This is a genomic window from Burkholderia diffusa (assembly GCF_902499115.1).
Taxonomy (GTDB): domain Bacteria; phylum Pseudomonadota; class Gammaproteobacteria; order Burkholderiales; family Burkholderiaceae; genus Burkholderia; species Burkholderia diffusa.
Genome location: NZ_CABVPN010000012.1, coordinates 1 through 54,258 on the forward strand (window position 1 = coordinate 1; position 54,258 = coordinate 54,258).

General features: G+C 65.3%; 60 protein-coding genes and 1 pseudogene (1 of these 61 only partly in view). 22 read left to right on the plus strand and 39 right to left on the minus strand.

The annotated features are described in order from the left end of the window. The 3 genes and pseudogenes from BTE28158_RS13535 to BTE28158_RS13545 form a co-directional block, all read right to left on the minus strand. Positions 1-179: pseudogene (locus BTE28158_RS13535) on the minus strand (succinate dehydrogenase, cytochrome b556 subunit); the annotation flags it as partial. Between the two features lie 13 nt (positions 180-192). Next, a complete protein-coding gene (locus BTE28158_RS13540; RefSeq protein ID WP_239007285.1) occupies positions 193-717 on the minus strand; it encodes a DUF3429 domain-containing protein in 525 nt (174 codons plus the stop codon). Then, positions 648-1,400 carry an SDR family NAD(P)-dependent oxidoreductase gene (locus BTE28158_RS13545; RefSeq protein WP_151050353.1) on the minus strand — a complete coding sequence of 251 codons (753 nt, stop codon included), beginning with the start codon at positions 1,398-1,400 and terminating at the stop codon, positions 648-650. The genes BTE28158_RS13540 and BTE28158_RS13545 overlap by 70 nt, the downstream gene beginning before the upstream one ends. Positions 1,401-1,685: 285 nt before the next feature. On the opposite strand from BTE28158_RS13545, the gene BTE28158_RS13550 reads away from it, so the two are divergent. Next, positions 1,686-2,708 (plus strand): NAD(P)/FAD-dependent oxidoreductase, encoded by a 1,023-nt coding sequence (locus BTE28158_RS13550; RefSeq protein ID WP_275404644.1) that lies wholly within the window; start codon positions 1,686-1,688, stop codon positions 2,706-2,708. A 279-nt stretch (positions 2,709-2,987) separates the two neighbouring features. Here the strand turns inward: BTE28158_RS13550 and BTE28158_RS13555 are convergent, their stop codons facing one another. Next, positions 2,988-4,517: a cryptochrome/photolyase family protein gene (locus BTE28158_RS13555; RefSeq protein ID WP_151050355.1), complete on the minus strand. Its 1,530-nt coding sequence runs from the start codon at positions 4,515-4,517 to the stop codon at positions 2,988-2,990. 378 nt (positions 4,518-4,895) lie between these two features. Between BTE28158_RS13555 and BTE28158_RS13560 the strand changes: the two genes are divergently transcribed. Next, on the plus strand, positions 4,896-5,867 hold the full coding sequence (locus BTE28158_RS13560) for a MerR family transcriptional regulator (RefSeq protein WP_151050357.1): 972 nt from the start codon (positions 4,896-4,898) through the stop codon (positions 5,865-5,867). 226 nt (positions 5,868-6,093) lie between these two features. On the opposite strand, the gene BTE28158_RS13565 is transcribed toward BTE28158_RS13560, so the two are convergent. Then, on the minus strand, positions 6,094-7,053 hold the full coding sequence (locus BTE28158_RS13565) for an alpha/beta hydrolase (RefSeq protein ID WP_151050359.1): 960 nt from the start codon (positions 7,051-7,053) through the stop codon (positions 6,094-6,096). A gap of 759 nt (positions 7,054-7,812) precedes the next feature. Between BTE28158_RS13565 and BTE28158_RS13570 the strand changes: the two genes are divergently transcribed. Together BTE28158_RS13570 and BTE28158_RS13575 are read left to right on the plus strand one after the other, a co-directional pair. After that, complete coding sequence (locus tag BTE28158_RS13570) at positions 7,813-8,325, plus strand: DUF2878 domain-containing protein (RefSeq protein ID WP_239007286.1); 513 nt, start codon at positions 7,813-7,815, stop codon at positions 8,323-8,325. 98 nt (positions 8,326-8,423) lie between these two features. Next, positions 8,424-9,944, plus strand: coding sequence for a cryptochrome/photolyase family protein (locus BTE28158_RS13575; RefSeq protein WP_151050363.1), 1,521 nt, complete (start codon positions 8,424-8,426; stop codon positions 9,942-9,944). A gap of 290 nt (positions 9,945-10,234) precedes the next feature. On the opposite strand, the gene BTE28158_RS13580 is transcribed toward BTE28158_RS13575, so the two are convergent. Then, entirely contained in the window at positions 10,235-10,819 is a 585-nt protein-coding gene (locus BTE28158_RS13580; RefSeq protein ID WP_151050364.1) for a fasciclin domain-containing protein, read from the minus strand. Positions 10,820-11,083: 264 nt separating this feature from the next. Between BTE28158_RS13580 and BTE28158_RS13585 the strand changes: the two genes are divergently transcribed. Both BTE28158_RS13585 and BTE28158_RS13590 read left to right on the plus strand, forming a co-directional pair. Further along, positions 11,084-11,773 (plus strand): hypothetical protein, encoded by a 690-nt coding sequence (locus BTE28158_RS13585; protein ID WP_059602865.1) that lies wholly within the window; start codon positions 11,084-11,086, stop codon positions 11,771-11,773. 20 nt (positions 11,774-11,793) lie between these two features. Continuing rightward, complete coding sequence (locus BTE28158_RS13590) at positions 11,794-12,462, plus strand: hypothetical protein (protein WP_151050366.1); 669 nt, start codon at positions 11,794-11,796, stop codon at positions 12,460-12,462. A 333-nt stretch (positions 12,463-12,795) separates the two neighbouring features. Here the strand turns inward: BTE28158_RS13590 and BTE28158_RS13595 are convergent, their stop codons facing one another. The 9 genes from BTE28158_RS13595 to argH form a co-directional block, all read right to left on the minus strand. Further along, positions 12,796-13,809 carry a hypothetical protein gene (locus tag BTE28158_RS13595; RefSeq protein WP_151050368.1) on the minus strand — a complete coding sequence of 338 codons (1,014 nt, stop codon included), beginning with the start codon at positions 13,807-13,809 and terminating at the stop codon, positions 12,796-12,798. Positions 13,810-14,113: 304 nt separating this feature from the next. Next, positions 14,114-15,679 (minus strand): methyl-accepting chemotaxis protein, encoded by a 1,566-nt coding sequence (locus BTE28158_RS13600; RefSeq protein ID WP_151050382.1) that lies wholly within the window; start codon positions 15,677-15,679, stop codon positions 14,114-14,116. A gap of 154 nt (positions 15,680-15,833) precedes the next feature. Further along, positions 15,834-17,240: an MmgE/PrpD family protein gene (locus tag BTE28158_RS13605; RefSeq protein ID WP_151050370.1), complete on the minus strand. Its 1,407-nt coding sequence runs from the start codon at positions 17,238-17,240 to the stop codon at positions 15,834-15,836. Then, positions 17,237-18,145, minus strand: coding sequence for a polysaccharide deacetylase family protein (locus BTE28158_RS13610; RefSeq protein ID WP_059602850.1), 909 nt, complete (start codon positions 18,143-18,145; stop codon positions 17,237-17,239). The genes BTE28158_RS13605 and BTE28158_RS13610 overlap by 4 nt, the downstream gene beginning before the upstream one ends. Next, positions 18,142-19,014, minus strand: a complete 873-nt coding sequence (locus BTE28158_RS13615; RefSeq protein WP_151050372.1) for a polysaccharide deacetylase family protein — start codon at positions 19,012-19,014, stop codon at positions 18,142-18,144. Before BTE28158_RS13615 ends, BTE28158_RS13610 begins: the two co-directional genes overlap by 4 nt. A gap of 7 nt (positions 19,015-19,021) precedes the next feature. Next, positions 19,022-19,855: an ABC transporter substrate-binding protein gene (locus BTE28158_RS13620; protein ID WP_151050374.1), complete on the minus strand. Its 834-nt coding sequence runs from the start codon at positions 19,853-19,855 to the stop codon at positions 19,022-19,024. 77 nt (positions 19,856-19,932) lie between these two features. Then, positions 19,933-20,736 (minus strand): amino acid ABC transporter ATP-binding protein, encoded by an 804-nt coding sequence (locus tag BTE28158_RS13625; protein WP_151050376.1) that lies wholly within the window; start codon positions 20,734-20,736, stop codon positions 19,933-19,935. After that, complete coding sequence (locus BTE28158_RS13630) at positions 20,733-21,626, minus strand: amino acid ABC transporter permease (RefSeq protein WP_151050378.1); 894 nt, start codon at positions 21,624-21,626, stop codon at positions 20,733-20,735. Before BTE28158_RS13630 ends, BTE28158_RS13625 begins: the two co-directional genes overlap by 4 nt. Next, positions 21,620-23,053, minus strand: a complete 1,434-nt coding sequence (argH, locus tag BTE28158_RS13635; protein WP_174919922.1) for an argininosuccinate lyase — start codon at positions 23,051-23,053, stop codon at positions 21,620-21,622. Before argH ends, BTE28158_RS13630 begins: the two co-directional genes overlap by 7 nt. 126 nt (positions 23,054-23,179) lie before the next feature. Here argH and BTE28158_RS13640 point away from each other — a divergent pair, with 126 nt between their 5' ends. Then, positions 23,180-24,058 (plus strand): LysR substrate-binding domain-containing protein, encoded by an 879-nt coding sequence (locus BTE28158_RS13640; protein ID WP_124625148.1) that lies wholly within the window; start codon positions 23,180-23,182, stop codon positions 24,056-24,058. A 31-nt stretch (positions 24,059-24,089) separates the two neighbouring features. Here BTE28158_RS13640 and BTE28158_RS13645 read toward each other — a convergent pair whose 3' ends face one another. From BTE28158_RS13645 to BTE28158_RS13670, 6 genes are all read right to left on the minus strand, one after another. After that, the gene (locus BTE28158_RS13645; protein WP_151048662.1) at positions 24,090-24,620 is read right to left on the minus strand and encodes a GNAT family N-acetyltransferase; all 531 of its coding nucleotides are present in this window, start codon (positions 24,618-24,620) and stop codon (positions 24,090-24,092) included. A 100-nt stretch (positions 24,621-24,720) separates the two neighbouring features. Next, on the minus strand, positions 24,721-25,470 hold the full coding sequence (locus BTE28158_RS13650) for an amino acid ABC transporter ATP-binding protein (RefSeq protein WP_059681034.1): 750 nt from the start codon (positions 25,468-25,470) through the stop codon (positions 24,721-24,723). Then, positions 25,457-26,107 (minus strand): amino acid ABC transporter permease, encoded by a 651-nt coding sequence (locus tag BTE28158_RS13655; protein ID WP_151048663.1) that lies wholly within the window; start codon positions 26,105-26,107, stop codon positions 25,457-25,459. Before BTE28158_RS13655 ends, BTE28158_RS13650 begins: the two co-directional genes overlap by 14 nt. Beyond that, positions 26,104-26,790, minus strand: a complete 687-nt coding sequence (locus BTE28158_RS13660) for an amino acid ABC transporter permease (protein ID WP_151048664.1) — start codon at positions 26,788-26,790, stop codon at positions 26,104-26,106. Before BTE28158_RS13660 ends, BTE28158_RS13655 begins: the two co-directional genes overlap by 4 nt. Before the next feature lie 89 nt (positions 26,791-26,879). Then, positions 26,880-27,686: a transporter substrate-binding domain-containing protein gene (locus BTE28158_RS13665; RefSeq protein WP_059602822.1), complete on the minus strand. Its 807-nt coding sequence runs from the start codon at positions 27,684-27,686 to the stop codon at positions 26,880-26,882. Further along, a complete protein-coding gene (locus BTE28158_RS13670; protein ID WP_170296414.1) occupies positions 27,683-27,823 on the minus strand; it encodes a hypothetical protein in 141 nt (46 codons plus the stop codon). The genes BTE28158_RS13665 and BTE28158_RS13670 overlap by 4 nt, the downstream gene beginning before the upstream one ends. Positions 27,824-28,050: 227 nt before the next feature. On the opposite strand from BTE28158_RS13670, the gene BTE28158_RS13675 reads away from it, so the two are divergent. After that, positions 28,051-28,239 carry a hypothetical protein gene (locus BTE28158_RS13675; RefSeq protein WP_239007288.1) on the plus strand — a complete coding sequence of 63 codons (189 nt, stop codon included), beginning with the start codon at positions 28,051-28,053 and terminating at the stop codon, positions 28,237-28,239. Between the two features lie 32 nt (positions 28,240-28,271). Here the strand turns inward: BTE28158_RS13675 and BTE28158_RS13680 are convergent, their stop codons facing one another. The 3 genes from BTE28158_RS13680 to BTE28158_RS13690 all read right to left on the minus strand — a co-directional run bounded on the left by BTE28158_RS13680 (position 28,272) and on the right by BTE28158_RS13690 (position 30,757). Then, the gene (locus BTE28158_RS13680; RefSeq protein ID WP_151048665.1) at positions 28,272-28,592 is read right to left on the minus strand and encodes a DUF4148 domain-containing protein; all 321 of its coding nucleotides are present in this window, start codon (positions 28,590-28,592) and stop codon (positions 28,272-28,274) included. 153 nt (positions 28,593-28,745) lie between these two features. Beyond that, complete coding sequence (locus tag BTE28158_RS13685) at positions 28,746-30,095, minus strand: ATP-binding protein (protein ID WP_170296415.1); 1,350 nt, start codon at positions 30,093-30,095, stop codon at positions 28,746-28,748. Next, entirely contained in the window at positions 30,095-30,757 is a 663-nt protein-coding gene (locus BTE28158_RS13690; RefSeq protein ID WP_151048667.1) for a response regulator, read from the minus strand. The genes BTE28158_RS13685 and BTE28158_RS13690 overlap by 1 nt, the downstream gene beginning before the upstream one ends. Before the next feature lie 163 nt (positions 30,758-30,920). Here BTE28158_RS13690 and BTE28158_RS13695 point away from each other — a divergent pair, with 163 nt between their 5' ends. The 3 genes from BTE28158_RS13695 (at position 30,921) to BTE28158_RS13705 (ending at position 33,122) form a co-directional block, all read left to right on the plus strand. After that, the gene (locus BTE28158_RS13695) at positions 30,921-31,295 is read left to right on the plus strand and encodes a cytochrome b562 (protein ID WP_059602810.1); all 375 of its coding nucleotides are present in this window, start codon (positions 30,921-30,923) and stop codon (positions 31,293-31,295) included. A gap of 43 nt (positions 31,296-31,338) precedes the next feature. Further along, positions 31,339-31,905, plus strand: a complete 567-nt coding sequence (locus BTE28158_RS13700; RefSeq protein ID WP_124906112.1) for a cytochrome b — start codon at positions 31,339-31,341, stop codon at positions 31,903-31,905. Positions 31,906-32,171: 266 nt separating this feature from the next. After that, positions 32,172-33,122, plus strand: a complete 951-nt coding sequence (locus BTE28158_RS13705; protein ID WP_151048668.1) for a universal stress protein — start codon at positions 32,172-32,174, stop codon at positions 33,120-33,122. A gap of 12 nt (positions 33,123-33,134) precedes the next feature. On the opposite strand, the gene BTE28158_RS13710 is transcribed toward BTE28158_RS13705, so the two are convergent. Next, the gene (locus BTE28158_RS13710) at positions 33,135-35,426 is read right to left on the minus strand and encodes a heavy metal translocating P-type ATPase (protein WP_151048669.1); all 2,292 of its coding nucleotides are present in this window, start codon (positions 35,424-35,426) and stop codon (positions 33,135-33,137) included. On the opposite strand from BTE28158_RS13710, the gene BTE28158_RS13715 reads away from it, so the two are divergent. Beyond that, positions 35,425-35,661, plus strand: coding sequence for a hypothetical protein (locus tag BTE28158_RS13715; RefSeq protein WP_151048670.1), 237 nt, complete (start codon positions 35,425-35,427; stop codon positions 35,659-35,661). The two genes, BTE28158_RS13710 and BTE28158_RS13715, sit on opposite strands and share 2 nt — an antisense overlap. Next, positions 35,655-36,272 (plus strand): hypothetical protein, encoded by a 618-nt coding sequence (locus tag BTE28158_RS13720; RefSeq protein WP_124901656.1) that lies wholly within the window; start codon positions 35,655-35,657, stop codon positions 36,270-36,272. The genes BTE28158_RS13715 and BTE28158_RS13720 overlap by 7 nt, the downstream gene beginning before the upstream one ends. A 59-nt stretch (positions 36,273-36,331) precedes the next feature. Here BTE28158_RS13720 and BTE28158_RS13725 read toward each other — a convergent pair whose 3' ends face one another. Beyond that, entirely contained in the window at positions 36,332-37,285 is a 954-nt protein-coding gene (locus BTE28158_RS13725) for a cation diffusion facilitator family transporter (RefSeq protein WP_151048671.1), read from the minus strand. Positions 37,286-37,326: 41 nt separating this feature from the next. Next, positions 37,327-37,674 (minus strand): carboxymuconolactone decarboxylase family protein, encoded by a 348-nt coding sequence (locus BTE28158_RS13730; RefSeq protein ID WP_151048695.1) that lies wholly within the window; start codon positions 37,672-37,674, stop codon positions 37,327-37,329. Between the two features lie 188 nt (positions 37,675-37,862). Here BTE28158_RS13730 and BTE28158_RS13735 point away from each other — a divergent pair, with 188 nt between their 5' ends. Continuing rightward, entirely contained in the window at positions 37,863-38,255 is a 393-nt protein-coding gene (locus tag BTE28158_RS13735) for a hypothetical protein (RefSeq protein ID WP_151048672.1), read from the plus strand. A 117-nt stretch (positions 38,256-38,372) separates the two neighbouring features. On the opposite strand, the gene BTE28158_RS13740 is transcribed toward BTE28158_RS13735, so the two are convergent. The 5 genes from BTE28158_RS13740 to BTE28158_RS13760 are packed head-to-tail and all read right to left on the minus strand — an operon-like array spanning position 38,373 to position 42,077. Next, the gene (locus BTE28158_RS13740) at positions 38,373-39,761 is read right to left on the minus strand and encodes an ATP-binding protein (RefSeq protein ID WP_151048673.1); all 1,389 of its coding nucleotides are present in this window, start codon (positions 39,759-39,761) and stop codon (positions 38,373-38,375) included. Next, complete coding sequence (locus BTE28158_RS13745; protein WP_151048674.1) at positions 39,758-40,423, minus strand: response regulator; 666 nt, start codon at positions 40,421-40,423, stop codon at positions 39,758-39,760. The genes BTE28158_RS13740 and BTE28158_RS13745 overlap by 4 nt, the downstream gene beginning before the upstream one ends. 24 nt (positions 40,424-40,447) lie before the next feature. Next, positions 40,448-41,185, minus strand: coding sequence for a cytochrome b/b6 domain-containing protein (locus BTE28158_RS13750; RefSeq protein ID WP_151048675.1), 738 nt, complete (start codon positions 41,183-41,185; stop codon positions 40,448-40,450). Next, positions 41,151-41,672, minus strand: a complete 522-nt coding sequence (locus tag BTE28158_RS13755; protein ID WP_151048676.1) for a diheme cytochrome c — start codon at positions 41,670-41,672, stop codon at positions 41,151-41,153. The genes BTE28158_RS13750 and BTE28158_RS13755 overlap by 35 nt, the downstream gene beginning before the upstream one ends. Before the next feature lie 12 nt (positions 41,673-41,684). Next, positions 41,685-42,077 (minus strand): DUF1924 domain-containing protein, encoded by a 393-nt coding sequence (locus BTE28158_RS13760; protein WP_239007304.1) that lies wholly within the window; start codon positions 42,075-42,077, stop codon positions 41,685-41,687. A 298-nt stretch (positions 42,078-42,375) separates the two neighbouring features. Here BTE28158_RS13760 and BTE28158_RS13765 point away from each other — a divergent pair, with 298 nt between their 5' ends. Next, positions 42,376-42,870, plus strand: a complete 495-nt coding sequence (locus BTE28158_RS13765; protein ID WP_124625192.1) for a CreA family protein — start codon at positions 42,376-42,378, stop codon at positions 42,868-42,870. A 136-nt stretch (positions 42,871-43,006) separates the two neighbouring features. Then, positions 43,007-43,480 (plus strand): hypothetical protein, encoded by a 474-nt coding sequence (locus BTE28158_RS13770; RefSeq protein ID WP_059602782.1) that lies wholly within the window; start codon positions 43,007-43,009, stop codon positions 43,478-43,480. A gap of 128 nt (positions 43,481-43,608) precedes the next feature. Here BTE28158_RS13770 and BTE28158_RS13775 read toward each other — a convergent pair whose 3' ends face one another. After that, positions 43,609-44,301 carry a CBS domain-containing protein gene (locus BTE28158_RS13775; RefSeq protein ID WP_151048677.1) on the minus strand — a complete coding sequence of 231 codons (693 nt, stop codon included), beginning with the start codon at positions 44,299-44,301 and terminating at the stop codon, positions 43,609-43,611. 264 nt (positions 44,302-44,565) lie between these two features. On the opposite strand from BTE28158_RS13775, the gene BTE28158_RS13780 reads away from it, so the two are divergent. Together BTE28158_RS13780 and BTE28158_RS13785 are read left to right on the plus strand one after the other, a co-directional pair. Further along, positions 44,566-44,850 carry an E3 binding domain-containing protein gene (locus BTE28158_RS13780; protein WP_244108017.1) on the plus strand — a complete coding sequence of 95 codons (285 nt, stop codon included), beginning with the start codon at positions 44,566-44,568 and terminating at the stop codon, positions 44,848-44,850. Next, a complete protein-coding gene (locus tag BTE28158_RS13785; RefSeq protein WP_151048679.1) occupies positions 44,847-45,107 on the plus strand; it encodes an acyl carrier protein in 261 nt (86 codons plus the stop codon). Before BTE28158_RS13780 ends, BTE28158_RS13785 begins: the two co-directional genes overlap by 4 nt. A gap of 96 nt (positions 45,108-45,203) precedes the next feature. Here the strand turns inward: BTE28158_RS13785 and BTE28158_RS13790 are convergent, their stop codons facing one another. Together BTE28158_RS13790 and BTE28158_RS32950 are read right to left on the minus strand one after the other, a co-directional pair. Then, positions 45,204-45,734 (minus strand): flavodoxin family protein, encoded by a 531-nt coding sequence (locus BTE28158_RS13790; protein WP_239007290.1) that lies wholly within the window; start codon positions 45,732-45,734, stop codon positions 45,204-45,206. A 296-nt stretch (positions 45,735-46,030) separates the two neighbouring features. Continuing rightward, positions 46,031-46,360: an Hsp20 family protein gene (locus tag BTE28158_RS32950; RefSeq protein ID WP_338084150.1), complete on the minus strand. Its 330-nt coding sequence runs from the start codon at positions 46,358-46,360 to the stop codon at positions 46,031-46,033. On the opposite strand from BTE28158_RS32950, the gene groL reads away from it, so the two are divergent. Next, complete coding sequence (groL, locus tag BTE28158_RS13800; RefSeq protein ID WP_151048680.1) at positions 46,351-47,985, plus strand: chaperonin GroEL; 1,635 nt, start codon at positions 46,351-46,353, stop codon at positions 47,983-47,985. The genes BTE28158_RS32950 and groL overlap by 10 nt on opposite strands. 196 nt (positions 47,986-48,181) lie before the next feature. On the opposite strand, the gene BTE28158_RS13805 is transcribed toward groL, so the two are convergent. Beyond that, positions 48,182-48,829 (minus strand): BON domain-containing protein, encoded by a 648-nt coding sequence (locus BTE28158_RS13805; protein WP_151048681.1) that lies wholly within the window; start codon positions 48,827-48,829, stop codon positions 48,182-48,184. Positions 48,830-49,201: 372 nt separating this feature from the next. Between BTE28158_RS13805 and BTE28158_RS13810 the strand changes: the two genes are divergently transcribed. After that, positions 49,202-49,552 (plus strand): hypothetical protein, encoded by a 351-nt coding sequence (locus BTE28158_RS13810; RefSeq protein ID WP_059681016.1) that lies wholly within the window; start codon positions 49,202-49,204, stop codon positions 49,550-49,552. Positions 49,553-49,621: 69 nt separating this feature from the next. After that, positions 49,622-49,993 carry an HPF/RaiA family ribosome-associated protein gene (locus BTE28158_RS13815; RefSeq protein WP_151048682.1) on the plus strand — a complete coding sequence of 124 codons (372 nt, stop codon included), beginning with the start codon at positions 49,622-49,624 and terminating at the stop codon, positions 49,991-49,993. A 204-nt stretch (positions 49,994-50,197) separates the two neighbouring features. Here the strand turns inward: BTE28158_RS13815 and BTE28158_RS13820 are convergent, their stop codons facing one another. Both BTE28158_RS13820 and BTE28158_RS13825 read right to left on the minus strand, forming a co-directional pair. Further along, positions 50,198-52,576, minus strand: coding sequence for an exo-beta-N-acetylmuramidase NamZ domain-containing protein (locus BTE28158_RS13820; RefSeq protein WP_239007291.1), 2,379 nt, complete (start codon positions 52,574-52,576; stop codon positions 50,198-50,200). Between the two features lie 109 nt (positions 52,577-52,685). Further along, the gene (locus BTE28158_RS13825) at positions 52,686-53,159 is read right to left on the minus strand and encodes a carboxypeptidase regulatory-like domain-containing protein (RefSeq protein ID WP_151048684.1); all 474 of its coding nucleotides are present in this window, start codon (positions 53,157-53,159) and stop codon (positions 52,686-52,688) included. 442 nt (positions 53,160-53,601) lie between these two features. Between BTE28158_RS13825 and BTE28158_RS13830 the strand changes: the two genes are divergently transcribed. After that, on the plus strand, positions 53,602-54,099 hold the full coding sequence (locus tag BTE28158_RS13830) for a lecithin retinol acyltransferase family protein (protein ID WP_151048686.1): 498 nt from the start codon (positions 53,602-53,604) through the stop codon (positions 54,097-54,099). Positions 54,100-54,142: 43 nt separating this feature from the next. Here BTE28158_RS13830 and BTE28158_RS13835 read toward each other — a convergent pair whose 3' ends face one another. Further along, positions 54,143-54,258: the 3' portion of a DUF2188 domain-containing protein gene (locus tag BTE28158_RS13835; protein WP_151048687.1), read on the minus strand. It continues 73 nt past the right edge of the window; 116 of the gene's 189 nt are visible here — the last part of the coding sequence; its start codon lies off the right edge, out of view — the gene reads right to left on this strand; its stop codon occupies positions 54,143-54,145.

Here is a 54,258-nt window from a genome sequence, read left to right on the forward strand (position 1 = left end):
GAGGTGAGACTCTGGTCGAAGAGGAACAGCAGGAACGGCAGGAACAGGAACAGCAGCGCGCCGCTGACTCGATGGAGGATCGACAATATCGCCGCCAAGGGCATGCGATATTTCATCGTGATATCGCCGAATCCGATGTTCCGGTATTCGGGTTGGCGTCGCGTTCGGGACGTAGTCATGGAAGGATACGGATCAACCGTTCATCGAAGGTGTGGCGGCCAGTAGCGACAGGCCTGCCACACTCGTCAACAGGCACCGCAACGCGAAATACCAGGCCGGAATGAAATCCTTTCTCCACAGGACGCCGTCGACGGCCGCGCAGGCGACGAGCACGATCGCTATTCCCGTGAGCCGCGCGCCGATGCCAGGCATCATGAGCACGGCCCACGCCATCAATGCGGGAATCACGCTCCACCCGTAGAGAACACGCTGGCGGGGCGGCGATTCGGCTGCACGCAGCGCAACACCCCAATGCACGGCGCCGACGAACGACGCGATACACGCGGCGTAGTTCAGCAGCGCGTGCACGTAATCGTCATTGGCAGCCGACGCGTGGACACTCAGCCACGACAGCGCGATGAATGGCACGAGGCCGGCCAGCGCCAACGCTGCGGGCACGCGGTAACGACGCAGGACCGCACGCATGGTCATGGCCTCGGCGGAACGATCAGCGCGCCCTGACCGCCATCGACGCCGAATTGCTGGCCGGTCACCCATGATGCATCGTCGCTCAACAGGAACGCCGCAAGCGCGGCGGGATCGTCGCCGGCGCCGAGCCGTCCGAGCGGATTGGCGTCCGCGAGGCGCTTCGCGACCTGCGGCGCACTGGTCAGACGCGCGGACATCGCCGAGGCGATCAGGCCGGGATGAATGCAGTTGACGCGAATCCCGCGCGCCGCGTAGGTGGCGGCCGCCGACTGCGCGAGCGCGGCCACCGCGGCTTTCGCGCTGGCGATGGCTTCATGGTTCGGGAAGCCGGCTCTCGAAGCGACGCTGCCGAACAGCACCGCACTGCCCCCTGCCCGAGCGGCGAGCAACACGCGGACGAACGCGCGCAATGCGTTCCATGCCGAGAAGTAATTCGCCGCGAACGCGTCGTGCAGTTCCGCATCCGAAGTCGAATGCATCGGCTTGACGACGATCGAGCCGACGCAATGCGTGAGCCCGTCGGGCACGCCGAAGCGCTCGATGCCCGTCTCGAGCGCGCGATCGAGCGCAGTCGCGTCAGTCGCGTCGGCAGGCGCAACGACCACACGTTCGCGCGACATCGTCTCGGCAAGGGCGCCGAGACGATCCGCGTTTCGTGCGGTGAGCACCATTGAAACGCCCTTGGCGTTCAAACGACGCGCGAGTGCGCTGCCAACGGCCCCCGTTGCACCGCAGATCCAGACAAAAGCCATGGTGACTCCTGTTGCGAGCATCCGTCCCGTACGGCGCCCCCGGCGCCTGCATGCGCGGCGCTCAACGACCGCCGCGCGATGCGCGACCGGGTCGCGTCATGCCATTGATTACGGACTTCATTCTATGCCATTTTTGCGCCGAATGAAGCGACATTGCGACTCACTATATGCACATGACGCAGTATATTCGGGTCAACAGTCACAGAATCCAGCCGATGACGCTCGCATGACGTAGAATTCAGGTGTGAGCGCGCAAAATTTGCGCACTATTCTGCATTTTTTAAGATGAATCAGATGACTGCATTTTCCGACTCATCCTCCACCATCGCGATCGTCGGCGCGGGAATTGCCGGCTTGGCCTGCGCGCGCGTCCTCGCCGAAGCGGGTCATCGAGTGACGGTGTTCGAGAAAAGCCGTGGAGTGGGCGGGCGAACGAGTACGCGTCGCGCGGACGGCTGGCAGGCCGATCACGGCGCGCAGTATTTCACTGCGCAACATCCGGCATTCGCCGCCGAAGTCGCGCGATGGGTCGCCAGCGGCGCAGCCGCCCCGTGGGCCGCACGCGTCGCATCGATTGGCTCGCTCGGGCCGCGGGAATTGCTCGCGCCAGCTCAGCGATATGTGGGCGTGCCGGGCATGACTGCACCGGCGCGGCATCTGTCTGTGGGAATCGAGACGGTGCTCGAGACCACGATCACCGAGTTGATGCACGACGAACAGGGCTGGCGACTGATCTCGGCCGAGCGGGGTGCGCTGGCCGTGCATCACGATGTCGTCATCGTTGCAGTCCCGGCGCCGCAGGCCGTACCGCTCCTGCGGCGCGCCGAACCGGGTCTCGCGGTGATCGCCCAGCGTACCGAGATGCGCCCGGCCTGGGCAGTGATGGCGCAGTGCGGCCATTTGCCCGATCCGGGCTTCGACGCCGCATTCGTCAATTTCGGTCCGCTCGGCTGGATCGCCCATGACACATCCAAGCCGGGGCGCACCGGCGTGAGCACCTGGGTGCTGCACGCGACGCCCGAGTGGAGCCAGGCTCATCTGGAGGCACCGCCCGAGCGGATCACGCGCACGCTGCTGGACGCCTTTCGAGACATCGTGGGCGCCACCGCCGACACGGCAACCGCCCATCGCTGGCGCTATGCCGAGCTGGCGCCGTCGTCTGTCGCGGCTCCCGGCCGATTTGCGTGGCGGGCGGGGCCGCGCATCGGACTGTGCGGCGACTGGCTGGGCGGCGGCAAGATCGAAGGCGCATGGCTCAGCGGCACCGGCCTCGGCAGCGCGGTGGCCGACACCCTGATCACGCACTGAGCGGCACCGCTCGGCTCGCTGCCGCATTGTGGCTGCGACCCGAGCGCGCCTTCGCTTGCCGGCCCGGGTTGCTGCGCTCGCGTGATGCCTCGCCGTTCAAACCACGTCGAACACTCGAACCCGCTTCGCTTCGCGAACGCGCCGCTCGGCGGTCGGCAGGATTGCGCCGGCGCGAGGCAATGGAGATCATTGGCGATCCAAAGCGAATGACGCACTCACGCCGTACGCGCACGCTTCGCACACGTCGTTTTCGACGAGGGCGGCCGATGACCGAACGGCCTATAGCGATTCGATATTCCGTACGACGCCGTCCGCCTGCATGCGAATCGCTTCGAGCGCCTCGTTATCGAAACGCGCGAGCTGCCGATAGACCATCGCAAGCCGATGGTTGTGTTGCAGCGCGTCCCTGTGCCGATCGAAAAAGTCCCAGTACAACGCGTTGAACGGGCATGCGCGCGCACCGGTTCGGGCGTTGCGGTCGTACGCGCAGCCCTTGCAGTAATTGCTCATCCGATGGATGTACGCGGCGCTGGAAACGTAGGGCTTGGTTGCCATTGCGCCGCCGTCGGCGAATTGACTCATGCCGAGCGTGTTCGGCATCTCGACCCATTCGAACGCATCGATATAGACACCGAGATACCACTCATGCACCGCGTGCGGATCCAGCCCGGCCAGCAGCGCAAAGTTGCCGATCACCATCAGCCGCTGGATATGGTGCGCATGCGCGTCTTCGAGCGACTGCCGCAACGCATGCGACATGCAGGCCATTCGCGTGCGGCCATTCCAGAACCAATGCGGCAACGGGCCGCGATGACCGAACGCATTGCTTTTTTCATAGCCCGGCATGCGTGCCCAGTACACACCTCGCACGAACTCGCGCCAGCCCAGTATCTGCCGAATGAACCCTTCGACCGCGGCAAGCGGTGCCGCGCCACTGCGATACGCGTGCTCGGCCCGCGCGACGACTTCGCGCGGATTCAACATTTTCACATTGAGCGCGAACGACAGCATCGAGTGGAACAGTCGCCGAGCACTCCCATGCATCGCGTCCTGGAACTGCCCGAAAAACGGCTGTGCGTGCCGGATGAAGGCGTCGAGGCAGGCGAGCGCTTCGGCTCGATCGACGGGCCAGCGGAAGTCGTCGGCCGACGGCTCCCCGAAACTGCGCACTTCAGCCGCCACGATCTGCCGCCACAGCGCGCGATGATCGTGATGCGGACGCCAGTCGGCCGGTTCCGCAGGCGAGCCGGACCAAGCCTGGCGGTTTTCGGCATCGTAGTTCCATTGGCCGCCTGCCGGCCGCCCTTCCCCGTCGAGCAATACGCGATGGCGCACGCGCATGTTCCGGTAGAAGCGATCCATGATCCATGATCGGCCCGTTCCGAGCACCCGCCCGACCTCGTCGCGCGTCGTGTAGAAATGACCGGTATCGACCGCGCGAACCGGCACGCTCGCCGCTGCCGCATAGGCGCTCAGTTGCTGGTCGACACGCCATTCGTCGGGCAGCAGATACTCGATGCACGCTGCGCCGTGAAGCTCGGCGATACTGTCCAGGTTGGCGGGAATGGCCTGGCGATTGAGCGGGTCGTCGATCTCGATGTAGTGCACGCGATGGCCCGCATCGCGCAACAGCTTCGCGAAGCGACGCATCGCCGCAAAGATGGCAATCAGCTTCTGAGCGTGATGGAGCGTGTAGTCGGTCTCCTGCCGAACTTCCATCAGCACGTAGATCGTGTCGGCCCGGACATCGGAAAACCAATGATGATTCGGGTCCAGCTGGTCGCCGAGGACAAGCCTTAATGTCTTCATGGAACGCTTCGCCATTGATGATCGCTGCCTGGGTTGTCGAGACACCTGCATCGCCGCCTCGCGGCACGCCCCACGCCAGATCCTGTCGCCGCGTCACGACCACGCTCGCCCGTCCGTCGGCGGCGCTGTCTGGAAACGCCCGCGTCATTGCGCATCGAACGAAACACCTTGCCCCTCCTAGCTAGCGCCCCGCACCGCGCGACCTGACTGACCTCGCGACACCGAGCGGTGCCGCTCCGAAGCATTCTAGTCGGCTCGCACTTCGCGAACCAGCTTTCCAGGTAAAAATCCGCTGTTTGAATCACTTTCCTGCTTCAAATTTCAGGCAAACTGCGTACAATCCTGAGACAACTGTACGTCGACTTTAGGAGAGCAACGATGCCCCCTCGCAAGGATCGCGATACTCCTCACCGCTATCGCAGCGGTGAGGCCGCGCGTCTGGCGCGCATGCCGGCAGCAACGCTGAGGATCTGGGAAAGGCGCTATGACGTGATTGCTCCGCCCAAAACGCCGTCCGGACAAAGGATGTACTCGGACGACGACGTACAGCGAATTCGTTTGCTGAAAGCGCTCGTCAATCAGGGCCACGCGATCGGCTCGATCGCCAGCCTGAGCCGCGAGGAACTCGAGGCGTTGTCGGTGACGAATACGCGTGGCCCGGCGTTTCCCGAGGCGGCGGTGAGCCTCGCGGTCATCGGTGCGCTTTCGATTTCGGAAGCCGCGGTAGAGCGAATGGGAATCCGGATCGCCGCACGAATCGACTCGCTTGAGGACGCGAGCGAGCATGCGAGTACGCCAGTAGACGCCCTCATCGCGACGACCACGTCGCTCCATGAGGATGTCGTCTCGCAGCTCGCTGCGTTGGCGCAAAAGCTCAACGCGCATGCCGTGGCCGTCGTGTACGCGTTCGGCACCGCAGAGGCGGTCGAGCTGGCGCGTCTGTCGGGGTTCGAGCTTTTCCGGTCGACGGAAGGCCAGACCAACCCCGCATCCATCATTTCGAGACTGGCGCAAGCCGTCGTCAAGGCGCGCCAGTCGAACGAGGCGGATCGCGGGCTTTGGCTGCGCACGCGGCGACGCTTCGACGAAGCGACGCTGGCGTCGCTCAGCGGCCTGTCCACCACCGTCAAATGCGAGTGTCCGCGTCATCTCTCCGAATTGATCATGCAGCTCGGTGCGTTCGAGCGATACAGTGATGAATGCGTGTCACGATCGCCGGCCGATGCGTTGCTGCACCGCCACCTCGGAGACGCAGCAAACCGCGCGGCCGAATTGCTCGAGACGGCGCTTGCCATCATTCTTCGCGAAGAGGGATTGGGCGGAACGACGCCGGAGCTGAAGGCGCTGTAGCGCGGCAAGCGCCGCCGACTGTTCCGACCTGCCCGCGACGATAGGTGGCGATGCTGCGCAGCACACTTGTCAAGCGCATCGTCGCGCGCAATGTGCTGGCAACGAGTGCCACCCTCTTGCGACGCGTTCGTCGTTGAGCGGCGACGCCGCGGGTTTGTCCGACCGCACGACAAGCCGTCGATCCAGGACCGGCACACCTGCGGGTACAACGCAGGGCTTTCCTCGATCATCGAGCCGGAACCGAAGAGCGAGCCACCGCGGCAGGGGTTGTCGGCTGCCCGCTCGCGGTTCCAGCATTCGACGCCTTCGCGACGCGATCCGTGAACGCGGAGAGATCGTCGAGCACTGACGCCACCCCTCTCAACGGCGCGCCCAGAACACCGACGATCGACGCATGGCTCACGTTCCCGTAACGCATGACCACGACGGAGTCGCCCATGTCTTGCAATGCGCGCGCGAAGCGGTACGTGTTGCCGGGCTCGACCACCGTGTCGTTCTCCGCGACTGCCAGCCACATCGGCGGCTCTGTACCCTGAACGAATCGAATCGGCTGGCTCGCCGCACGCGCTTCCTGCGGGAATATCTTTTCAAGCGTTGCATCACGCAGCGGCAGGAAGTCATAAGCGCCGGCCAGACCAATCACGCCGGCGATATCGCTCTTCTGCATCTCCTGTGCCGCCAGATAGCGGCCGTCGGTCGCAAGCAATGCGGCAATCTGGGCGCCCGCGGAGTGCCCCATCAGAAACAGGCGACGCGGATCGCCGCCGAACGCAACTGCGTGCTCGCGTGCCCACGCCACCGCCTGCGCCGCATCGTCGACGAAACCGGGAAAGGTGGTCGCCGGATACGTCCTATAGTCGGGCAACACGGCAACAAAACCCCTCGACGCCAAGGCCTCTCCCACGAACAGATAGTCCTTGCGCTCACCGGACTGCCAGCTTCCGCCGTAAAGGAACACGACCACAGGCGCGCCCGCATTCGCATCGGCCGGCCAGTGATGCAAGACGCGCGCGGGCAAGTAGACGTCGAGCACTTGACGCTCGCCGGGTCCGTACGGGATATCTGCGAAAAGACTGAACGTGTACCTCGGCGTTAGCGCGTTCAGAAGCCGCACCGGACTACACGCGCAGAGGAAACCGACCGCGAGCAGCACCGACAGGACGGTCAGTCCGGCTTTCATGTTCATGCAAATCTCCTTACCTGACGATTCCGGTCGCATCCGCCGCCGTGTATGGGGATTTACGGAACTTGCGCGGACGCGGATGCATGCATCGCACGACAGCCGACACCCGCCGTCCAGGAGCTACAAGCGGATGTTCATTGTTCGGGCGCCGGCACGCTCAGGCAATCTAGCGTCTCGTTCGAACGCCCTGCCCGGATGCCGCCCCGTTGGCCCGTCGGCCCGGTTCAATCCCCGACGCTGCGCGACATCAGGCGCGCTATCCCAATGCGTCGCAGCGGCAACATCGTAAGCGGCCGTGCAGTCCACAGCGCTACCGGCCGCCGGGTGCCCCCTCAACGGCATCCAGATATTCCCTTCGCAAGTGCATCCGTCCGCAATGCAGCGTCGTATTGGAGATGAGAATCGACGCCGAATGCCGACAATCGCTCCCTGCAAAGCTATCGTCTGGCAATGGTTCCGCTCGTCGACGATATTGAGAGCCGTCTGCCATGAACGTTCTACCTGCCACTTTCCCCGAGATGCAACGTCGCCGTGGCGGCTGGATCGATTTCGCTTGTCGTCGAGGGCGACGTAGCGCTTTGCTCGGCGCGCACATATGTGCACCACTGATGCACGCGGCATGGCGACCATGCCGTTACTGATCCCGCGCGAACGATTATGACAAGTGCTACGAATCAAGGAACGTCGAGCACGCCAGCGCTGGGCGCCGTTCGCGTGTACGTCTACCTTGCGACGACCCAGATAGGATGGCTGGCATGCGTGATGACTGCCGCATCGCAACGCGCCGCGTGGGGAGTCGCGTATGCGCTGATCGCGACGGTCGGCCATCTTCTCTTCGCGCGCCGACCGTCCTCCGAGGCGCGGCTCGTCCTCACGGTCACCGTGTCCGGATGGTTATGGGACAGTGCCGTTGCGCATTCCGGCCTGCTTGTATACCCGAACGGCGTTTTGCTCGAAGGAACGGCGCCGTACTGGCTTGCGGGGCTATGGGCGCTGTTCGCGATTCAACTCAATACTTTGCTGCACTGGCTCCGGGAGCGACCGCTCATCTCGGTGCTCGTCGGCGCATTCGCAGGCCCGGCGTCCTTTCGCGCAGGTGCGGCGCTGGGGGCCGTTCATTTCAAGGATCCGACTGCAGCGCTCGTCGTTATCGCAACCGGCTGGGCGTTTATCTTGCCGGCCGCGCTCGCGATTGCACGCCATTGGGACGGAGTAACGCCCCTTTCTCCGCCAACAATCCGCGCAGACGTCATGAATGACGCCCGGGCCGAATAGAGACATTGGCTCGATAGAGCCGGAAATTCACAAGCTCGCTTCATCTCCGATTCTCCGATCCCGTTCACATTGCCAACGCACCTTCTCAGGCAACGCACATGACCAGCTCCGAATTGCCGTATCAATCCCGCCCCGTTATCGTATGGTTTCGTGACGATCAGCGGCTCAGCGACAATCCCGCACTTTCTCATGCGGTCAGTACCGGCCATCCTGTTGTTTGCGCATATGTATACGACCCTGCCCCGAAGCTCGGGCGTCCCATGGGTGGCGCGCAACGGTGGTGGCTGCACGAGTCCTTGAGAAAACTCGATGACGCGCTTTCCGCTCTCGGTGGCTCGCTGATCGTGCTTCGCGGCAACGAACATGAAGCCATCATGAGTCTCGCCCTCGAGACCCAGGCGGCAATGGTTTTGTGGAATCGCCGCTACTCGAAAGCGCAAACGGAAATAGATGCATCGATCAAGAAAGACTTGATCGGCCGCGGAATCGAAGTTTCAACATTCAATGGCCATCTTTTGCGGGAACCTTGGACAGTCACCACACGTGAAGGCTTGCCGTTCCAGGTGTTCAGCGCGTACTGGAGAGCCGCTCAGCGCGATGATTTTTCCCCGCCATGTCCACTATCGGCGCCCTCTCGGATCACGTTCTTTGCCCTCTCCAAAAACGTCAGCGCACACCTCTGTACGCTTGCCGAGCTTGCACTGCAGCCCTCAACGCCTGACTGGGCCGAGGGGCTGCGTGCGACCTGGCGATGCGGCGAGGATGCTGCTGGACATCAACTTGAGGCCTTCATTGAAAACTCGTTTTCCGATTATGCCGGCGCACGAGATTTTCCAGCCACTCAAGCGACGAGCCGGCTTTCTCCCTATCTTCGCTTTGGCAACATCTCGGCTCGGCAAGTGTGGTACGCGACGTTATCAGCGGTAGACGCAATGCGAAGCAGGCGAGTTGTTCGCATTGAAGATTCCCAAAAAGAGTCGTTTAGCAAGTTCTTCAGTGAGCTCGGATGGAGAGAATTCTCGTATTATCTTCTCTATCACTGCAAACCCCTCCATCAGTTCAATTTTCGGCCTCAGTTTGACTCCATGCCGTGGCGCACCGACGCAAAGGCGCTTCGCATGTGGCAAATGGGAAAAACAGGATACCCGCTGGTAGACGCCGGCATGCGCGAGCTTTGGCACACTGGCTGGATGCACAACCGCGTGCGCATGGTGACAGCGTCATTTCTCACAAAGCACTTGCTCATCGATTGGCGTGAGGGCGAAGCATGGTTCTGGGATACGCTGGTTGACGCCGATGAGGCAAGCAATCCCGCCGGGTGGCAATGGGTTTCAGGAAGCGGCGCCGACGCAGCCCCGTATTTTCGAATCTTCAATCCTGTTTTGCAGGGGAAAAAATTCGATCCGAAAGGCGAATACACGCGGCGGTGGGTGCCCGAACTCTCCGCACTCCCCGCCGAATCCGTCCACAGCCCATGGACCGCTTCTACTGAAGCGCTGCAAGAAGCATCCATCAGTCTCGGCGCAAGTTATCCATTTCCGATCGTGGATCACCAGCTTGCACGCGCGCGAGCCCTCAGCTCGTTAGATCTCCTGGATACCCAAAGCCAAAGGAAGTGATCCTCGGTCGTTATCGAGAAGGTACGGGACGGCACGGGCAACTTCGGCTACAACCCGGCCACCGGCAAGTTCGTCGATCTCGTCGAAGCCGGTATCGTCGATCCCACCACGGTGACGCGCACTGCGCTGCAAGATCGATCGCTGCGATCGAGCACGAATCGTCGGTTGCAACGTTCGGGCTCGACCGTGCGAAAGAAGCGCCCCGACGACACACCGGGGTCGATGTGATGTGCAGGAGCGTGCCGCCCGCTTCCGCACATCACGTTCTCTGTCAGATACAGGCTGAAGTATCAGGGCATCAGCACGGAGTCGACCACGTGAATCACGCCATTGGACTGCATGACATCGCCGATCGTTACGTGCGCGACGTTACCCTTGTCGTCGGTGATGGCCAGCCCGTTCGTGCCACGGCTGACGATCAGGGCATCACCTTCGACTGTCTTCAGCGTCGCCTTGCCGCCACCTTGGTCGACCGCCTTGGCAAGGTCGAGTGCCGTGAGTCGTCCGGGTACGACGTGATACGTGAGCACCTTGACGAGCACACCCTTGTTCTCCGGCTTCAATAACGTCTGCACCGTGCCAGCCGGCAACGCGGCGAATGCCTCGTTGGTCGGTGCAAATACCGTGAACGGCCCTTTGCTCGACAATGTGTCGACCAGCCCCCCGGCCTTGACCGCTTCGACCAACGTCGTGTGATCATGAGAATTCACCGCGTTTTCGACGATGTTCCTGGACGGGTACATTGCAGCGCCGCCCACCTCGACCGTCTGCTCCATCGACATGGATCCTGCCTTGGCGGCCTGCGCGTAAATGCACGTTGCGAATACAAGGGCGAGCGCCGCGCCCCCCAGTTTTGCTTTGCTGCCAGATTTCATTTGGGTTCTCCGGGAAATTTCCGCTGTTGGCTGGAAGCATTCGGATATACGAGTCGAACCGCGCAGCGGATGCGCGGTTGACCACTTCATCGTGACCAGATCTGCGGCCGGGGGACTGCCAAGGGTGTCGAAACCATGTCCATCTGCGGACGTCACTGCATCCGTTCTTGCTTTGCCGCCGTATACGGGTGTGCCATCCAGCCAAGGTGCTTGGCGTCCCACCTCGGGAAATGGCGTCGCGATGGCATCCAGAGGAGACAACTCATGAAGCGTTCCATTGGTATCGCAGTTGCCGCAGCGGCGCTGTTCGCGCTCAGCGCTTGCGGAGGCGGAGATGACATTGCTCCAGCGGTCGCGCAACACCCGGAGAATCAGGCCATCTGGGCCGCGCTCGGTGGAGATTCGGCTGCCCCCGGCGTGGTGGCCGGCGTGGTCAATGCAGCTGTCGCAGGCCTTTTGGCGGACCCGGTCGAGGCGCCCTATTTTGCGGCGGTAACCGGTAATGCCAGCCACAGCAGTGCAGCCCATGACACCCCCGCACGGCTTGAAGCATGCCTCACGCTGCAGTTTGAATCGCTCCTCGGCGGTCCGTACACCTACCCTGGCCCGGTCAAGGTCGCTGGAGACATCGACTCCCAGCCGGAGATGTGCCAAGACATGACGGCTGCCCATAACGACGTCGGCGTTCCCGGCTGCGTGTTCGACCAGTTCATGGTGGATCTCGTCGCGACGCTGCAAAGCAAACTCTCGGCCGCAGACTTTGCAGCGCTGACGTCGACGACAAACGGAACGTACGCGCTCACCGAGAAAAATTCAGCCGGCATCCCGGTTGGCACGAAGTTCCAGTTCAGTGCGGTACCAACCCTGTTCAACCTGCGTAGTACCGTAATCAACGCCACGCCCGGCGGCCCGGTGTATCTTCCCCCGACGGTTGCAACATCATGCACGGGCTGACTGCGGTGCGCAGAACTCACGTGATTGCCTGGCTCACTGCGGCAATCCTCGTGAGTGTTGCCGGGATCGGCTGGTTGCACACGTCACAGGGGCGACGGCTCCTCACCGAGCTTGGCGTGCAGTGTCCAGTTGATTCCGTCGATACCCGAACGGTGCTGTCGATTCGAAACAAAGCCATTGTGCTTGAGAAAGGCGTAGCAGCGGCCCCCCACCGTCCTGCGTTCGGCCTGCAGCTTGATCGCAGTACCGAAGCAGAAGTGTTGGAAAGAATGTCGCAGGACAAAGCGCAGTGTCTCGAATTGTCCCGAGGCTTGCGCTACCTGCGCTGTCGGGGGGTGCCTGCAGAAACGCTCGGCTCGCATGGCCCACCAGTGAGCGAAATATGGTTCAGCTTCGCGCCGGATCGCACGCTGATGGCCATCAATGTGTACCGTCGCGACATGTCCGTAGCTGAAACACGGCAGAGCTGGCAGATCGCCGTCCAGAATCTGCGCAATTTGCTCGGTGCGCCAACATCCGTGTCTGGAGATACAACGCTGGAATCGCTTATAGGCAAACCCGTGGCGGTTGCACGGGTGAGCTACGCCTATTCGGATTACGTTGCGACAGTTACCGCATCCCACTTGCCATACGGGGGATTGGCAGTCCGCGAGCAGTATATGTCGACCGCGGTCAAGCAAGAAGGATGAAGACTCGGACGAGATGCCCGACCACGGTCCGGCATCTCGCGAACCTCACCGCTGGTGAAGATCGCCGGGAGTCAGTAAGCGAATCAGTTCGCATTCCAGCTACGACGACGTTCCAATTCAGCATCCGTTTGTTAGAACTCTTAATAATGTAACCAGTATAAAAATCGCCCCGACGACAAAGCGACTCACTTACTGCGCCGGCTTGTTCCACCGACTAACCCGCGCTCGCGCGTCCACACGATCGCCTCGCCGCGCCTGTCCACGTCGAGCACCGCGAAGCCGTCGGCCGTGACCTCGCCAAAAAAGCATGAGCCTGCACGCAAGAACGAGCCATTAGAAATTGCGCGCCAGGCCGACCATGAACATGTCCTGATCCTTGTCGTTGCCCGTTGCGACACGATTGAAGCGCAAGCTGGCAGCCCAATCGTTCGTGACCTGATAGCTCACCTGCGCGCTGAGCAAGGCATTGAGTCTCGTCTTGCTCGAGACTTCGTCCCGATCGCGCGAGAGATACGGACCTACGCCTGCGGAAAGCGTCCATTTGCTCTTGATCGGCGCGACGTACCAGAGTTGCGCTGCCACGCCTCTTCGACCGGCGACGCCATTATTGCCTTCGTAGACGAAGCTCGCCGAATAGGCCCACGCATTGCCGAGCGGCCGCTTGACCTCGACCATATACCCTTTTTCGATCGGCACTTGAGGACGGTTCGTCTGCGACGTCCCGGCCCAAACGCCAACCTGAGTCTTGCCGTCCGAAAGCGCGGGGCCGGGATCGCCGCCGAAATCCGAGCCGATGCCGAAGAGCACTGCGTCGGAATTGAATCCGCCGATCATCTGGACGTGGTTGTACTGGACCTTGAGGAAGAAGCGGTTGGGAACGACGTAATACCGCACCCCTGCCGACGCACGCAGACCCCAGCGCTTGTCGTTGCGCACCGCGTTGTCGACATGCGTCGTGTCCATGCTGAAATACGGTCCCGCCGAGAATTCGAGCGCCACGCGGTTGCCGACCGGCCAGCGAAACGAACCCAGGGCGGCGAAGCCGTCACGGTGGTGATCCAGGGGATGCCCCTCGTTCACATACGCGAGGTAGACCGAGAGGTAGTCATTCAAGACGTCGCCGAAGCCGACTTCGTAGGCGCGCCAATGCATGTCGCCGCCCTCGGTCGCGCGTCCGTCGCCATACACGGCATAGACGTTGATTTTTCTTTCAGTTGGCTTGACCCCGGTCGCCAAGCTCGACGGACTGTCCTCGGCGTGAACGTGGCCTGGGCCGGCCAGAATTGCCAGACCGGCGATCGAGCTTGTGAGCACGAAGCGCGAATAGATGCGACGGCACTGTCCCATTTGGACACCCCCTCACTCTGGTCACAGCGATTTCCTGGACAAGCTGACAGCGATTATAGGCTGCCTCGGGTAACAGGGGCCAGGCCAGTCGCTACGCCGGTTGTAGCGTTTACGAGCGGCTCTCGCGATCGGTTGATGCCGGCATGGGTGGCAGTTCCTTCAACTTGCATTTCGCTGAACGCGGCCGTGTCATTCATGGCGACACCCTATCCGCAGGTCGCTGAACCTTGTCACGTGAAAGCGCCGCTCGGGCAAGGCTGCTCGCCATGTTACCGGCCATGTGGATTGAGACGGCCGCCCGGGATCACGAATCAGCTTGCGCGGAACCGATCCGAAAGACCGAGACAGTCGCCTCCAGCTGCCCCGCCTGCTCCTTCAGCGACAGCGCGGCCGCCGACGCCTGCTGAACCAGCGCCGCGTTTTGCTGGGTCACCTGATCCATTTGCGTCACGGCCTGATTGACCTGTTCGATGCCTCTGGACTGCTCGTCGGACGCGGCCGCAATCTCGCCCATCAGCACGTGCACGCGTTGCACTGACGTCAGGATATCCGCCATCGTCCCGGTCGCGCGATCGACCTGTCGCGCACCGGTCTCGACGCGTCTCAGCGAATCCGTGATCAGTTCCTTGATCTCGCGGGACGCCGTGGCGCTGCGTTGGGCGAGCGATCGCACTTCGCCTGCGACGACCGCGAATCCGCGGCCCTGCTCGCCTGCCCGCGCCGCTTCGACCGCCGCATTCAGCGACAGGATGTTGGTCTGGAATGCGATGCCTTCGATGACGGAGATGATTTCGGCGATCTTGCCCGACGCTTCCGACAGGCCACGCATCGTGTTGACGACTTCCTGCGTCGCCTGATTGCCCTCTTCGGTCAGCAACGCCGCGTCTTGCACCACCTGATTCGCCTGTTTCGCATTCTCGGCATTCTGGCGAACCGTCGAAGTCAGTTGCTCCATCGAGGCGGCCGTTTCCTCCAGCGACGCGGCCTGCTCTTCGGTCCGTTGCGACAGGTCCATGTTTCCGGCCGTGATCTCGTGCGCGGCCGTCTCGATGGAGTGCGAGCCTTCCCGCACCACGCGAATCGTCTGCAGCAGCTTGCCTTGCATCGTCCGCAGGCCGGTCATCAGTTGCCCCATCTCGTCGGTCGAATCGACATCGATCCGCGTCGTCAGGTCGCCGCCGGCGATCGCGCTGAAATGGTCGAGTGCGTGCGCAAGCGGCGCACCGATCGCGCGCTGAAGCGACCACCACGTGAGTACAGCTGCGCCGAGCGCGACCACGATGCCGGCGATCGCGATCCCGACGAACCAGTGGAAACGCGCCTGCGCGGCATCGAACGTGACCCGGGAGGCCGTGATCTGGATTCGGCCGAGCGCGTCCATCGCGTCGGAGACGTCGATGAACAGCGACGGCGGTATGTGCCGCCAGACGTCGGGGATTTTCACGGGATCGCGCGCGTCAATGGCGCTGAACATCGGTTCGAGGCCGTTCTCGACGAGCGCGTTGAACTTCGTGTTCGCGTCGGCCGCGCGGCGCGCTTCTTCGGGGCCGGAGAGCCGCAGCGCGCGATACGCGTCCCACGCCTTTTTCGACGCGGCCAGCAGTTCCCGGGATGTCGCGGTTTCCTGCGGCACGTCGGGACTGCTCGGATCGAGCGCGATGCGATACAGCCACAGGCGGGTTCTCGACAGCGCGACATTCGCCTGGCCGAGCGCCTCCGACGATGCGAGCCGGTCGGAATAAAGCGTCTTCACATCGTCGTTGCTTATCGCTACGCCAATGACACCGATGATGCCGCCGATGACGAGCAGTACGCCGAGAAAGCCCATCGCCAGCGCCAGCCGGACGCGAATGCTGAAATTCCTGATCATGATGAGGGAAGCGTTGAGCACGAAACCGTTGCATGCGACGCATGCGTGTCCAGCCGATCGAAGGCGGCACGTGCGAGACCGATGCCACGATAACGACCGGAGCGGCGCGTGAATTAGTGCGGAACCGACAAGGAACGTTTCCGGAAACGGGGCGTTATGGGCGGAATTTCGGCGTGGTAGGTGAATCGCCTGCATCGGCCGCGAGCAACGCGTTCAACACCCGCGCGTCCGGCAACCGCTCCAGCGACAGGCACGTGTCGCTCAGCGCATCGACCTGCGCGGGGACGAGCGCGATGCCCGCCAGTGCACGAAACTTCGCCAGCAGTGCCGCATCGGACAGCGGATTGCGTGGATCCCCAAGTGCGATTGGCACGTGATACGATTGCCGCCGCCCGTCCGCGCGATGCAGGATGACGGTCGGCTCGTCGAGATCGCCGAGTGCCGGATCGACCTCGATCGCGATGCGCGCGAGCAGCGCGGTGACGCGCGAATCCGTGCGCCTGTCGTCGCGATAAGCGCCGATTCCGGTGTCGCCGAACGCAAGCGCTGCCGCAACCGCGTACGGCAGGCTCATCTGCGACGACGACAGTGTCGACAGGTCGCGGCCGCCGCACATCCGGGCCACGAATGCGCTCGCCCGCACGACCACCCGCTCGATCTCGCCGGCCTCGAACGTGCGACCTTCGGCCAGTTGCAGCGCCGCGTCGACCGCCGCATGCGCACTGCGGCACGACGCGTGCGGCTTGATCGAGCAGCGCATCAGTTTCCAGTGCACGCCGAGGCCGTCGGTCAATGCGTCGGGCGCATGCGATTGCGCGGCGAACGTGGTGAAGAAGCCGCCCCAGACGTCGTCGAACACACTGGCCGGGCCGCTCACGCCTTCGCGTGCCAGCAGCGCCGCGAGCACGCCGCCCTCCGCCGCCCGCCCGGCGTGCAGCCGCTTCGTCTGCGATCCGTCGTGGATGAAACCCCACAAGCCACCGGAGAAACTCGCCGCATGGCCGAGCGCGTCGCGCGTGCGCGCGGCGTCGAGCCCGAGCACGCGCGCGCTTGCTGCCGCCGCGCCGAACACGCCGCAACTGAGCGTCGAGTGCCAGCCGGCCCCGTTGTGGGCAGCGTAGCCGCCAGCCGCCTCGAGCACGCGCCGGCCGACGTCGTAGCCGAGCACGATCGCCGCCACGCATTCCCCGCCGGTGACGGGGTGGTCCGCGCACGATAGCGCGGCGAGCACGGCCGGCATCACCACCGCGCCCGAATGATCGCAGCCGCCGGAATCGTCGAGCTCGAGCGCGTGCGCGGCGATCCCGTTCACGAACGCTGCATCGCGTGCGCCCGCGGCCCGTCGTGTGCCCCACAGCGTCGCGCCGTCATGCGAGACCGTGCCGGTCAGCGCGCGCGCACTGCGTGTCTCGACCGCGGAGGTACCGGCCAGCGCCGAGCCGAACGTGTCGAGGATATGACGCTTCGCCTTCGCGACGACATCGTCCGGCAATGCATTGGCGTCTGTCCGCGCGACGAACGCCGCGAGCTGCGTGGCACGCGTTTCCGTCACCGTCTTCATCGCGCCGACTCGTCCGCCACGCAATGCGCGAACACGTCGACCGGATGGCCCGGCGGATTGACGGGCACCTGCGCGCGCCACCAGCGCGCGATGTCGCGCCCGGTCGCGAACCAGACGTCGCCCGCGTCGCGCAGATGCGCGAGCAACGCGCGCAGCAAGTCGATGCGCCCCGCGGTGCCGATGATCTCGGGATGCAGGCGCAGCACGCAGCACAGCCCGAAGCGGCGAAACCCGTCGACGTCTCGCCGCCAGTTGTCGAGCACGTCACGGTACGCCGCGATGCGCGGCTGGCCGGTCGGCACGGGCGGCGACAGGTTGAACTCGAAGTACGGCTCGTCCTCGAGCTCGTAGTGCAGCGGCAGCTCGACGAGCCGCGCACCGTCCACGTGGCCGTCGCCGCGCGGATGCACGTACGGCAGATCGTCGCCGCGCCACGACGACGACCACGTGAAGCCTTCCGCGACGAGCCAGTCCGCGAAGCCGTCGGCCCAGTTGCCGGTGAACGAGCGAAACCCTTCGACGTCGCGGCCGATCGTGTCCGCGAGCGCCGCGCGCCCGGTGCGGCACGCGTCGATCTGCGCGGCGAGCGGCAACGCGTCGAAGTCTTCGCAGCGATAGCCGCTCACGCCGAGTTCATGGCCGGCAGCGTCGATCTCGCGCACCGCATCCGCATGCGTCTTGGCGACGATGCCCGGGACGAACCAGCTCGCCGGCACACCGAATGCATCGAACGCATCGAGCAAGCGATCGACGCCGCGCGTCGCGCCGTAGCGCCATACCGACAACGATTTCTCGCGGCCGACGATACGCGGCTCGCGTGTCTGGATACCGTGTATGTCGTTGAAATCGACCGTGATCGCGATCGCGCAACGCGCGCCGTCCGGCCAGGCAGGAAGTGTCGTCACAGGCCGCTCCGTTGTGTCGATTGCGTGTCGGACGAGTGCTGCGTGAGCCACCAGTCGGCCACTTCGCGACAGCGCGCGAACCAGACGCCGTCCCGCGCGCGCATGTGTGCGAACCACGCTTCGAGCAGCGCGAGGCGGCCGGGCTTGCCGCAGACTTTCGGATGCAGCAGCGTCGTCAGGCACAGCCCTTCGCGGTATATACCGTCGAATTCGCGCGTCCAGTTGTCGAGCGTCGCATCGTAGCCGGCGATCCGGTCGAGCCCGGCCGGATAGTCGGGGCTGCGGTGATATGCGAGCGACGCGTAATCGTCGGTTTCCCAGCGGCCGGGAATCTCGACGAGCGGCGGCTCGCCGTCAGCGCCGGGCAGCAGGTATGGACGGTCGTCGCCACGCATCGAACTCGAATAGCGCACGCCGGCTTCGCGCAGCACGCTCACTGTCGCCGCGCTCCAGTCGCCGGACGGCGTGCGGAACCCGACCGGCCGCACGCCGAGCGTACGGTAGAGAATCTCGGCCGACTGCGCCATGATCTCGCGCTGCCGTTCGGGTTCGAGCGTCCAGAACGCTTCGTGGCGGTAGCCGTGATAGCCGATCTCGTGCCCGCGCTCGACGATCGCCGCGCATTGCGCGGGCCAGGTCCGCGCGACCCACGCGGGCACGAAGAACGTCGCGGGCAGGTCGAACGACGCGAGCACGTCGAGCAGCCGGCCGAGCGCGCGCCACGGCCCGTAGCTGCCGAGCGTGAAATACGCGGGGTTGCGCCAGATCGACCCGTTCAGCATCGCGTCGCCGGTCGGGCCGTCGAGATCGAACGCGAGCGCGACGCACGCGCGCTTCGCGTCCGGCCAGCGGGGAGCCAGCTCCGTCATCGCGCGCTCAGTGCGTGCCGTTGATCATCGCCTTCGTCACCGCGTGCTCCTGCAGTCCCCACTTCGCCAGGATCTTCTGGTAGGAACCGTCCGCGATCAGCTGGTTGAGCGCCGTCGTCAGCGCGCCGCTCAGCGCGGTGTTGCTCTTCGCGACGCCGATGCCCGTGTATTGCGACATGAACGGCTTGCCGACCGGCGCGTAGGCGTTCTGCTCGAGGCTGTTCTGGTAAGGCAGCGTCTCGCCGCCCTGCACGGCCGCGTCGATGCGGTTCTGGCGCAGCTGCATGCGCGCATCCGACGAGCCGTCGGTGCCGACCACCACGATTGCCGGCTTGCCGGCCTTCACGCAGTTCTCCGCGCTCCACGCCGTCGTATTGTCCGGGAACGACGTGCGCCGGCTCGACCCGACGCGCTTGCCGCACAGCGCGCCCATCTGCGCGAACTCGCCCGCGCGCGTCTTCAGCACGTAGAACTGCGGCCCCGTCTCGATGTAGTCGACGAACGTCACCGCATCGCGACGCGTCGGCAGGTCGGTCATGCCGGACAGGATCATGTCGACGCGTTGCGTCGCGACCGCGCTCATCATCTGGTCGAAGCTCGTCTCGACCCAGTTCAGCTTCGCGCCCATCTTCGCGGCGAGCGCCTCGCCGAGATCGACGTCGAAGCCCGCGAGCTTGTCGGTCGCCGGGTCCTTGTATTCGAACGGCGGGTAGTTCGGCACGATCGCGACGTTCAGCGTGCGCTTGACGTTCGCGGCCTGGGCGACCGCGAAGGACGCATGAAGCGCGAGGGCGCCGAATGCGACAGCGGCCAGCGTGCGGGTCAGGACGGATGCTTTCATGGGGTGTCGCCTTGTCGTGGTGGTGTAAGGGGGTACCGCGGTGCTGCGTTGCACGTCTCGTCGGCGGCGCGATCCGCTCAGGCAATCACGGCCGAGATGAAGTCGCGGGTGCGCGCATGCGTCGGTGCGGACAGCACCTGGTCGGGCGGCCCGCTCTCGACGATCCGTCCGGCGTCCATGAACACGACGCGATCGGCGACCTCGCGCGCGAAACCGAGCTCGTGCGTGACGACGATCATCGTCATCCCGCTCTTCGCGAGATCGCGCATCACGGCCAGCACTTCGCCGACGAGTTCGGGGTCAAGCGCCGACGTCGGTTCGTCGAACAGGATCAGTTGCGGATGCATCGCGAGCGCCCGCGCGATCGCGACGCGCTGTTGCTGGCCGCCCGACAGCTCGACCGGAAACGCGCCGCACTTGTGCGCAAGGCCGACGCGCGCGAGCAGCGCGCGGGCCTCTTCTTCTGCTTGCACGCGGCGGCGCTTGAGCACCTGCACGGGGCCTTCGATCACGTTTTCGAGCGCGGTCTTGTGCGGGAACAGGTTGAAGCGCTGGAACACCATGCTCGTCGCGAGCCGCTGGCGCGCGACCTGACGCTCCGACAGCTCGTGGAGCCGGTTGCCCGTGCGCCGGTAACCGGCCAGCTCGCCGTTGACCCACAGCGCGCCCGCGCTGATCGTCTCGAGCTGGTTGATGCAGCGCAGGAACGTGCTCTTGCCGGAGCCAGACGGCCCGATGATGCACAGCACTTCGCCCTGCGCGACGTCGAGCGTGATACCGTGCAGCGCCTGGAAATCGCCGTACGACTTGCGCACGTCGACCGCGCGAACGATCGCGTTCGTCATGACGTTCTCCTTACGGTTGTGGGTCGTGCCGCTCATTTTCGGCCCGCCGCGCGGCCTGCGCCGCGTGCGAAGCGCCGTTCGACACGAGCCTGCGCGAACGACAGCACGGTGACGACTGCGAGATACCAGATGCCCGCGACGATCAGCAGCTCGATCACGCGCGCATTCGCGTAGTAGATGTTCTGCGCGTTGTGCAGCATCTCGGCGTACTGCACGACGCTCGCGAGCGACGTCAGCTTGACCATGCCGATCAGCTCGTTGCCGATCGGCGGCACGATCACGCGCATCGCCTGCGGCAGGATGATCCGGCGCAGTGCCTGCAGGCGCGCCATGCCGATCGATTTCGCGGCCTCGTACTGGCCGGTGTCGACCGACAGCAGCCCCGCGCGCACGACTTCCGACGTATACGCGCCCTGGTTGATGCCGAGCCCGAGCACCGCCGCGAGGAACGGCGTCATCACGTCGACGGTCCGAAACTCGGCGATCCCCGGGATGCCGAGCGTCGGAAACACCAGCGCGAGGTTGAACCACAGCAGTAGCTGGAGGATCACCGGCGTACCGCGGAACAGCCAGATGTAGCCCTGCGCGATCGCACCGAGCACCGGGTTCGACGACAGCCGCATCACCGCGGTGATGACCCCAAGCACGATGCCGAGCGTCATCGCGAGGACGGTCATCACGATCGTGTTGCCGAGGCCGGTCAGGATCGAGTGCGCGGTCAGGAACTGGCCGACGACGCGCCATTCGATCTGCCCGCGCGCGAACGCGAGCGCCACGTAGGCGAGCGCGGCGATGATCGCGATCGACGCGACATAGCGGCCCCAGTAGCGCCGGCGCACGCGCACGAGTGCGGCGGTGTCGTCCGCCGCGGCGACGGCCGCGGCCGGTGCGCCGTGGAGACGGTGCGAATCGGATGCGCTCAGCATGACGGCCCCCGGTAGTCGGCCGCCCACGCGGCCTGGCGTTCGATCGCGTTGCTCAGGCGGCCGATCTGCTCGCGCACGCGCGCGGGCGACGTGCCGCCGGCGCCGCCGCGAGCGGCGACGGCCGCGTCGAGCGTCAGATGCGCGCGCACCGCCGGTGCGAGGCGCGGGTCGACGGCCTGCAGCTGCTCCGTGCTGGCATCCGCGAGCTCGATGCCGTCGCGTTCGCACGCGCGCACGAGCGCGCCGGTGATCTCGTGCGCCTCGCTGAACGGCACGCCCGACAGCGCCAGCCAGTCGGCGACCTCGGTCGCGAGCGTGAAGCCGAGCGGCGCCTGGCGGCGCATCTCGTCGACGTTGACGCGCATCGTGCGGATCATCCCCGCCATGGCGGGCAGCACGAGTTCGAGCGTGTCGATCGAATCGAACGCGGCGATCTTGTCTTCCGCGAGATCGCGGTTGTATGCGAGCGGCAGCGACTTGAGCGTCGCGAGCAGGCCGGTCAGGTTGCCGATCAGGCGCCCCGCCTTGCCGCGCGTGAGTTCCGCGATGTCCGGGTTCTTCTTCTGCGGCATGATCGAACTGCCCGTCGCGTAGCCGTCGTCGAGTTCCACCCAGCGGAATTGCCGGGACGTCCACAGGATCACTTCTTCCGACAGGCGAGACAGATCAACCGCCAGCATGCTGGTGACGAACGCGAATTCGGCGACGTGATCGCGCGCGGCCACCGCGTCGATCGAGTTCTCGCACGGCGCGTCGTAACCGAGCTCCTGCGCTGAAAGATCGGGGTGCACGCAGATCGCCGAGCCGGCCAGCGCGGCCGCGCCGAGCGGCGAGCGTGCGGTGCGGCGGTCCCAGTCGACCAGGCGGTCGGCATCGCGATACAGCGACTGCGCATGCGCGAGCAGCTGATGACCGAACACGATCGGCTGCGCGGGCTGCAGGTGGGTGAAGCCGGCGGTGACCGTGTCAATGTGCCGGCTTGCCTGGCCGACCAGCGCATCCTGCAGGTCGAGCACGCCGCGTACGAGCTGGCGCGCCTTGTCGCGCAGGTACAGACGCAGGTCGTTCGCCGCCTGGTCGTTGCGCGAGCGCCCGGCGCGCAGCTTGCCGCCGAGCGCCGGCAGCCGCTGCGTGAGCACGCGTTCGAGGAACGTGTGCACGTCCTCGTCGGCGAGCGAAGGCGCGATCGCGCCGGCCGCATGGTCGCGCGCGATACCGTCCATCGCGGCCAGCAGCTGCGCGAGCTCGTCGTCATTCACGATGCCGGCGCGGTTCAACTCGCGTGCATGCGCGCGGGAGCCTGCCAGATCGTACGGGACGAGTCGGTAGAAACTCGGATCGGAGCGCGACAGGTTCTGCAGCGCCTCGGACGGTTTCGACTGAAAGCGACCGCCCCACAGGCGCTCGATCGGTTCGGTAAGGCTCATTGCGGACGACCTCGTCTCGGTTGGAGTGCCCTCACTGTAGGCATTCAATTTTTTTTGTTGTAGCGAGAAATTGAATCCGCTTAAATGAAATTTTTCTCAGCACCGTCCTCGCCGACACGCTCGCCGATGCGCAACCGCCTCCCCCCGTTGAACCCGCTTCGCGCGTTCGAGGCCGCCGCCCGGCGCGGCAGCGTATCGGCCGCCGCCGACGAACTGCACGTGACCGCGAGCGCGGTGAGCCACCAGATCCGGATTCTCGAGAGCACGCTCGGCGTCGCTCTATTCGTCAGATCAAAGGCGCGCGTGAAGCTTACGCCCGAAGGCGAAGCGCTGCTGGAGCCGGTCGGCACGGCGTTCGACATCATCGCGAACGCCACCGTCAGGCTCGATTCGCCGGCCGCCGTCGGCGATCTCGTCGTGTCGACGCCGCTGTCGCTGACGTCGCGCTGGCTCGCCCGGCACATCGGCGATTTTCTCGAGCGCTATCCGGGCATCCATCTGAAGGTGATTCCGTCGAACGACGAGCGCGAGATCTATTCGCCGGATGTCGACGTCTGCATCCGCTACGGGGAAGGCAACTGGCGCAACCGGCACGTCGAGCTGCTCGAGCATCCGGCGCTGTTCCCGGTCGTGAGCCCCGCGCTGATGAACGGGCGCGATGCGATCCGCAAGGTGCAGGATCTCGCGGGGCGCACGCTGTTCTGCGAGCACGCGGGCTCGTGGATGCGCTGGCTGGCCGAAGCGAAAGCCGACCGGCTGCCGGGCATCCGCATCCTCGAGATCGGCAACGCGCACATCGGCGTCGAAGCCGCGGTGCACGGCCAGGGCGTCGCACTCGGCGACAGCCTGTCGGTGCGCGACGACCTGATCGACGGCACGCTCGTGCGGCCGTTCAGCGAAACGGTGCCGTCACGTCATGCGTACTATCTCGTCACGCGTCACGAGCTGACCGAGACGCCGCTCGTGACCGCGTTCACCACCTGGTTGCGCGCGCGGCTCGCGTAATGCGCGCGCTCGCTTGCGGTCGCGCTGGACGTCAGGAAACGAGGCTCGCGAAGTCGTCCCACACCAAGACGATGTTTTGCGAACGCCAGATCGGCCCCGCATCGACGTACTCGCCCGCGAACCGGCCGTTCAACGCCTCGTAAAACGCGATCGCGGCCGCGTTTCCCTTGACGACACTCAACGCGGCGCCCGGATACCGTAACGCTTGCAGATGCGTTGCGAGTTGCGCAAGCAGCATGCGGCCGATGCCGCGGCGCTTGAAGAGGGGATCGACGTAAAGAAACTTGATTTCGCCACGGCCGCCGAAAATCGGCTCCGACGGCGCGCCGGCTGCTCCGATGCCGACGATCCGGTAACCGGATTGCGCCACGAGCACCAGCTGGTCGCGCTCGTTCGACGCCAGCTTCTCCCGCCATTTCCTGCCGCGATACTGCTCGTCGAGGGCGGCATGCGCATGCGCGGGCGCGAGATCGCGATAGGTATGCCGCCAGACGTCGACGTGAAAATCGGCGATCGCCTGCGCATCGTCGAGGCTGGCGGACCTGATCGATATTCCGGACATGGAGGACTCTCTCGGGCGGCTCGGCGCGCGCGGGCGCGGCGCACACGCCGGATTGTCGGTGTTCCGGGCGACGATGTCAGCACCGCGCAGGCGTGGCCGATCAGCGCGCAACGGCTTCCGTGTTCCGGACGCTGCCCAGAAAGCGCGCCAATTCCACCGTCTGCGGCCGCTCGAAGATCTCTTCGGCCGTCCCGCTCTCCCACACCCTGCCCTGGTGCATGAAGACGATCCGGTCGCTCACCGCACGCGCGAAGTTCATCTCGTGCGTGACCATGATCAGCGTCATGTCCTCGCGCGCGAGTTGCTCGACGACGCCCAGTACCTCGCCCACGAGTTCGGGATCGAGCGCGGACGTGATTTCGTCGCACAGCAGCACGCTCGGCTTCATCGCCAACGCACGCGCGATCGCGACGCGCTGCTGCTGGCCGCCCGACAGCTGCTCCGGGAACGCGTCGAACTTGTCGCCGAGGCCGACGCGTTCGAGCATCAGCTCCGCGATCGCGCGCGCCTGCTGGCGATGCGTGTTCTTCACGACGGACTGCGCCAGCATCACGTTTTGCCCGGCACTCAGATGCGGAAACAGGTTGTATTGCTGGAACACCATCCCGACCTTGAGCCGCAGCGCACGCAGGTCCGCGTGCCGCGCATCGACGCGTTCGCCGTCGATCGAGATCGTACCCGCGTCGATGCTCTCGAGCCCGTTGAGCGTGCGCAGCAGCGTGCTCTTGCCCGAACCGCTGCGGCCGATGATCGATACGACCTGCCCGCGCTCGACGGAGAAATCGATGCCCTTGAGCACATGATGGGTGCCGAAGTTCTTTTCGAGACCACGGGTTTCAACGAGCGGCATGCCATCTCCTTTGCAACGTGCGCGCATAGCGGGTAAGCGGATAACAGAGCGCGAAATAGATCAGCGCGACGAGGCCATACACGACGAACGGCCGGAACGTCGCGTTCGAGATCGCGATGCCGACCTTCGTCAGCTCGGTGAAGCCGATGATCGATACCAGTGCCGTATCCTTCACGGCCTGCACGCCGAAGCCGACCGTCGGTGCGATCGCGATGCGGGCGGCCTGCGGGAGGATCACGTGACGCAACTGCTCGACGTAGCTCATGGCCAGGCTCGCCGACGCCTCCCACTGCCCCTTCGGCACCGCCTCGACGCAGCCGCGCCAGATTTCCGCGAGATACGCGCTGGTGAAGAACGTCAGCCCCGCCGTGGCCGCGACCCACGGCGGAACGTCGAGCCCGACGAGCGGCAGGCCGAAGAACACGATGAACAGTTGCATCAGCAACGGGGTGCCCTGGAATATCTCGATATACAGCTTCGCGCAGCCGCGCAGCACGGTCGAACTTGACACGCGCATCACGAGCAGCCCGAGGCCGACGAGGCCGCCGGACACGAACGACACGATCGACAGCACGATCGTCCAGCGCGCGGCCAGCAACAGGTTTGTGAGAATCTGCGCGAACGTGAAATCGGTCATCGCGCACCTCGTACGCGGCGAGAGAACAGGCGGCGCCCCATCGTGCCGAGCGCGCCACGCACCAGCAGCGCCATCGCCAGATACGCGAGCGTGATGACGAAATACGTCTCGAATGCGCGGAAGTTGCGCGACTGAATGTAGCCCGCCGCATAGGTCAGATCGGCCACCGAGATCTGCGACACGACCGCCGAACCGAGCATCGTGATCACGATCTGGCTCGAGAGCGCGGGAAACACCTTGGCGAGCGCCTGGGGCAGCACGACATGGCGCAGCATCTGCGCGCGCGACATCGCAAGCGCCGATGCCGCCTCCAGATGCCCGTTCGGGACGGCGGCGACACCCGCGCGCACGATCTCGACCGAGTACGCGCCGAGATTGAGCGTCATCGCGAGAATCGCGGCCGTGTATTCGTCGATGTGCACGCCGAGCGCAGGCAATCCGAAGAAGATGAAGAACAGCTGGACGACGAACGGCGTATTGCGGATCGCCTCGACGTACGCGCCGATCAGCGGGCGCAGCCGCACGGCCGCGGGAGCATCGGCGCTGTACGCGGCCGCGCCGAGCACGCCGATCGCCACGCCGAGCACGGTTGCGACCGCAGTCAGCGCAAGCGTGATCGCCGCGCCGCTCGCGAACACGCCGGCGTATTCGGCGAGCTCGCCGAATTGAAGCTGATAGCTCATGACGATTGAGTAAATTCGGGTTCTGACAATGACACCCGCCGCACCGGCGGTGCCGGCCGCGGCGAGGTATCAGGCGGCACGGCGGTTCGTCACAGGCCGGCCGGCAACGGCTGGCCGAGCCACTTCCTCGACATCGCACCCAGTGTGCCGTCCTGCTTCGCATGCGCGATCGCATCGTCGATCTTCGCGAGCAGGCGCGGTTCGTTCTTGTTGACGCCGACGAAGCACGGCGAGTTCTTGATCACGAACTTGACCTCGGGCCGGCGCGGCGGATTCTTCGCGAGAATCGCCGCCGCGACGATGTTGCCGGCGGCGATCAGTTGCACTTGCCCCGACAGGAATGCCTGGATCGTCGCGTTGTTGTCCTCGAAGCGCTTGATCGTCGCATTCGGGGCGAGTTGCGACAGCGCGATCTCCTCGAGCGCGCCGCGCGTGGCGCCGACCGTCTTCCCGGTCAGGTCGGCGGGCGCGCTCACCTTCACGTCCGCCGGCCCGAACACGCCCTGGAAATACGGCGCATACGCCGTCGAGAAGTCGATGACCTTCTCGCGCTCCGGCGTCTTGCCGAGCGACGAGATCACCATGTCGACCTTGTTGGTCGTCAGATACGGAATCCGGTTCGCGCTGTTGACGGGCACCAGCTTCAGCTTCACGCCGAGCGATTTGGCGAGCAGCTCGGCCATGTCGATGTCGTAGCCCTGCGGCTGCATGTCCGTGCCGACCGAGCCGAACGGCGGATAGTCTTCAGGCACCGCGACGCGCAGCGCGCCGCTTTTCGCGATGGTGTCGAGCGCGTCGGCATGGGCCGGCGCAGCAGCGAACAGCGCCATCACGGGGGCTGCGATCAGCGCAGCCAGCCAGGTGCGTCGGGGAAACGGTCGAGTCGTCGGGCTCACGGTGAATCTTCCTTGTCTGGTATGTCGTCGGGCAGCGCGCAACCGTTGCGCGGCCAAGGCAACTCCAGCAAAAACCGGGCCATCACCGTGTAACGCTTGCCGCGCCGGCACAAGACAGGAATTCCGGCGAACTGCATTCCTCATTTCGGTGCATGAACCGGCGCCGGCGGCGGCGGTTGCCCTAGCAATGCGCGCCGGCGCACCAAATTACCTAACCGGTTCACCCTGGGGATTCGGACTCCGGCGTATTGGACGGCTGCCGGCTTCTGATCATCGAACGTGGATAGCCCGTCTTTCCGTCAGACGGTGTCCAGACGGCGGCCCGTACGTCGCGCGAGAAACGGTCAGCCTGAAGAACGGCAAGGTGTTCGAAAACGCGTGCCACCATCACACCATCGAGACGTTCCACAATCCGGCGCTGACCAGCACGACGGCCGCCGACGACTGGCGCGCGCCAGGCGTCGGTCTGGTCAAGTCGGTCGCGGATACCGCAGGCACCCGGATCTTCACGCATGAGCTCGAGTCGGCGACCGTTGCCGGCAAGTCGTATTGAACGTGGGTGCCCCGACGCTCGCGGGTGTGCCGTCAATGATGCGTGTACAACCGAGGCGCCGCGGCATGATTCGGGATCGCGGCTCCCGAGTCGGCCCCCGCCCCGTATGCAGGCCCATAGCCCGACACATCGGCCTGCGGCGTCGATTCGGAAGACCGGATGCGTGCCTCGGCCTGCTGGATCGATTGCGGATAGTGAATGTCCTTGCGGGCCGGGTTGTAACCGGCCTGCTCGACCTGCTTGATCTGCGCGCGGACTTCCGCTCGGGTCAGGCCGCCGCCTGATTGAGCTGCCAATGCGAATGCGGGGATGATGGCCGCCGCCAGCACGATGGTACGGATTGCGAATTTCATGATCTCGACCTCCAGTGAACAGGGCCGGCATCCGAGGACACCTCTTCTGCCGTAGAGACAGCATGCTCCGCCAAACTGAAGGCAACGTTAACTTCACGTCGTCGAACGCATCGGATGTGAAAGACAGGGGCGGACCCGGAATCGCCGCTTCGGTCACGCCGATGACGGCAACGTCACGCGCACGCCGAACCCGTTGCCGTTCAACCCGTCGATGTACGTCAGACTCCCGCCGAGTTTTGCCACGATGCGCGCGACGATGGACAGCCCCAGGCCGCTGCCGCTTTCGTCGTGATCCGCACCGCGAAAGAAGCGATCCTGCAGTCGGGACAGATCTTCTTTCGAGACGCCCGGTCCGTCGTCCCGTACCTGCAGGCGGATCGCGCCGGCATCCTGCCACGACGTGATTTCGACGCGCCCTTGCTCGCGACCGTACTTGATCGCGTTATCGACTAGATTGTCGAGCAGGACGCGCAGAAGCGTCGACGATGCATGTGCGATAACCGGACCGCCGACGCATGAAATCAGCGACATCTGCTTGCGATCGGCGCGCGCCTGGTGGTCGCCGATGCAGGTCTGCACCACGCGTGCGAGATCGACGTCCTCGCCGGGCATCGGGACGGTTTCGTCAAGTCGCGCCAGTGCAAGCAACTGGTCCGCCAGATGCGTGCTTCGGTCTACGCCCTCGACTACCCGTTGCATCGCGCGCCGCTGACGGTCCGGATCGCGTGCGGTAAGCGCGACCTGTGCCTGAACCTTGAGCGCGGCGAGCGGGGTCTTGAGCTCGTGCGCGGCGTCGCTGGTGAATGCGCGCTCGCGATCGAGCGAGCCGCGCAGACGTTGCAGCAGCGTGTTCAGTGCGGCAACCAGCGGCCGCACTTCGTCGGGAATGCCCTTCGTGCGGATTGCATCGAGGCTGTCGGGGGAACGTGCGGCGATTGCCTCCGACAGCGTCCGTAGCGGCGTCAGGCTGCGTCCGATCGCCAGCCAGATCAACACGGCCAGCACGGGCAACGCGAATGCGAGCGGCCGCGCGACACGGCGCGCCACCTCCGCGGACAAGTCCGAACGGTGCGTGCGTTGTTCGAAGATGCGCACGGTGCGGCCGCGCGCGGCATCGGTCATCACGTACGCGTGCCACTTCGAATTGCCGAACCGGATCGGGCTTGATGCGGCAGCGGGAGACACCGGCAGATGGAGCGAGTCGAGCCCCGGACTGGCGGCCAGGATTCGTCCGCCCGCGTCACTGATCTGATACAGCATGCGCGGTGATGCATCGTTGTCGCCATCGTTGTCTTCCCCCGAGCCGAGGACGATGTCCGCGAAGACCGGCAGATCGGACGCATCGAGCGCGACGAACGCTCTTGCGATCTGCTCGAGGCGGGTTTCGTCCCATTCCTCCGCTTCGTGAATCGCCTGGCGATAGCTCGACACCAGCGAATACGCCCAGACCACCACGACACCCGACAGCACCAGTAAGGTCAGCCGTTGCCGGATCGAGCGCATCACGACGCTTTCTCCACCACGTAGCCGACACCTCGAATCGTGCGGATCAATTCGGCCCCCAGTTTCTTGCGCAGATTCGACACATGCACTTCGATCGCATTGCTTTCGATTTCTTCGTTCCAGCCGTAGAGGCTGTCCTGGAGCCGGGCGCGCGAGAGCGGGCGACCCTGGTTGGCCAGCAGTTCGACCAGCAACGCGCATTCGCGCGACGTCAGCCCGATCCGTTCGGTGCCGCGCGTCACCGTCATCAACGAAGGATCGACCGACAGGTCGCCGTATTCGATCGTGTCGGTGCTCCGGCCCTGCGAGCGTCGCACGAGCGCACGGCATCGGGCGATCAGTTCGGTCAGGTCGAACGGCTTGCCAATGTAGTCGTCGGCGCCCGCACTGAGGCCGCTCACGCGATCGGCCACCGTGTCGCGCGCGGTCATGACCAGCACCGGCGTATGGTCGCGGCGCTTGCGAAGCCAGTCGAGCAATTCGACTCCCGACATGCGGGGCAGGCCGAGATCGAGCACGACGAGGTCATACGGCGTGGTTTCGAGCGCGAGCTGCGCATGCCTGCCATCGTGCGCCCAGTCGACCGTCATGCCGGCCTCGATCAGGCCATCCTCCACCCCGCTGCCGATCAGTTTGTCGTCTTCCACGAGTAACACCCGCATGGTGTCGCGTTCCTTTTGGTCGGGACATTGCGTCCATTGGCGCACGATAACCGCAGAAACCGACCGGCATCAAGCACGGCGGGAAAAATCCGGTCCTTAAGAATCCGTTAACGTCGGCATTCTATGGTCGCCGTCACCGACACTCGCAATCGAATCGACGACCATGAGCAGACTACCGTTCCGACTCCATTTTTGCGCAACGCTGGGCGCGTTGCTTTTCGTGGCTGCCGCGCCGGCGTCGGCAGGCGAGATCAAGACGCTGATGCGAGACATGAAGCATGCGATGCAGGGTGCCATGAACAGCCGGGCAATCCCGGAAATGAGCGGCTACGTGGCCCGGCTCGAAAGCGATGCGCAGCAGGCGAGCCGCCAGCGGTATCGCGATGACCAACCGACTTACGACGAAGGCATGCGCACATTGCGGGATGAATTGACCGAGGTCGACCGGGCCATCCAGGCCAATGATCTGTCGGCCGCCAAGCAGGCGCTGCGGCGAATCAACGGATCGAAAAAGCACTATCACGACCTGCTCGGATAACCCGAGCAGGGCACGCTTTCACCACTGAACAGACATTCCCGTCATGAAAACCAATACCCGCTATCCGCTGTCGATCAGCCTGCTGCACTGGCTGCTGGCCGCCGCGCTGATCGGCAACCTGATCGTCGGCTTGCTGCTCGACGACAACGAGGACCTCGTCAGCCTGCACAAGTCGATCGGCATCGCCATTCTTGGGCTCGTGGCGCTTCGTATCGTGAATCGGCTGCGTATGCGCCGCAGCCTCCCGCCATCGGTCAATCCGGCCGGCACGCTGAACCATTTCGCGGAACGCAGCGTCCACGGGCTGCTTTATGTGCTGATGTTCGCCATTCCCGTGCTCGGGTGGATGAAGACGAACGCGGCCGGGCACACGGCCAGCTGCTTCGGGCTCTTCTCGCTACCGACCCTGGTGCCCAGGAGTCGCGAGCTGTCGCATTGGCTGGGAGAACTGCACGCGCTGACGGCTTACGGGCTCGCCGCGCTGGTCGGCCTGCACGTGCTGGGCGCGGTGGCGCACAAGCTGTTCAGGTCGGAGAACGTGTTTCCGCGCATTCTGCCTTTGCCCGCGCGCGTCGCCCGGCAGCGGGTCCCGTCCGGTGACCGGAATTGAGCGTCGAGCACGTCACCATGCCGTTGACCGTGAATGCCGGCAAACGCCTGATTTGAACCTTCGGTCGGGCCCTGGATGCCGGTGAGGTCGTCCTGGCAAGGAACATGGCATTCAACGTGGCAACGGCCATGCACTCGACGCAATCGAGCCGCCATTTCACCCGGCACTGCGAAGACGAACGTGCTTGACGAAGGTCAAGCCGGTAGACGGCTCTCGTGCGAAAAATTGCCGTGTACAAGACCGTCGGTTGTCACCGGGAGACATTCATGAATACCAGCACTTCACCCGTCCAGGCAGTCTCCGCCTCCCAGCGGGTATTGATCGCCGTCGACGGTTCCACCGCATCCACACATGCCCTCGCGTATGCCAAAGCGTTCCTCCCGTCGAATGCCGCGGTGCATATCGTCAGCGTTGCGGAAAATCCGCGAACGCTCGTCCCGCTCGGGTCGAAAGCCACGGCATTTCTCGAATCGGCCCGCGACGAATTGTTGCGAGACGCATCCGACGCGCTGTCGCGCGCCCAAAGCGCCATTTCGCGCGACGACATCTCGATCGACACGGAAGTCATCGACTTGTCCACGCACGGCGGGGATGTCGTGCATGCGCTGGCCGAAAGTGCACAAGCCTGGCAGGCCGAACTCATGATCGTCGGCACACGTCAGCATCATGGCCTGCTCGGATGGATCGAGGGAACGGTTTCCGGCCCGCTCGGCAAGCTCGTTGGTTGCCCGCTGCTCATCGTTCCGGAAGGTTTTGCGTCGGTCGCCGAGCACCTGCCGCGGCGGATGCTGTTCGCTGTCGACGGAAGCCCGATTGCGCTCCACGCATTGCAAACGGGGTTGAAATTCTCGCGTCCCGAGACCGAATTCCGGGCGATACACGTGCTCGATCGCCCCACATCGCTGGGTGATTTCGTCCCCGTCGAGACGCTGGAAGCCGCGTTGGTCAGCGAAGGCAATCGTGCACTGCAAAAAGCCATGGCCCTGCTCGATGGCACACCCGCGCACTCGCAGTCTCAACTGATTCAAACGGATCGCACCGGCGCGGACGTGCCTCACCTGATCGTGAACGACGCCATCGAATGGAGCGCGGACATGATCGTCATGGGCACCCATGGGCGGCGCGGCGTCACGGGCTGGCTCGTCGGCAGCGTGGCCGGACGCGTTGCGCGCATCACGAAAACGCCGGTTCTTCTGGTGAGTGCGCCGCATGCGTGACGCGTTTCAGGGTCACGCATCCGCTCCGACGGCGTGGAACAGTTCCTCCTCCTGAGCGCAATGCAGGCGTACGATCGCTTCCAGCCCGTACAACAAGCGCTGTATCGCCTGCACCTGCAGGGCGTTCGTTCCGTCTCGCGGCAGGTCCGCGACCATCTGCCTGAGCGATCGGACCATCTTGAAGATCTCCCGGTGTGCGCCGCTCATCGCCGCTAGCGGGTCCTCGCCACCGAGAAGCGGGGCGAGTCGCGCGTAGACGTCCCGATCCTCGGCGCGTTCGTGCGGCAGCAGCCGTTCGTCCAGCGAGTCGATCACGTGGACAAGCTCACTGGCGATGGCTGCCCCGGATAGTTGCGGCATACGATCCGCGAGATCCCTGATCTGGTCCAGCAACGGTGACAATGCCGTGTGCTCGCGCTTGAGTTGCTCGACGTCGACATCGGCGAGTCGGGCGTCCGTTGGCCTCGGGCGAACCAGCAGCACGCGTAACGCATTGATGATGACGACGACGTCGATGACTTCCTGAATGACCGCACCGGCAATCGGCTGCAGGAATCCGGCCGCCGCAATCGTCATTGCGACGACCGACAGCGACATGCCAGCCACCACGCTCTCGAGTGCGATTCGGCGCGACCGTCGTGCGATACGTATCGCATCCACGAGTCGATCCAGCCGATCCACCAGCAGTACCACGTCGGCGGCTTCGGATGACGCGGCCGCCCCCCGCGCACCCATCGCGATACCGACGTCGGCGGCCGCGAGCGCCGGCGCGTCGTTCACGCCGTCGCCGACCATGATCGTCACGCCTTCCTTGCGCGCGGCCTGAATAGCGGCAAGCTTGTCCGTCGGCGTCTGCTCGGCACGCACGTCGGTAACACCCAGCAACTCGCCGACGGCCTGGGCAATGTCTCGCCGGTCGCCGGTCAGCATGACGAGGCGCTCGACGCCTTCTCGTTTCAACAGACGCAATGCCCGCGGCGTTTCCAGCCGCACCTGGTCGGCCATCTGAATCGCACCGATCATGACACCATCGACGCCGACGAACACGGCAGCCCCGCCCTCGTTGCCGACCCGCTTGAGGAACGCGTCGCTCCAGGGGGCGACCGTTGAAGAGGCGGCGACGTATCCGAACTTGCCGATCGCGACGGTTCGGTTGTCGACCCGGCCTGTGACGCCCTCGCCCGCCGTTTCCATGACGACCGATGGCGGCGACAGATTGATCCGGCGTTCCCGCGCGGCGACCGTCAGCGCATCCGAAATGACGTGTCCCGAAGCCTGTGCCAATGACGCCGCGAAACGCAGCACATCGCCCGCGCCAACGTTCGTGCCGCATTCGATCGCAACGATGCGTGCCCGCCCTCCCGTCAGCGTCCCGGTCTTGTCGAAGAACAGAATCGTCGCTTGCGCGAGACGTTCGAGCGCGCCCCCGCCCTTGACCAGGATGCCGCGTTTCGAACAACGCGACATGCCGGACACGATGGCGACCGGCACGGCGAGGATCAACGGACACGGCGTGGCGACGACGAGCACGGCGAGCGCGCGTGTGACGTCGCCGGTCAGCAGCCACGCGGTGCCGGCGACGAGCAGCGAGGCGAGCACGAAGAATGCCGCGTAGCGATCCGCGAGACGCACGGCCGGACCGCGCTCGTGTTGGGCGCGCTCGACCATGCGGACGATGCCCGCAAACGTGCTGTCGCCTGCCGTGGTGCGGGCGACCATTTCAAATGGCGCGCCTGCGTTGACCACGCCGCTGCATGCGGTTTCGCCGGAACGTCGCCGCTGGGTGGACGACTCGCCCGTCAACATGGACTCGTCCAGTTCCGCGTCGTCGGTCAACGTGCCGTCGACCGGCGCGCATTCGCCGCTACGCACGAGCAGCCTGTCACCCGGAACGATGGTTTCCGGCGCGACCGAACGCCATTCACCGTTCTCGAACCGGGTCGCCTGCCGGGGGGCACGGCCGAGCAGCGCGGTCATCTCGCGTTGCGCGCGGTCTTGCGCATACCGCTCCAGCGTCCGGCCGCTGGCCAGCATCAATGCGATGACCGCGGCGGTCAGCGTCTCGTCGAGCGCGATTGCCAGGCCGATCGCCAGCCATGCGAGCACGTCGATGCCGGCCTGCCGTTTCGCCACGGCCTTCGCAAGCGACACGGTCAACGCGAGCAAGACCGGCACCGTACCCACCAGCCAGACGCCCCGCGCGAGTGAAAGCAGACCGAACGCCACGCACATGCCCCCCGCGGCAAGCGTAGACGCTGCAAGGACCAGCAACGCGAGATCGATCGACCAGCGGATTCGGGACATGACCATTCTTCCGATTGCCGTGCACGGCGGGGTTCGCCGCATCCGGTTCCGGTTGCTCACGGCGTGGCATCAGTCTAGGAAATGCCGCGGTTCGACCGTTGACCTGAGTCACGGCGAAGCGCGTCACGCGAACGACCGGCACGGCGCGATGCTTGACGTGAGTCAAGCGGGCGGCGCCTTTCGTCAGCACAATCGAAGCGTGACACTGAAGCGCCTGGAGGCGATATCGTGCTGACGCTGGCGGTACTGTTTCTGCTGATTCTTCTGCTGAATCTCATGCCGGCGTTCGCCCCGCCCACGTGGATGGCGATGTCGTGGGTCGGGTTCAACCTGCCTGACGGCAATCCGCTGATCTTTGCCATCGTGGCGGCCGGCGCGGCGACGACTGGCCGCGTCATCCTGGCGACCTTCGCAAGATCGCTCGTGCGCGCCCGCTGGATGCGGCAATCGGATCGCGAGAACATCGACGTCGCCACGCACTGGCTGCGCAAGCACAGGACGCTCACCGCCGGGGCGTTCTTCTTCTATGCCCTGAGCCCGCTTCCGTCGAACTATCTGTTCATCGCATACGGCCTTTCCGGATTGCCGCTCAGGATCATTGCCGCGGCGTTCTTCGTCGGCCGCGCCGCGACCTATGCGATCTGGGCGCACCTCGGCCGCCTTGCGTCGACCCGGCTGGACGTGGAGTCCGGGCTCGAAGGCACTTATCTCGGCGGATACTTCATCGTCACGCAACTGGCGTTGCTCGGCGTCGTCTTCGCGTTGATGAAGCTCAATTGGCGCGCGCTTCTCAAGGAACGCCGGTTGACGTTCCGGCGCGGCCATCCTCCGCGCGGCGCGGAATGACACCCGGCATGCACGCCGTGCCGATCGGCCGCACCGGCTGACCGGCCGACCGGTGCCGCTTACCGGCCGCGCATCCCGGACGCGGTTTCAGCGATGCGTTCCCGCTTGCGCGGATCGACGTGGGTCATCACGTTCAGGACGCGGTGATGCTTCATCACGCGAGCACGCGCGTCCACCGCGATGTCGTGCCCTTGCGCAACCGTGAGATCGGCGTCGATGTCGAGATGCACGTCGACGAGGATCAGGTCGCCGGTCTTTCGCGTGCGCAGGTCGTGCACGTCGAGCACGCCCGGCGTCGCGCGCAGCGTCGCGCGGATCGCCTGCACGTCTTCGGCGTCGGCCGCCCGATCCATCAGGTCGTGCAAGGCGTCCCAGCCGAACGTGGCGCCCATTTTCACGATCATCCCGCCGACGATCAGCGCGGCGACGGGATCGAGCAGCGGATAACCGAGCAGGTTGCCGACGATGCCGCAAGCGACGACCAGCGACGATGCGGCATCCGAACGCGCGTGCCATGCGTTGGCGACGAGCATGCTCGACTTCACTCGCGTGGCGACCGCGAACATGTAACGGAACAGGCTTTCCTTCGCGGCGAGCGCGACGAGCGCGACCCAGAGCGCCGCGACGTGGACGCGCGCGATCGCTTCCGGATGCTCGAGCTTCTGGATGGCGGACCAGAGCATCCCGCCCCCCACCAGCAGCAGGATTGCGGCAAGTGCCAGCGACGCGCCGGTTTCGAAGCGCTGATGGCCGTAAGGATGCTTTTCGTCGACGGGCTTGCGGCTATGGTGACTGGCCAGCAGCACGACGAAATCCGCGATCAGGTCGGACAATGAGTGAATCCCGTCCGCGACGAGACCTTGCGATCGGGACAGGATGCCGATCACCACTTGCGCGATGCTCAGCGCGAGGTTGACCGCCACGCTCACCCAGGTGCTTCGCGTGGCCGCGGCGGCCATCGCGGGCGTCGCTTCAGCGACGGTTTCCGAAACAACGTCGGGATTTCTTGACATCACGATTCAGGTCACTTTCCAGGGTTGAGCAAGGCCGCACGTCACGTCGAAAGCTCGTCGAACGCGATCAACGCATGTGCCGCGTACATCATCGACGGGCCGCCGCCCATGTAGACGGCGACACCGGCGACCGCCTCGATCTCCTCGCGCGTCGCCTTCAGCTTGATCAGCGATTGTATGTGGAAACCGATGCAGTCGTCGCAGCGGCACGAGATCGCGATGCCTAACGCGATCAGCTCGCGGGTCTTCTTCGTCAGCGCGCCCTCTTTGGTACCGGCCGCGCCCAGTGCGCCGAAGGCGGACATGAGGTCTGGCTGCGATTGCCGAAGCTTGCGCATCTGCTCGGCGACTTCCGCGGTTCTTTCACGATAGTGCAATGAATTCGACATGGCTGGCAGCTCCGACAGGACAGGAATCGAGTGGGCGCACCACGCTTCGTCGCCGTGACGCCGAATGATGAGCCGCACGTTTGACAACAGCATGATCGCCGGCACTCCGCGGGGACTTGATCTGCGGCAAAGGTTCGATCGTCATCTTTGCGTACGGTTGAAACCATGCAAACGATTTGGAGAGCGTCATGTCCGCAGTGAGCAGGTTCACCGTTTCGTGCCTGATCGGCGTCGCGGTCGCGATGACGGCCAGTCTGGCCGATGCACAGCCGCGCCAGCCCGCTGGCGGTTCCGCCGTCGAGCCGGGCGGTATGATGTACGGCAGTCAGCTGATGACACCCGCCGAGCGCAGCGCATACCGTACCCGGATGCTCGCTGCGGCATCGGACGCCGAGCGCGAGAAAATCCGCGCGGCGCATCACGCCGAGATGCAGAAGCGCGCAAAGGCGCGCGGTATCAAGTTGCCCGACGTTCCACCCAGGTGGGGCATGCATCGGGGGCAAGGCATGGGCACGGGCATGGGGCCGAGCTACATGCACGGCCAGCCTGGCGGCCCTGCAAGCGGCGCCGCCGGCCAGTGATCGCGTGGCACGGCGTGCGCGGCGACGGGCACGCCGTGCCGGTCGCGATCGGCTGCTCGCGTAGCCTGCCGTGACCTGTCGAACGCGTGCGGTCTGATCGTAGATGTACATGGTCGACTAGTGCGTGGCCGCGTCCGTTGCATCGGCAACCGGCCACGAGACGACCACGCGCAGGCCGCCGAGCGCTGGCGATCGACCTACCTCGATGTCCGCGTCATGCGCGGCTGCGATTCGCCGTACGATCGACCAGCCGAGGCCACTCCCGCCCGGCCGGGCTCCCTGCGGCCGAAAGAACCGTTCGCCGAGCCTGTGCAGGTCGTCGTCGCCGATACCCGGGCCGCCGTCTTCGACCCGTAGCACGGTGTGCCCTTCCCGTCGGCAAACCGAAACGGATATGTGCGCCTGTGGCGGGCTGTAGCCAATCGCATTGTCGACCAGGTTGCGCACCATCGACTCGAGCAATGGTTCGTTGCCGCCGACGACGCATGGCGATGGCGCATCGAGTTCCAGCCGCTGCCGTTTTCCGATCGACCGTGGCGCAGCCTCCGCGACCACCCGTTTCGCCAGGGCCGATACGTCGACCGGTGCACGCTCCGTCAGTGCGCCCGCATCGAGACGCGAAAGCAACAGAAGCTGATCCACCAGGCGCGCGGCCCGATCGCACCCTTCGAGCACGCCGCGCAGCGCATGCCGGCGTCGCTCGTCATCGGGCTCCGCCATGGCGACCTGCGCCTGTGCCTTGACGGCCGCGATCGGCGTGCGCAACTCGTGAGCCGCATCGGCAGTGAATCGGCGCTCCGCGTCCATGACGGTGCGAATCCGTTCGAACAGCCGGTTCAGCGCATCCAGCATCGACCGCATCTCGAGCGGTGTCCGATCCGGCCGAATCGGATCGAGCGCCTGCGGATTGCGCCGCGCCAGCACTCGGCCGAAATCGCGCAGCGGTGCCGTGCCACGGCGAACCGCCCAGCCGATGGCGAGCACCAGCAACGGCAACGCGGCCGCCATCGGCCAGAATGCACTGCGCATGACGGCGCGCAGGATCGATTCGCGTGAATCGATTCGCTCGCCCACGAACACCTGAACGTCGCTGCGCACGCCGTGCACGACGAATACCCGCCACGCATTCCCGTCGATCACGACGGTCCAGAATCCGGAGGCCCGATCGCGTCCGGTCAGCTCGGGCGCCACCATCGGCTTCGCCGGTGCGTTTTCGGAATGCAGGCCGAGCCGCCCGTCATGAAACACCTGAAAGGCCACACGCGGGCCGTACGGATGAAGGATCGGCGCGTCGATCGCATTGTCGTCGTCATCCGGCCCGCGCGCCTGCTGCGCGACGAGCAGTGCCGCCGCCTGCGCGAGATGGCCATCGAGCAACCGGTCGATCTCGCGCTGCGCATCCAGCCAGGTCAGCATCAGCGTCGATAGCCAGACACCGAGAACCACGGCCGGCACGAGCGTCAGCAACCGGCCATGCAACGAACGCGCGGGCAGCAGGGTTTTCATGCATCGCCCCGCATCAGCACGTAACCCACGCCGCGCACCGTTCGGATCAGCTCGCTGCCGAGCTTGGCGCGCAGGCGATGTATGTGGACCTCGACGGCATTGCTCTCCACCTCCTGCCCCCAGCTGTACAGATACTGCTCGATCTGCTCGCGCGACAGAACCCGGCCGGCATTCAGCATCAGGATGTGCAGCAGGTCGAGCTCTCGCGTGGACAGCGCGACCGGCACGCCGGCGCGGCGCGCGGTTCGCGACGCGGGTTCCAGCTCGACGTCCTGCGCGTGAAGCCGCTCGGTCGGCCGACCGTGGGACCGCCGGACCAGCGCTCGCAGGCGCGCACCGAGCTCGTACAGGTCCACGGGCTTGATCACGTAGTCGTCGGCGCCCGCGTCGAGCGCCTTGATGCGGTCGGGCACGGCATCGCGCGCGGTCAGGACCAGGATCGGCGACGCCATGCCGTCGCGGCGAATGCGCTGCAGGACATCCATGCCATCCACGAGCGGCAGGCCGAGATCGAGGACCGTCGCGGCATGAACATGCGCGCGCAGCTCGCGCTGGGCCGCGTCGCCGTCACGCACCCAGTCGACCTGGAACCCTTGCTGGCGTAATCCGGCGCGGATTCCGTCGCCGAGCAGGACGTCGTCTTCCACGAGCAGGATGCGCACGATCGAGCACTCCGCCGGTGGCCGTCAGTCGTCGTCCCCGCCCGCGCCGTGCGCGGGGCGGCCGGTGTCCGTCGCGACGGGCCGGTCCGCTCGAGCGGGCTGCGGTGCCGCCTGCCATTGCGTCCACCACCAGCCGATCACCGCGGCCGTCATCACGACAGCGATCCCCCACCACGCACGCCGGATGCCGTCGATCGGTGCACCGCGCTTGTAGCCGGTCACCATCGCGCCGGCCAGATTCTCACGATGCACGACGCTGCTGACGAGAACGGCGGCGACATGGAACACGACGAGCGCGAGCATGGCGTTCGCCGCACCCTCATGCAGATCACCGAACGACTCGCCGTTTCCGGTGTAGGCCCCCCAGCCGGTCACCCCCGTGACGACCATCATCGCCAGCATAGCGACGATCGCCACCGCGCCGGCGGGGTTGTGGCCGACGTGATGTTCGGGCCGGCCTTTCGCGAGGCTCAGGACGTAGCGGAAAGCGGCCGCCGGCGAACGCACGAACGACGAGAACCGCGCATGACGCGTGCCGGCCACGCCCCAAACGACGCGAAACGCGACGAGCGCCAGCATCGTGTAGCCGAACGCGACGTGCATCAGCCGCCATCGCTCGCTCTCGGCGGTCAGCCACGCGCCGGCGAAGGCAATGACGCTCAGCCAGTGGAATACGCGCAGCGGAGCGTCCCAGACCAGTATCCGTGCGGGACGCGAGGGTGCCGGTTCACCGTGTACTCGGGATGCGGACGAATCGTTCATCGAAATTTCCTTTGTCTGCTTGCGTATGACATGCGGCGCAATTCGACGGCCGCTTCACTGCAGCGCTGCGCCACACGGACGCAGGAACCTCGTCGTGCGTGGCGGCGAACCACGCCGACCGGGTAATCCTGTCTTCCGGGGGACGGCGCGCCGCGCCGCCCGTCGCGGCATGTGCCGTCAGCCATGTCTCCAGTTGCCCGATCGTTGTCCGGTCCAGCGTCGCATCGGTGCCGAAGTGATGGTCGAGACCGTTCAGGATGCGTCGCCACGATTCGGCGGGCAGCGCCCCGGGCGGATAGGCGACATGGCAGGTCGCGCACTCCTGCCGGTACTTTGGCAGTAATGGAATCGCGACGCTGCGCATTTCGTCTTCCGCCCGTGCCGCGCACGGCAGCAGCGACATCAGCAGCATCGCGAGCACGCTTGCGCGTGCATGGCGCCGCGCGGCGATCCTGCGCGGCGACTTCGTCGAGTCGATGTTGTTCATGATCGTTCGCCGTCAGGGTTTCAGACTCATGAGCCAGCTCAGGACGTCGGCCTTCTCGGCCGACGAGCATTCGCGCCCGACGACGTCCTTGCAGTTTCTGCGGAACCACTTTTCGGTCCTGGCGCCGTCCGTGAACCGGGCCGGGTTGAAAGCGGGCGCAAGCGGCTCGATGGTCTTACCGGTAACGATGTGCGTGCCTGCACCGGTCGGCGTGCCGCCATGGCAGGTCGCGCAGCTCCAGTCGCGCCCATGTCGGGACGTGAAGAACTGCTGACCGCGCGACGGCATGGCGCCGACGCCTGACTGTGCCGTGTAGCCGGCCAGCAACTGGGCCGGCGTTTCGGCACCTGCGTCGGCGATGGCGGCCACGCATATGGCAGCCCCCAGGCCTGCCCGGCATAGCATGCGAACCGAGTCGGATATGCGCATCGTGGTTCTCCTGAGCGATGCGTTCATCTTCGGGGGAATTCCTTACCGGATTCTTAACGCACGGATGCGCGCGCCGTGTCGCGAGTGCGATGCCGCCCGCCACATGGCCGTTGCGTCGCGCCCGATCGGCCGCTCTTGCAGCAAGCATCCGGCCACCCGTTCATCCCGCCTTGACGCAAGTCAAGCGTTCGATACCGGCAGGCACCTAGTCTGAAGTTCAATCCGTCTCGTTGCACGGGAGTCCTGCCGAGACAGTTTTGCCGATCAGTCGAGGATGCTGGCGATGATCACGCTGCGAACACGTACATGGATTGCGTCCGTCGCGCTGGCGATCTCCTGCGCATCCGTCGTCGATGCGGAGGAACTGGCGCGCATTCCGCCACACTCTCAGCGCTACGGCGCGCATATCGGCATATCCGCGTACGACGACCCGAAGCTCCACGGAGTAACGTGCTTCGTCTCGGAGCCGCACGCGCGCGACGAACGACCGTCCTTGCGCGACAGACATGGCGCCGGAGCATCGGTGTCCTGTCACCAGACCGGAACGCTCGCCACGACCGCCCGCTTGCCGCGGCTGGCTCAGGTATTCGACGAATCCGTCGATCCGGTGTTTGGATCGATACACGTGGTCCGGATTGTCGATCTCCGGCGTCTCGTCGTCGTCTACTTCTCGTACATGGAAAGCGACGTGGCGGGCGATCTCCCGGGGCATGTGGATGTCGTCCGCTTGCCGGTGCACTGGGGTGGAACGGACGCATCCGCCGAATGATGCGGCGTCATGACTCTGGCGGCGGCATGACCTGCGTCAAGCCTGCGTTTTCGCGCGATGTCAGCATGGAAGCAAGATTCCGGTCGCTTTGCGTGCGCATTGCCGATGCGGTAAATCCACCGCCGAGGAGGCCCCTATGCGATCGCGAATTTTTCTTGTGCTGCTTGCCTGGCTGGCATTGCTTGTCGGCGCGGTATCGACCGCCGGTGCGAACGACCTGACGCGCAGCGTGACGACGGGCAAGCTCGTCGTCCACTACGGTGTGGTTCCGGCGAGTCGCGCCGCTACGCCGGGCGGCGGTTCCGGCGTGGCGTCGAACAACGTGAACCTGTTCCTGCTCACGGTCGCCCTGTTCGACAGGTCGAACGGAAAGCGCATTGATAATGCTCACGTCGTTGCTGTCGTGCAGGGACCGCGAAGCGAAGCCAGTGCCTTCCATTCAAAATCGACGCGGATAGCACTCGACCCGACGCAGGACGGCAATGCGGTCACGTACGGGAACGTGTTCGACGCACGTTGGAAAGGTGTCTATCACATCGATCTCACGATCACGAGAGACGGCCTCGGCCATCCGGAGCATGTCCGCCTCAACTACGATCAGCAGTTCTGACCGGTCGAGGTAGTCTCTCGTGTTCGCGTTCGTGCTGCTTCGCGCAGCACGAATGCACGCTCGTGCGCCACTCGGCATCGACGTGAGCACCGCCCTTTTCCCCGCTGATGTGTGTCGACCGCTTACGTTTACATCGAGGGAAGCGTAAGAGGATAGACGAGATGGCTGATCACCTGTTTGACGCCCGGTACAGTCTGGGCTGCCACGCACACCGCTTTGCGCTCCTCTTCGCTGAAGATCACGCCCCATAGATGTACCCTGCCGTTCCTGACGATGATCTGGCCTCGCGTTAGCGCCCAGCGTTGGCCAGACATCGCATTCAGTATCGCCTCGCGTATCTCGACGTCCGCATGCGCGACCGACTTCCGTTTGTCGTTCGTCTCGCTGGCAAGCGCGCGCACGAGATCGGCTCGACTCACCAGGCCTGCCACCTTGCCGTTGTCGACGACTGGCACGCGCTTGATGCGGTGCCGTTCCAGCAATTCGGCAACTTCGGACAGCGGCGTGTCCTCGGCGACCGTGACGACGTCGACAGTCATCAGGTCCTTCACGGTCTGCGCGTGTTCCTTTACATACTCGCTGGCCAATTCACGGCTGGACGCAAGAAGCTCCAGCCACCAGGAGCGGCGCCTGGCATGCGTGCCAATTTCGACACGGTGCACGAGGTCGCCTTCGCTGACGATCCCGATCAGCTTTCCGTCCGCATCGATTACTGGAACCGCGCTGATCGAGTGCTCCACGAGCAGCTTTGCGGTCTCCTGAACGCTCATCTCCGGACTGGCGGAAATGACCGCGGTCGTCATCACGTCACGCGCTCGCATAAGGTGCTCCTTCAATGCGTTGGCCCCTCGCCGGCTCGTCTGCGGTGAAAAGCTGCGCGCACTCACTGAGACCGGCTGGCCTGCAAGATGAATGCTTCACTCGGAAACCCGAGGCAAGCTTGAGCGATGTCAACCGACAGCCGATTGCACCGCAGATGCGGCGATCCAGGCGTTCAAGCGGCGTCGTGATCCGCGATCACCGGTTCTTTGCACTTGCGACGCAAGTGTCGGCCACGGTCGAATCGGGCGTCGGACGGGCAACACGTGGCGCCCCCGATCCCGGATGTGCCAGCCGCGCGCAAGCTTGCGCAGCAGCACCAGGTCGATCCCGACAGTGTCACGGGCACCGACCCGACAGGCTCGGTGACGCTTGCGGACGTCGAACGGGCGATCGCGGCGGCGGGTTTGCCTGCGGCCGGCACGCCCCGGAGAGCGCTCTCCGGCAACGAGACGGGTTATCGCGGCTGCGTATCCGACGGCAATCGCGGTGCGCTGTTCCTGGTTGAGCTGGGTGAATTGCTGCAGCACCCCGAGGAGTTGAACCGATGAACAATGCAGACATCCTTTCGGCCGTACTGGAAACGCTTGCATCCGTCGCGCCGGAACTCGACCCGTCGACGCTGCGTGCGGATCGTCCGCTGCGCAGTCAGGTCGATCTCGATTCGATGGACTGGCTCAATTTTCTGACGGGCCTTCATGCGCGGCTGAAGGTGGAGATCCCGGAGCGCGACTATGGTCGTCTGGTTACGCTCGACGATATCGTCGGCTATCTCGCGGCCGCAGACGCACACCGACCGGTGTCTTGAGGCCGGTCCATCGCGCAAGCTGGCATTTGCGCCGACGTCGGAGCGTCCGCCGCACCGTTACACGAGGGCGCACGGTCCCGTGCGCCCGCGCATGCTTCAGCGCGCCGCAGGCGTCGCGACCGCTTCCGCCAGCCTGCGCGCTGCCTGTTCGGCAAATGCCGCCAGAATCGGGCTGGCATCGCCATGCAACGTTTCGCGCGGCGTCACGCGACATTCGGCGAGCGGCGACTTGCGTGCCAGTGTCCGCATTTGCGTTAGCGCGGAGTCCGCACCACGTTGCGCGAAGCTGCAAAAGAATGCGACACGCGGCAGGCGCCGCTGATTCGCGACGAGATACGCCCGCACCGGCGACGATACGCAGCCTGCCCAGACCGGGGAACCGATCACCACGAGATCGTACGCGGACGGGTCGCGCTTCGCCGCGACGATCTCCGCCGGCTTCTGGTTGATTGCCTCGACGAGCGAACGCAGATAGCCGAACGGGCCCGTGCGATCGCGCGTCACGATGATTTCCTCGACGTCGGCGTCGAGCATCTCGGCCAACGCGGCCGCGGCCCGGCGGGTCGTGCCGGTGCGCGAATAGAATACGACGAGAACCTTGCCGGCATACATGACGACCTCCCTCATGCACGCTTGTCGGGCGGCGCGTGCGTCCGTTGAATCCATTCGCCATGACGCGCGGGCGATCTGCAGAAAATCGGTCCCGTGTGGGCGGATTGCACGCGACGGTGCAACCACTGGCGCAAGGGCGCCGTAGCCGATATCCCGGTTATCGGCTCCGCATGCATGGCGAATGCAGGATCGCCTTTCATCGACCGTCCGAATGTCGGTGTTTCACGGCATGATCGAGCGGTCGAGAAGAAAACGGAAAGCATGTGCACCGGCATCCCGCGGCATGCGTCGGTGGATGCCCGCAACCTGTTTCAGCCCGCCTTCACCTCGATCTTCTTCTCGGCCTTGCGCGTTTCCAGCGTCTTCGGCAGCGTGACCGTCAGAATGCCTTTCTGGAACGACGCCTCGATCTTGTTTCTGTCATTCTCGATTGGTGATGACCGCGGCAATTGACAGAGATCAACGCTCAGGATCGAGAGACCGAAGGCGCTTGGGCAAGCACACGCGGTGCGAAACGCATTGCGCTCGTTGACCCAGGTCAATCGGCACGACGCGCCGGCAGGTGGAATATCCGTATCGGCGCCGGTCCCGAGACGCGTCGTGCCCGGCTTCGTCGCAGAGGAGGTGTATCGTGCCCGCAAAATCGCTTGTCTTTCACCAGGATGCTCGCCAACGGCTGCTCAAAGGCGTCAACGCGATTGCCGAGGCAGTCAAGATCACGCTCGGCCCGGGCGGCCGCAACGTGATCGTCGAGCGGGCCGGCGCCGCGCCGCTGGTTGCGAACTCGGGCGTCGTCGTCGCCGGCGCTGTCGACCTGCCCGACCCGTTCGAGGAAATGGGCGCCCAGTTGTTGCGCGAAGTGGCGACCCGCACGAGCGAAGTCGCCGGCGACGGCACGACCACTGCCACCACCCTGGCACAGGCAATCGTTGCCGAAGGCATCAAGTGCGTCACTGCCGGGCACGATCCGATGGCGCTCAAGCGCGCGATCGAAGCGGCCGGCCGCGACGTGGTCGCCGAACTGCACCGCTTGTCGAAACCGTGCGCGAGCGCGGACGAGATGCGCCAGATCGCGACGATTTCCGCCAGCGGCGACAGCACGATCGGCGCGCTCGTCGCACAGGCCGTCGAGCGTGTGGGCAGAGACGGCGCGATCAGCATCGAGGACGGCACGAAGCTCGACGACGAGCTAGAGACGGTGGACGGCTCGCTGATCGATCGCGGTTATCTGTCGCCGCTGTTCGTCGATTCGGACAATCATCGCGTCGTCCTTGACGAGCCGCGCATCCTGCTCTGCGACATGAACATCAGCGCGATCGCACAACTGCTGCCGGTACTCGAGGCGCTCAGCAGCACCGGCAAGCCGCTTCTCGTCGTCGCGAACGAAGTGGAAGGCGAGGCGCTGGCGACCCTCGTCGTCAACCACCTGCGCGGCACGCTGAAATCGTGCGCGATCCGCTCGCCCGGATTCGGCGAGGCACGCACCGAGCAGCTTGCCGACCTCGCCGCGCTGACTGGCGCGACGGTCATTTCCGCTCAGGCTGGCCGGACACTCGAGCGCACGACGCTGGACGATCTCGGTGCCGCGCGGCGCGTCGAGATCACGCGCGAGACGACGACCGTCATCGCCGGACGAGGCGAACGCCAGCACATCGACGACCGCGTTCAGGCGCTGCGTACACGTATCGCGGCGACACCGGCCGGATACGAGCGCGACGCGCTGACGCGCCGGCTGACGAAACTCGCGGGCGGCGTCGCGGTGATTCGCGTCGGCGCCGCGACGGAAACCGCACTGCGCGAGCGCAAGAATCGCTTCGAGGATGCGTTGCATGCGACGCGCGCCGCGATGGAGGAAGGCATTGTGCCGGGCGGTGGCGTCGCACTGCTGCGTGCACGGCGCGCGCTCGTAGGCAATGGCACATACCTGACGGATGTGCAGCGCACCGGCGCGCGGATCGTGCACGACGCACTGGCGTCCCCGCTGCGTCAGATCGCCGAAAATGCCGGAGCGGACGCACAGGCCGTCGTACACGCGGTCGATGTCGCAACCGGAGCGTTCGGCTATGACGCGGCGACGGCGACATATGGGGACATGATTGCTGCCGGAATCGTCGACCCCGTCAAGGTCGCGCGTTCGGCGCTACAGAACGCGATTTCGGTCGCGTCGCTGCTGCTCACGACCGATTGCATGATCGCGCATCGCCCACGCACGGCCGCGTCACCGGGCGCCGCGCAATCGGGAAACTGGGGCGCCGAACTCGGCTGAGCCATTCGCGTGCCACCGGTGGATCTCGTACGTAATACGCGGAATTCAAGTCGGCAGCGGAGCCGCAGGCGCCACCGCTGCCGCAGGGCTGTCGATTCCACCCTGGATGCCGGTGACAGGAAACATCGAGCCGGGCGTCGATTCAATCCACATATTGCGTCAGTGATACTGAATAATGATTCAGGTATCCGTCAGGTCATCCAATCGTCAGATGATCAACAACTTCGCGCACACCCTTGACTGACCATGCCGCACCGCGCGCGGCGCGCTTTTCCGCCATCGAATCGACCGTGCCGGTCAGCGTGACGATACCGTTCGCCACCTCGATGGAGATCGCCGCGCCTTTTCGCTGTGCACGGCGAGCCAACGCATCGGCAATCTCGGCGCAGATGTCCTGCGCGGTATGGGCGGCGCGCACTTGAATGCGGTTCGCGACGCCGACGACGCCGGCCATCCGGCTCACCAGCGCCTCTGCCGCTTGACGCTGAAAACCCCACTCCACCTCGCCGTCGAGCGTCACGCGGCCATGGTCGACCTCGACGCGGATCGACTGGTCCTGCAACGCTTCCTGCCAGTCGAGCGCGGACATGATCCTGGCTTCCAGTTCCGCGTCCGAGCGACTGGCTGCCGGCGCGGCGATTTCGAGTTCCAGCAGCAGCACACGCACGCCGCCGACGCGCTGGACCGCCTTCTGCGCCGCGAACTTCTGCGCCCAGCTCGAGACCATGCCCAGCAGCGTCACGGCGCCGTCGCGCACCGTGACCTCGATCTGGCGCGCGTCGACAGCCGGATCCCGGGACAGTTCCTGTTCGACATCGTGTTTGAGTTTCGCGTCGGACTTCATGTCGGTCTCCTGTCGGATTGCAGGTTCAGCGGATCGGTTTCGCGTCGATGGCACGATCGGAATTGCTCTCTTCCAGCCGATCACGGGGCGCTCATATCGCCGATCGGTCGACCGATGCCGGTCGTAACCGCGTCAGGCTCGCATTCACAATGAAGGGGTGCCGTACACACGCCGTTGATGTTGGTCAAACCTTGTCGTCCGCGTTACACCCTGGCCTGGACACTCTCTCGATGAAATCGTCGCGTTTCCGCGGGCCGACGCGGTCTATGAAAGTCGCCGTTGATGCGTGTCAAGCGGCGGTCGCCCCGGAAGCCTAGGCTGAAAACGTGGACGACATCGTCCCGACGTACGCGCTCAGGTTGGGAGGCAACCATGCAGACCGGACATCATTTCCTACCCGAGTTTCGGCATGCGACCTTGCCGACCTATTTCGTTTCCTACGTGTTTCCCCTGCTGCTGGCCGGATATGAGGTGTATCGGATCAGCTATTGGGTGAGCCGGCATGGCTGGAATTTTGCGCAACTGCCGCAGGCCGGCTACGAGTTCACGCTGATGCTGTTCGTATTTGCACTGCAGGTGATTCTCGACGGGTTGTTCTTCATTACGGCATGGTCAGGCAAGCATCCGGACGTCGGGCATCGGCTCGCGAACATGACGCTCGGTGTTCTGTGCTCGGCAGTGGTCATCGCGTTCGATGTCGCTCTTCAGATCGCCACGTTCTGAATCGTAATCTCCGGACCGCCGGCACGACGAGGCAAGACCGGCATTCATCAACCATCAACGGATCAAGCAATGAAGCCACCTTACGAACTGGTATTTCAAGGCATGCCGCGCTCGGACGCGCTCGAGGCGGAAGCCGCTCGCCATGTATCCAAACTCGATCGATTCCGGCAGGACATCTCGCATTGCAGGGTCAATGTCGTGCTGGACGAGAAGCACGATCATCAGGGGAAGCCGTTCAATATCCGGATCGAAATCACGATTCCCGGACATCAACTGGTATCCAGCAAAGAACACGACGAGGACGTCTACGTCGCGCTGCGCAATGCCTTCGGCAACGTCACGAGAATGCTCGAAGACACGGGACGCAAGCAGCGAGGCCGCGGCAAACGGCACGATGAACATCCGGCCGGTCCTGCCACGCAATCCGAGGCGCACGAATAGCGTGCAGTTGCGCGAGCGTGCGCCCGTGGACAGCCGCGCGACGCGCACGCCGATCGGTGCCCGCCACGATGGTGCGCAGACGCTCCACCGCGAGTCCGACCGAAACGAGCGCCCGTTCCGGCATTCTGCCGCCCATTCTCCGCACGTCGCGCCATGGCATGCGTCGCGCATGCCATGCACGTCCGCCGCCTGTTTGCCATCCGTTCAGTACAGCAGAAATGCTGCTCTCTCAGGCGCGAACGCCGCATCCTGCGCGACAACCACGCGCTCGATCTCGTCGAGCGACCGCCCCGCCTCCAGCATGTCCGCCACCTCGCGCGAACCGACCGATGCACGGATCGCATCGATCCGGAACCGCGCCGGATAACGCCGGTGCAGCGCCAGTGCGAGCGCCAGCCCGATCTCGCCCGGACGCGCCGCGCCGGGCGGCCGTTCGATGCGCACCCCTTCGCATACCTTGCCGCGATACGGCCCCTCCGCTGGCACGAAGCGGACCGCCGAGAACGTCGCGTCCAGCCTCATCGCGCGAAGATCGCCCGCGAGGATGCGCCCGTCGATCCACGGCGCGCCGACCACGCCGAACGGTGTCTCGGTGCCGCGCCCGACACTGACAGCCGCTCCCTCGATGAGCCCCGTCTCCGGGTACAGCGACATCGCGGCGCCATCGCGCAGGTTCGGCGATGGAGGCACCCAGCCGAGCCCGGTATCGCCGAAGCGCATCGCGCGCACGTAATTCGCCATCGGCACCACGGTCAGCGCCGCACCGATATGCAGGCGGTCATTGAACAGCCGCGCCAGTTCGCCGAGCGTCATGCCGGGCTGGAGCGGCAACGGGTAATAGCCGGTGAACGTGGCCGGCCCGGCATCGGCGACGGGGCCGCCGACCACATCGCCGCCCAGCGGGTCCGGGCGGTCGAGCACGAGCACCGGGCGATGCGCGGCGGCGGCGGCCTCGAGCGCGTAACCGAGGGTGGCCAGGTACGTGAAAAAGCGTACGCCTGCGTCCTGCAGGTCGAGCACCAGCACGTCGGCATCGGCGAGCAGTGCGGGCGCGATCCTGCGGCGATCGCCGTAGAGACTGTGAACGACCACACCGGTCGCGGCGTCGACCGTGTCGCCGAAGGTCTCGTCGACGTCGGTGCCGAGCCCGTGCTCGGGCGCGAACAGGGCGACGAGCCGCGCGCCCGGTGCCTGCGCGAGCAGGTCGACCGTGCGCCGGCCGAACCGGTCGAAGCCGCTGTGGTTCGTGACGAGCGCAATGCGCTTGCCTGCGACGGCCGCGAAGCCGCTCGCGGCGAGCACGTCGATGCCGGCCAGAACCGGCCCGCGCGATGCCGGCAACCGGGCGACCTGCGCGAGCGCCGCCGCCATCGCGGGCACGCGCGTCGCGATCCACGACGACGTCACGGGCGCGGCCTCGCTCGAGACGATGCCGAGCACGAGTGAGCGCAATGGCATCGCCGTGCCGGTTTCGTCGGGATACAGCCGGCTCGTGAGCACGATCGCGAAGCGGCGCGTCACGGGATCGATCCACAGCGCCGTGCCCGTGTAGCCGAGGTGTTGCAGCGCGCCGACCGGCGGCAGCCGGTAACGGTTCGCGACGAGCGGCGGCCCGACCGCCCAGCCGGGCGTGTGCAGGTCGCCTTCCGCGTCGAGCGTGGCCGGCGTTTCGAGCGCGGCCACGCTGCGTCGCGTCAGCACGCGCACCGGGCCGAGCGAACCGCCGTTTAGCAACATGCGCGCGAAGCGTGCCAGATCGTCCGCACTCGCGAACAGGCCCGCATTGCCGGCAACGCCACCCATCGCGGCCGCGACGGGATCGTGGACACTTCCCCGGAGCAGGCGGCCATCGCGAACGATGGTGGGCGCCACGCGCGCGAACAGCGGCGCCGGTGGCCGGAACGCGGTGCTCGCCATCCCGAGCGGCGCGAACACATGCGCGGCGCACCACGCGTCGAGCGGCCAATGTGACACACGCTCGACGATCTCGCCAAGCACCACGTAGTTGACGTCGCTGTAGCGCACCTGTGTGCCGGCCGGCGTGCCGGGTGTCATCGCGACGATGTCGGCCAGCACGGCGGCACGGCTGCGCAGCGCCCGGGACGACGACACGGCGGCCGGCAGCCCCGACACATGCGCGAGCAACTGGCGGATCGTGATGCTGGCCTTGTCGTGCGCTCCGAACGCGGGCCAGTAGCGCGCGGCCGGCGCGTCGAGGCGCAGCATGCCGCGCTCCGCGAGCTGCATGATCGCGACCGCCGTCGCCACCGGCTTGGTCAGCGACGCAAGATCGAAGACGGTATCGGCCGTCATCGCCTCGACGTGCTCGCCCGTCATGCGCAGGCCGCGCGCGACGCGCACCCGCACGCCGTCCGCGTCGCCCGTCACGACCACCGCGCCGGCAAGATGGCCATCGGCGATCTCGGCGGCGATCGCCTCGTCGATCGCGGCGGTCTGCTGCCGAGCCGCGGCCGTGTCGGATTCCGCGTGCGCACCGGCTGATGCAAGCATGAACAGCAGCGCGCCAGTCAGCGCGGCAGCACAGCGGGATCGTAGCGATCGAGCCTGTTCCACTGCATCCATTCCTTCGTGCCGAGCGCATCGGCTGAGTCGAGCTGCGAGCGGAGGCCCGCCACGTCGATGACGCGAGCGCCGCGCATTGCCGTCGCGCGGCTTCTGAGCGAACGCGCGGCTAGCGGGCTGGCTGCTCCTGCGATCCGGAACATTCGGCACACAGACGTATCGCGCCGTGCCGTTCGGGGTCGTGCCAGTAAAAGCGCACATCGACGGCGCCGCGCGCCGGTACGACGACGTGCCGGACTTCCTGAACGGCCCTGTCGTGCGCGGACACGGTATATCGCCCCGGCGGCACGCGCGCGAACAGGAACGGGCCCATCGTGCGTGCGTCGAGAATCGTCGACTTGCCGGACGACAGCGTGACATCGACATCGGAAAGATAATGGCCCCTCTTCGATGCGAACGTGATCCTCAGGTTGTAGCGAGGCGCGACATCGCGAAATGCAGTGACCTCGTCCTGACCGATTCCGCCGGTGATATAAGCGACACCGTTGCGCACGATCGGCTCGGTCGACGTTTGAGCCAGCACGTTCGCACCGATGTTCAGCAGACAGGCTGCCAGCAGCATCTTCACGGTTCCGGTCCACATCTTCACTCTCCTGATTGAGCACGCATGGCTGCGATACCGCCCGTCCGGTCGCGGAACGGGCTGCGTGCGGTGACGTCGCGCATTGGTGTCGACGATGATGTCAGCGTCGCGCGGAACGTCGATTTCCCGTTGACTCAGGTCAAGTGCGCGCCTGTCGAAGCCGAACGAGTAGTCATCGCGCCTCATCTGCCCGTGCGGCACGCCTGAAAACAGGGGGAGCGGGATACCGACGGCGCAATCGTCCGTGACGGCTGTCAGCCGATATTGCATGCCCCGTCGGAAATTTCCGACACGGCGGCCCGATGTCGGACAGCAAGTTCAGGCCACGCTGATTGTCCCGTGCGGCTTCACTGTCAATACTGGAGACGTGACAGGACACAACGTGTTTCGCGGCCGGCGCGTGACGCTTCCGCCCCGCCGCCTCAGGACCGAGGAGCTCGCGATGATCGATTCGACCGCTGCGCACGCCGAGGACGCCACGCTGGATGGCGAACCGCCGGTCGGTGCCCACCTCGTGACCCGCCGCCCCGGCTATCTCCATCACGGGATCTACATCGGCGACGGCAACGTCATTCACTACGCGGGATGGTCACGCCATGCGAGCGTCGGACCGGTCGAGGTTGTCACCCTGGACGGTTTCCGTGCCGGCTTCGGGTTCGCGGTCATTCGCCACGCGCGCACGCTCTACGACGGAACGGAAGCCGCGCGCCGCGCGGCCTCGCGCCTTGGCGAATGCCAATACCGGCTGCTCACGAACAACTGCGAGCATTTCTGCCTGTGGTGCCTGTTCGGTGTGGGGAGAAGCGAGCAGGTCGCGTCGTGTCTGCGCAACCCGGCGCACGGCATCGCGGTCGCCGTCATGCTGATGGCGTGCGTTCTGGCCGCGCGACTGCATCCAGCGATGGCCGGGCGCGAATGCCCTGCACGGTATTTGGCCTAGTATCGACGGCAGGCCCTCGCTCAGTCATTCGACGACTTGACCATCACCCGCGGCCCCGCAAGACGGCACGCGCACGCCCCCACCGTTTCGCCTGCGCGATCGCAATCCGGATCGCGCTGCCCTCGGTGCGCCCCTGTCGCAGCAGCGCGTTGGCAATCT

What these genes read in the sequence shown, in the direction of transcription:
- BTE28158_RS13600 (WP_151050382.1), bottom strand. Translation starts at nt 15,679, where the DNA reads ATGATCAGGAATTTCAGCATTCGCGTCCGGCTGGCGCTGGCGATGGGC.
- BTE28158_RS13735 (WP_151048672.1), top strand. Translation starts at nt 37,863, where the DNA reads ATGTCCGCAGTGAGCAGGTTCACCGTTTCGTGCCTGATCGGCGTCGCG.
- BTE28158_RS13540 (WP_239007285.1), bottom strand. Translation starts at nt 717, where the DNA reads ATGGGTGACCGGCCAGCAATTCGGCGTCGATGGCGGTCAGGGCGCGCT.
- BTE28158_RS13655 (WP_151048663.1), bottom strand. Translation starts at nt 26,107, where the DNA reads ATGACCGATTTCACGTTCGCGCAGATTCTCACAAACCTGTTGCTGGCC.
- BTE28158_RS13670 (WP_170296414.1), bottom strand. Translation starts at nt 27,823, where the DNA reads ATGCAGTTCGCCGGAATTCCTGTCTTGTGCCGGCGCGGCAAGCGTTAC.
- BTE28158_RS13685 (WP_170296415.1), bottom strand. Translation starts at nt 30,095, where the DNA reads ATGCGCTCGATCCGGCAACGGCTGACCTTACTGGTGCTGTCGGGTGTC.
- BTE28158_RS13760 (WP_239007304.1), bottom strand. Translation starts at nt 42,077, where the DNA reads ATGCTATGCCGGGCAGGCCTGGGGGCTGCCATATGCGTGGCCGCCATC.
- BTE28158_RS13545 (WP_151050353.1), bottom strand. Translation starts at nt 1,400, where the DNA reads ATGGCTTTTGTCTGGATCTGCGGTGCAACGGGGGCCGTTGGCAGCGCA.
- BTE28158_RS13630 (WP_151050378.1), bottom strand. Translation starts at nt 21,626, where the DNA reads ATGCTGAGCGCATCCGATTCGCACCGTCTCCACGGCGCACCGGCCGCG.
- BTE28158_RS13650 (WP_059681034.1), bottom strand. Translation starts at nt 25,470, where the DNA reads ATGCCGCTCGTTGAAACCCGTGGTCTCGAAAAGAACTTCGGCACCCAT.
- BTE28158_RS13820 (WP_239007291.1), bottom strand. Translation starts at nt 52,576, where the DNA reads ATGGATGCAGTGGAACAGGCTCGATCGCTACGATCCCGCTGTGCTGCC.
- BTE28158_RS13785 (WP_151048679.1), top strand. Translation starts at nt 44,847, where the DNA reads ATGAACAATGCAGACATCCTTTCGGCCGTACTGGAAACGCTTGCATCC.
- BTE28158_RS13715 (WP_151048670.1), top strand. Translation starts at nt 35,425, where the DNA reads ATGACCATTCTTCCGATTGCCGTGCACGGCGGGGTTCGCCGCATCCGG.
- BTE28158_RS13700 (WP_124906112.1), top strand. Translation starts at nt 31,339, where the DNA reads ATGAAAACCAATACCCGCTATCCGCTGTCGATCAGCCTGCTGCACTGG.
- BTE28158_RS13585 (WP_059602865.1), top strand. Translation starts at nt 11,084, where the DNA reads ATGAAGCGTTCCATTGGTATCGCAGTTGCCGCAGCGGCGCTGTTCGCG.
- BTE28158_RS13605 (WP_151050370.1), bottom strand. Translation starts at nt 17,240, where the DNA reads ATGAAGACGGTGACGGAAACGCGTGCCACGCAGCTCGCGGCGTTCGTC.
- BTE28158_RS13580 (WP_151050364.1), bottom strand. Translation starts at nt 10,819, where the DNA reads ATGAAATCTGGCAGCAAAGCAAAACTGGGGGGCGCGGCGCTCGCCCTT.
- BTE28158_RS13620 (WP_151050374.1), bottom strand. Translation starts at nt 19,855, where the DNA reads ATGAAAGCATCCGTCCTGACCCGCACGCTGGCCGCTGTCGCATTCGGC.
- BTE28158_RS13550 (WP_275404644.1), top strand. Translation starts at nt 1,686, where the DNA reads ATGAATCAGATGACTGCATTTTCCGACTCATCCTCCACCATCGCGATC.
- BTE28158_RS13805 (WP_151048681.1), bottom strand. Translation starts at nt 48,829, where the DNA reads ATGAAGTCCGACGCGAAACTCAAACACGATGTCGAACAGGAACTGTCC.
- BTE28158_RS13755 (WP_151048676.1), bottom strand. Translation starts at nt 41,672, where the DNA reads ATGAACAACATCGACTCGACGAAGTCGCCGCGCAGGATCGCCGCGCGG.
- BTE28158_RS13810 (WP_059681016.1), top strand. Translation starts at nt 49,202, where the DNA reads ATGCAGACCGGACATCATTTCCTACCCGAGTTTCGGCATGCGACCTTG.
- BTE28158_RS13595 (WP_151050368.1), bottom strand. Translation starts at nt 13,809, where the DNA reads ATGGGACAGTGCCGTCGCATCTATTCGCGCTTCGTGCTCACAAGCTCG.
- BTE28158_RS13680 (WP_151048665.1), bottom strand. Translation starts at nt 28,592, where the DNA reads ATGAAATTCGCAATCCGTACCATCGTGCTGGCGGCGGCCATCATCCCC.
- BTE28158_RS13725 (WP_151048671.1), bottom strand. Translation starts at nt 37,285, where the DNA reads ATGTCAAGAAATCCCGACGTTGTTTCGGAAACCGTCGCTGAAGCGACG.
- BTE28158_RS13555 (WP_151050355.1), bottom strand. Translation starts at nt 4,517, where the DNA reads ATGAAGACATTAAGGCTTGTCCTCGGCGACCAGCTGGACCCGAATCAT.
- BTE28158_RS13560 (WP_151050357.1), top strand. Translation starts at nt 4,896, where the DNA reads ATGCCCCCTCGCAAGGATCGCGATACTCCTCACCGCTATCGCAGCGGT.
- BTE28158_RS13645 (WP_151048662.1), bottom strand. Translation starts at nt 24,620, where the DNA reads ATGTCCGGAATATCGATCAGGTCCGCCAGCCTCGACGATGCGCAGGCG.
- BTE28158_RS13705 (WP_151048668.1), top strand. Translation starts at nt 32,172, where the DNA reads ATGAATACCAGCACTTCACCCGTCCAGGCAGTCTCCGCCTCCCAGCGG.
- BTE28158_RS13660 (WP_151048664.1), bottom strand. Translation starts at nt 26,790, where the DNA reads ATGAGCTATCAGCTTCAATTCGGCGAGCTCGCCGAATACGCCGGCGTG.
- BTE28158_RS13750 (WP_151048675.1), bottom strand. Translation starts at nt 41,185, where the DNA reads ATGAACGATTCGTCCGCATCCCGAGTACACGGTGAACCGGCACCCTCG.
- BTE28158_RS13615 (WP_151050372.1), bottom strand. Translation starts at nt 19,014, where the DNA reads ATGACGGAGCTGGCTCCCCGCTGGCCGGACGCGAAGCGCGCGTGCGTC.
- BTE28158_RS13695 (WP_059602810.1), top strand. Translation starts at nt 30,921, where the DNA reads ATGAGCAGACTACCGTTCCGACTCCATTTTTGCGCAACGCTGGGCGCG.
- BTE28158_RS13565 (WP_151050359.1), bottom strand. Translation starts at nt 7,053, where the DNA reads ATGAACATGAAAGCCGGACTGACCGTCCTGTCGGTGCTGCTCGCGGTC.
- BTE28158_RS13830 (WP_151048686.1), top strand. Translation starts at nt 53,602, where the DNA reads ATGATCGATTCGACCGCTGCGCACGCCGAGGACGCCACGCTGGATGGC.
- BTE28158_RS13690 (WP_151048667.1), bottom strand. Translation starts at nt 30,757, where the DNA reads ATGCGGGTGTTACTCGTGGAAGACGACAAACTGATCGGCAGCGGGGTG.
- BTE28158_RS13640 (WP_124625148.1), top strand. Translation starts at nt 23,180, where the DNA reads ATGCGCAACCGCCTCCCCCCGTTGAACCCGCTTCGCGCGTTCGAGGCC.
- BTE28158_RS13625 (WP_151050376.1), bottom strand. Translation starts at nt 20,736, where the DNA reads ATGAGCGGCACGACCCACAACCGTAAGGAGAACGTCATGACGAACGCG.
- BTE28158_RS13770 (WP_059602782.1), top strand. Translation starts at nt 43,007, where the DNA reads ATGCGATCGCGAATTTTTCTTGTGCTGCTTGCCTGGCTGGCATTGCTT.
- BTE28158_RS13740 (WP_151048673.1), bottom strand. Translation starts at nt 39,761, where the DNA reads ATGAAAACCCTGCTGCCCGCGCGTTCGTTGCATGGCCGGTTGCTGACG.
- BTE28158_RS13575 (WP_151050363.1), top strand. Translation starts at nt 8,424, where the DNA reads ATGACCAGCTCCGAATTGCCGTATCAATCCCGCCCCGTTATCGTATGG.
- BTE28158_RS13775 (WP_151048677.1), bottom strand. Translation starts at nt 44,301, where the DNA reads ATGCGAGCGCGTGACGTGATGACGACCGCGGTCATTTCCGCCAGTCCG.
- BTE28158_RS13790 (WP_239007290.1), bottom strand. Translation starts at nt 45,734, where the DNA reads ATGAGGGAGGTCGTCATGTATGCCGGCAAGGTTCTCGTCGTATTCTAT.
- BTE28158_RS13815 (WP_151048682.1), top strand. Translation starts at nt 49,622, where the DNA reads ATGAAGCCACCTTACGAACTGGTATTTCAAGGCATGCCGCGCTCGGAC.
- BTE28158_RS13730 (WP_151048695.1), bottom strand. Translation starts at nt 37,674, where the DNA reads ATGTCGAATTCATTGCACTATCGTGAAAGAACCGCGGAAGTCGCCGAG.
- BTE28158_RS13765 (WP_124625192.1), top strand. Translation starts at nt 42,376, where the DNA reads ATGCTGGCGATGATCACGCTGCGAACACGTACATGGATTGCGTCCGTC.
- BTE28158_RS13825 (WP_151048684.1), bottom strand. Translation starts at nt 53,159, where the DNA reads ATGTGGACCGGAACCGTGAAGATGCTGCTGGCAGCCTGTCTGCTGAAC.
- argH (WP_174919922.1), bottom strand. Translation starts at nt 23,053, where the DNA reads ATGAGCCTTACCGAACCGATCGAGCGCCTGTGGGGCGGTCGCTTTCAG.
- BTE28158_RS13570 (WP_239007286.1), top strand. Translation starts at nt 7,813, where the DNA reads ATGACTGCCGCATCGCAACGCGCCGCGTGGGGAGTCGCGTATGCGCTG.
- BTE28158_RS13710 (WP_151048669.1), bottom strand. Translation starts at nt 35,426, where the DNA reads ATGTCCCGAATCCGCTGGTCGATCGATCTCGCGTTGCTGGTCCTTGCA.